This is a genomic window from Asanoa iriomotensis (assembly GCF_016862515.1).
GTDB lineage: Bacteria > Actinomycetota > Actinomycetes > Mycobacteriales > Micromonosporaceae > Asanoa > Asanoa iriomotensis.
Genome location: NZ_BONC01000012.1, coordinates 1 through 56,227, shown reverse-complemented (window position 1 = coordinate 56,227; position 56,227 = coordinate 1). Strand labels below are relative to the sequence as shown.

54 protein-coding genes (1 of these 54 cut by a window edge) are annotated in these 56,227 nt (G+C 71.8%); 33 read left to right on the top strand and 21 right to left on the bottom strand.

Going from position 1 to position 56,227, the window contains the following annotated elements:
* The 3 genes in view from Air01nite_RS11105 to thrC are tightly spaced (each overlapping or abutting the next) and all read right to left on the bottom strand, a layout consistent with a single transcriptional unit that may run on beyond the window.
* On the bottom strand, positions 1–575 hold the 5' portion of the coding sequence (locus tag Air01nite_RS11105; protein WP_203701930.1) for a metal-dependent hydrolase family protein. The gene continues 661 nt to the left of window position 1, outside the view; 575 of the gene's 1,236 nt are visible here — the first part of the coding sequence; it begins with the start codon at positions 573–575; its stop codon lies off the left edge, out of view.
* Positions 572–1,258: a FadR/GntR family transcriptional regulator gene (locus Air01nite_RS11100; protein ID WP_203701929.1), complete on the bottom strand. Its 687-nt coding sequence runs from the start codon at positions 1,256–1,258 to the stop codon at positions 572–574. Before Air01nite_RS11100 ends, Air01nite_RS11105 begins: the two co-directional genes overlap by 4 nt.
* Positions 1,255–2,448, bottom strand: a complete 1,194-nt coding sequence (gene thrC / locus Air01nite_RS11095) for a threonine synthase (protein ID WP_203701928.1) — start codon at positions 2,446–2,448, stop codon at positions 1,255–1,257. The genes Air01nite_RS11100 and thrC overlap by 4 nt, the downstream gene beginning before the upstream one ends.
* Positions 2,449–2,584: 136 nt before the next feature.
* Here thrC and Air01nite_RS11090 point away from each other — a divergent pair, with 136 nt between their 5' ends.
* Positions 2,585–3,034 (top strand): hypothetical protein, encoded by a 450-nt coding sequence (locus Air01nite_RS11090; protein ID WP_203701927.1) that lies wholly within the window; start codon positions 2,585–2,587, stop codon positions 3,032–3,034.
* On the opposite strand, the gene Air01nite_RS11085 is transcribed toward Air01nite_RS11090, so the two are convergent.
* From Air01nite_RS11085 to Air01nite_RS11075, 3 genes are read right to left on the bottom strand one after another with little or no spacing between them, the layout of a single operon-like run.
* Positions 3,015–3,632 (bottom strand): GNAT family N-acetyltransferase, encoded by a 618-nt coding sequence (locus Air01nite_RS11085; RefSeq protein WP_203701926.1) that lies wholly within the window; start codon positions 3,630–3,632, stop codon positions 3,015–3,017. The two genes, Air01nite_RS11090 and Air01nite_RS11085, sit on opposite strands and share 20 nt — an antisense overlap.
* Before the next feature lie 25 nt (positions 3,633–3,657).
* Complete coding sequence (locus Air01nite_RS11080; protein WP_203701925.1) at positions 3,658–5,241, bottom strand: Na+/H+ antiporter; 1,584 nt, start codon at positions 5,239–5,241, stop codon at positions 3,658–3,660.
* A gap of 26 nt (positions 5,242–5,267) precedes the next feature.
* Positions 5,268–5,957 (bottom strand): GntR family transcriptional regulator, encoded by a 690-nt coding sequence (locus tag Air01nite_RS11075; protein WP_203701924.1) that lies wholly within the window; start codon positions 5,955–5,957, stop codon positions 5,268–5,270.
* A gap of 49 nt (positions 5,958–6,006) precedes the next feature.
* Between Air01nite_RS11075 and Air01nite_RS11070 the strand changes: the two genes are divergently transcribed.
* The 9 genes from Air01nite_RS11070 (at position 6,007) to Air01nite_RS11030 (ending at position 13,481) form a co-directional block, all read left to right on the top strand.
* A complete protein-coding gene (locus Air01nite_RS11070; protein WP_203701923.1) occupies positions 6,007–6,783 on the top strand; it encodes an FAD binding domain-containing protein in 777 nt (258 codons plus the stop codon).
* A gap of 15 nt (positions 6,784–6,798) precedes the next feature.
* Positions 6,799–7,290: a (2Fe-2S)-binding protein gene (locus Air01nite_RS11065; RefSeq protein WP_203701922.1), complete on the top strand. Its 492-nt coding sequence runs from the start codon at positions 6,799–6,801 to the stop codon at positions 7,288–7,290.
* The gene (locus Air01nite_RS41550; RefSeq protein WP_203701921.1) at positions 7,290–8,678 is read left to right on the top strand and encodes a xanthine dehydrogenase family protein molybdopterin-binding subunit; all 1,389 of its coding nucleotides are present in this window, start codon (positions 7,290–7,292) and stop codon (positions 8,676–8,678) included. Before Air01nite_RS11065 ends, Air01nite_RS41550 begins: the two co-directional genes overlap by 1 nt.
* A complete protein-coding gene (locus Air01nite_RS41545; RefSeq protein ID WP_203701920.1) occupies positions 8,675–9,682 on the top strand; it encodes a xanthine dehydrogenase family protein molybdopterin-binding subunit in 1,008 nt (335 codons plus the stop codon). Before Air01nite_RS41550 ends, Air01nite_RS41545 begins: the two co-directional genes overlap by 4 nt.
* Complete coding sequence (locus Air01nite_RS11050) at positions 9,682–10,542, top strand: AAA family ATPase (RefSeq protein ID WP_203701919.1); 861 nt, start codon at positions 9,682–9,684, stop codon at positions 10,540–10,542. The genes Air01nite_RS41545 and Air01nite_RS11050 overlap by 1 nt, the downstream gene beginning before the upstream one ends.
* Positions 10,535–11,677: a vWA domain-containing protein gene (locus Air01nite_RS11045; RefSeq protein WP_203701918.1), complete on the top strand. Its 1,143-nt coding sequence runs from the start codon at positions 10,535–10,537 to the stop codon at positions 11,675–11,677. Before Air01nite_RS11050 ends, Air01nite_RS11045 begins: the two co-directional genes overlap by 8 nt.
* Positions 11,670–12,575, top strand: coding sequence for an amidohydrolase family protein (locus tag Air01nite_RS11040; protein WP_203701917.1), 906 nt, complete (start codon positions 11,670–11,672; stop codon positions 12,573–12,575). The genes Air01nite_RS11045 and Air01nite_RS11040 overlap by 8 nt, the downstream gene beginning before the upstream one ends.
* A gap of 25 nt (positions 12,576–12,600) precedes the next feature.
* Positions 12,601–12,876, top strand: coding sequence for a YciI family protein (locus Air01nite_RS11035; protein WP_203701916.1), 276 nt, complete (start codon positions 12,601–12,603; stop codon positions 12,874–12,876).
* Between the two features lie 92 nt (positions 12,877–12,968).
* Positions 12,969–13,481, top strand: coding sequence for a monooxygenase family protein (locus Air01nite_RS11030; RefSeq protein WP_203701915.1), 513 nt, complete (start codon positions 12,969–12,971; stop codon positions 13,479–13,481).
* Here Air01nite_RS11030 and Air01nite_RS11025 read toward each other — a convergent pair.
* Positions 13,463–14,632, bottom strand: coding sequence for an acyl-CoA dehydrogenase family protein (locus Air01nite_RS11025; protein ID WP_203701914.1), 1,170 nt, complete (start codon positions 14,630–14,632; stop codon positions 13,463–13,465). The two genes, Air01nite_RS11030 and Air01nite_RS11025, sit on opposite strands and share 19 nt — an antisense overlap.
* 138 nt (positions 14,633–14,770) lie before the next feature.
* Here Air01nite_RS11025 and Air01nite_RS11020 point away from each other — a divergent pair, with 138 nt between their 5' ends.
* The 8 genes from Air01nite_RS11020 (at position 14,771) to Air01nite_RS10985 (ending at position 24,115) form a co-directional block, all read left to right on the top strand.
* Positions 14,771–16,522, top strand: a complete 1,752-nt coding sequence (locus tag Air01nite_RS11020) for a flavin-containing monooxygenase (protein ID WP_203701913.1) — start codon at positions 14,771–14,773, stop codon at positions 16,520–16,522.
* Between the two features lie 90 nt (positions 16,523–16,612).
* The gene (locus Air01nite_RS11015) at positions 16,613–17,755 is read left to right on the top strand and encodes a substrate-binding domain-containing protein (protein ID WP_203701912.1); all 1,143 of its coding nucleotides are present in this window, start codon (positions 16,613–16,615) and stop codon (positions 17,753–17,755) included.
* A gap of 62 nt (positions 17,756–17,817) precedes the next feature.
* On the top strand, positions 17,818–18,585 hold the full coding sequence (locus Air01nite_RS11010) for an ATP-binding cassette domain-containing protein (RefSeq protein ID WP_203701911.1): 768 nt from the start codon (positions 17,818–17,820) through the stop codon (positions 18,583–18,585).
* Entirely contained in the window at positions 18,582–19,781 is a 1,200-nt protein-coding gene (locus tag Air01nite_RS11005) for a sugar ABC transporter permease (protein ID WP_203701910.1), read from the top strand. Before Air01nite_RS11010 ends, Air01nite_RS11005 begins: the two co-directional genes overlap by 4 nt.
* A gap of 2 nt (positions 19,782–19,783) precedes the next feature.
* Positions 19,784–21,748, top strand: a complete 1,965-nt coding sequence (locus tag Air01nite_RS11000; RefSeq protein WP_203701909.1) for an acetoacetate--CoA ligase — start codon at positions 19,784–19,786, stop codon at positions 21,746–21,748.
* A 17-nt stretch (positions 21,749–21,765) separates the two neighbouring features.
* Complete coding sequence (locus tag Air01nite_RS10995) at positions 21,766–22,374, top strand: TetR/AcrR family transcriptional regulator (protein WP_203701908.1); 609 nt, start codon at positions 21,766–21,768, stop codon at positions 22,372–22,374.
* Positions 22,371–23,111 (top strand): SDR family NAD(P)-dependent oxidoreductase, encoded by a 741-nt coding sequence (locus tag Air01nite_RS10990; RefSeq protein WP_203701907.1) that lies wholly within the window; start codon positions 22,371–22,373, stop codon positions 23,109–23,111. The genes Air01nite_RS10995 and Air01nite_RS10990 overlap by 4 nt, the downstream gene beginning before the upstream one ends.
* Positions 23,108–24,115, top strand: a complete 1,008-nt coding sequence (locus Air01nite_RS10985) for a phosphotransferase family protein (RefSeq protein WP_203701906.1) — start codon at positions 23,108–23,110, stop codon at positions 24,113–24,115. Before Air01nite_RS10990 ends, Air01nite_RS10985 begins: the two co-directional genes overlap by 4 nt.
* Here the strand turns inward: Air01nite_RS10985 and Air01nite_RS10980 are convergent.
* From Air01nite_RS10980 to Air01nite_RS10965, 4 genes are all read right to left on the bottom strand, one after another.
* A complete protein-coding gene (locus tag Air01nite_RS10980) occupies positions 24,112–25,347 on the bottom strand; it encodes an acyl-CoA thioesterase/bile acid-CoA:amino acid N-acyltransferase family protein (RefSeq protein ID WP_203701905.1) in 1,236 nt (411 codons plus the stop codon). The two genes, Air01nite_RS10985 and Air01nite_RS10980, sit on opposite strands and share 4 nt — an antisense overlap.
* Positions 25,348–25,441: 94 nt before the next feature.
* The gene (locus Air01nite_RS10975; RefSeq protein WP_203701904.1) at positions 25,442–25,948 is read right to left on the bottom strand and encodes a DUF6584 family protein; all 507 of its coding nucleotides are present in this window, start codon (positions 25,946–25,948) and stop codon (positions 25,442–25,444) included.
* A gap of 93 nt (positions 25,949–26,041) precedes the next feature.
* Positions 26,042–27,091, bottom strand: coding sequence for an ADP-ribosylglycohydrolase family protein (locus Air01nite_RS10970; RefSeq protein WP_203701903.1), 1,050 nt, complete (start codon positions 27,089–27,091; stop codon positions 26,042–26,044).
* A complete protein-coding gene (locus tag Air01nite_RS10965; RefSeq protein ID WP_203701902.1) occupies positions 27,088–28,098 on the bottom strand; it encodes an ADP-ribosylglycohydrolase family protein in 1,011 nt (336 codons plus the stop codon). The genes Air01nite_RS10970 and Air01nite_RS10965 overlap by 4 nt, the downstream gene beginning before the upstream one ends.
* 229 nt (positions 28,099–28,327) lie before the next feature.
* Between Air01nite_RS10965 and Air01nite_RS10960 the strand changes: the two genes are divergently transcribed.
* The 4 genes from Air01nite_RS10960 to Air01nite_RS10945 all read left to right on the top strand — a co-directional run bounded on the left by Air01nite_RS10960 (position 28,328) and on the right by Air01nite_RS10945 (position 32,591).
* Positions 28,328–29,329: a LacI family DNA-binding transcriptional regulator gene (locus Air01nite_RS10960; protein ID WP_203701901.1), complete on the top strand. Its 1,002-nt coding sequence runs from the start codon at positions 28,328–28,330 to the stop codon at positions 29,327–29,329.
* An 80-nt stretch (positions 29,330–29,409) separates the two neighbouring features.
* Positions 29,410–30,783, top strand: a complete 1,374-nt coding sequence (locus tag Air01nite_RS10955) for an ABC transporter substrate-binding protein (RefSeq protein WP_203701900.1) — start codon at positions 29,410–29,412, stop codon at positions 30,781–30,783.
* A 9-nt stretch (positions 30,784–30,792) separates the two neighbouring features.
* Positions 30,793–31,716: a carbohydrate ABC transporter permease gene (locus Air01nite_RS10950; RefSeq protein ID WP_203701899.1), complete on the top strand. Its 924-nt coding sequence runs from the start codon at positions 30,793–30,795 to the stop codon at positions 31,714–31,716.
* Complete coding sequence (locus Air01nite_RS10945) at positions 31,713–32,591, top strand: carbohydrate ABC transporter permease (RefSeq protein ID WP_203701898.1); 879 nt, start codon at positions 31,713–31,715, stop codon at positions 32,589–32,591. Before Air01nite_RS10950 ends, Air01nite_RS10945 begins: the two co-directional genes overlap by 4 nt.
* A 1-nt stretch (position 32,592) precedes the next feature.
* On the opposite strand, the gene Air01nite_RS10940 is transcribed toward Air01nite_RS10945, so the two are convergent.
* Complete coding sequence (locus Air01nite_RS10940; protein WP_239090649.1) at positions 32,593–33,624, bottom strand: alpha/beta hydrolase; 1,032 nt, start codon at positions 33,622–33,624, stop codon at positions 32,593–32,595.
* 37 nt (positions 33,625–33,661) lie between these two features.
* On the opposite strand from Air01nite_RS10940, the gene Air01nite_RS10935 reads away from it, so the two are divergent.
* Entirely contained in the window at positions 33,662–34,054 is a 393-nt protein-coding gene (locus Air01nite_RS10935) for a PPOX class F420-dependent oxidoreductase (RefSeq protein WP_203701897.1), read from the top strand.
* Here the strand turns inward: Air01nite_RS10935 and Air01nite_RS10930 are convergent.
* Entirely contained in the window at positions 34,038–34,925 is an 888-nt protein-coding gene (locus Air01nite_RS10930) for an RNA polymerase subunit sigma-70 (protein WP_203701896.1), read from the bottom strand. The genes Air01nite_RS10935 and Air01nite_RS10930 overlap by 17 nt on opposite strands.
* 72 nt (positions 34,926–34,997) lie before the next feature.
* On the opposite strand from Air01nite_RS10930, the gene Air01nite_RS10925 reads away from it, so the two are divergent.
* Positions 34,998–35,687 (top strand): DUF899 family protein, encoded by a 690-nt coding sequence (locus Air01nite_RS10925; protein WP_203701895.1) that lies wholly within the window; start codon positions 34,998–35,000, stop codon positions 35,685–35,687.
* Here Air01nite_RS10925 and Air01nite_RS10920 read toward each other — a convergent pair.
* A complete protein-coding gene (locus Air01nite_RS10920) occupies positions 35,617–37,002 on the bottom strand; it encodes an MFS transporter (protein WP_239090648.1) in 1,386 nt (461 codons plus the stop codon). The genes Air01nite_RS10925 and Air01nite_RS10920 overlap by 71 nt on opposite strands.
* A gap of 63 nt (positions 37,003–37,065) precedes the next feature.
* On the opposite strand from Air01nite_RS10920, the gene Air01nite_RS10915 reads away from it, so the two are divergent.
* From Air01nite_RS10915 to Air01nite_RS10900, 4 genes are read left to right on the top strand one after another with little or no spacing between them, the layout of a single operon-like run.
* Positions 37,066–37,755, top strand: coding sequence for a hypothetical protein (locus Air01nite_RS10915; RefSeq protein ID WP_203701894.1), 690 nt, complete (start codon positions 37,066–37,068; stop codon positions 37,753–37,755).
* Entirely contained in the window at positions 37,752–38,423 is a 672-nt protein-coding gene (locus Air01nite_RS10910; RefSeq protein WP_203701893.1) for a DUF4166 domain-containing protein, read from the top strand. Before Air01nite_RS10915 ends, Air01nite_RS10910 begins: the two co-directional genes overlap by 4 nt.
* 40 nt (positions 38,424–38,463) lie before the next feature.
* A complete protein-coding gene (locus Air01nite_RS10905; RefSeq protein WP_203701892.1) occupies positions 38,464–39,897 on the top strand; it encodes an alpha-amylase in 1,434 nt (477 codons plus the stop codon).
* 10 nt (positions 39,898–39,907) lie between these two features.
* Positions 39,908–40,270 carry a hypothetical protein gene (locus Air01nite_RS10900; RefSeq protein WP_203701891.1) on the top strand — a complete coding sequence of 121 codons (363 nt, stop codon included), beginning with the start codon at positions 39,908–39,910 and terminating at the stop codon, positions 40,268–40,270.
* 13 nt (positions 40,271–40,283) lie between these two features.
* Here Air01nite_RS10900 and Air01nite_RS10895 read toward each other — a convergent pair whose 3' ends face one another.
* Together Air01nite_RS10895 and Air01nite_RS10890 are read right to left on the bottom strand one after the other, a co-directional pair.
* Positions 40,284–41,078 (bottom strand): SDR family NAD(P)-dependent oxidoreductase, encoded by a 795-nt coding sequence (locus tag Air01nite_RS10895; RefSeq protein WP_203701890.1) that lies wholly within the window; start codon positions 41,076–41,078, stop codon positions 40,284–40,286.
* A gap of 84 nt (positions 41,079–41,162) precedes the next feature.
* Positions 41,163–42,998, bottom strand: a complete 1,836-nt coding sequence (locus tag Air01nite_RS10890; RefSeq protein WP_203701889.1) for a LamG-like jellyroll fold domain-containing protein — start codon at positions 42,996–42,998, stop codon at positions 41,163–41,165.
* A 153-nt stretch (positions 42,999–43,151) separates the two neighbouring features.
* Between Air01nite_RS10890 and Air01nite_RS10885 the strand changes: the two genes are divergently transcribed.
* The gene (locus Air01nite_RS10885) at positions 43,152–46,562 is read left to right on the top strand and encodes a P-loop NTPase fold protein (protein ID WP_203701888.1); all 3,411 of its coding nucleotides are present in this window, start codon (positions 43,152–43,154) and stop codon (positions 46,560–46,562) included.
* Positions 46,563–46,566: 4 nt separating this feature from the next.
* Here the strand turns inward: Air01nite_RS10885 and Air01nite_RS10880 are convergent, their stop codons facing one another.
* The 3 genes from Air01nite_RS10880 to Air01nite_RS10870 are packed head-to-tail and all read right to left on the bottom strand — an operon-like array spanning position 46,567 to position 48,408.
* Positions 46,567–47,313, bottom strand: a complete 747-nt coding sequence (locus Air01nite_RS10880; protein ID WP_203701887.1) for an SAF domain-containing protein — start codon at positions 47,311–47,313, stop codon at positions 46,567–46,569.
* Entirely contained in the window at positions 47,297–48,241 is a 945-nt protein-coding gene (locus Air01nite_RS10875) for a hypothetical protein (RefSeq protein ID WP_203701886.1), read from the bottom strand. The genes Air01nite_RS10880 and Air01nite_RS10875 overlap by 17 nt, the downstream gene beginning before the upstream one ends.
* Complete coding sequence (locus tag Air01nite_RS10870) at positions 48,238–48,408, bottom strand: hypothetical protein (RefSeq protein WP_203701885.1); 171 nt, start codon at positions 48,406–48,408, stop codon at positions 48,238–48,240. The genes Air01nite_RS10875 and Air01nite_RS10870 overlap by 4 nt, the downstream gene beginning before the upstream one ends.
* A gap of 273 nt (positions 48,409–48,681) precedes the next feature.
* Here Air01nite_RS10870 and Air01nite_RS10865 point away from each other — a divergent pair, with 273 nt between their 5' ends.
* A complete protein-coding gene (locus tag Air01nite_RS10865; RefSeq protein WP_203701884.1) occupies positions 48,682–49,440 on the top strand; it encodes an SDR family NAD(P)-dependent oxidoreductase in 759 nt (252 codons plus the stop codon).
* On the opposite strand, the gene Air01nite_RS10860 is transcribed toward Air01nite_RS10865, so the two are convergent.
* Positions 49,369–52,257 carry a caspase, EACC1-associated type gene (locus tag Air01nite_RS10860; RefSeq protein WP_203701883.1) on the bottom strand — a complete coding sequence of 963 codons (2,889 nt, stop codon included), beginning with the start codon at positions 52,255–52,257 and terminating at the stop codon, positions 49,369–49,371. The two genes, Air01nite_RS10865 and Air01nite_RS10860, sit on opposite strands and share 72 nt — an antisense overlap.
* Positions 52,258–52,395: 138 nt before the next feature.
* Here Air01nite_RS10860 and Air01nite_RS10855 point away from each other — a divergent pair, with 138 nt between their 5' ends.
* The 3 genes from Air01nite_RS10855 to Air01nite_RS10845 are packed head-to-tail and all read left to right on the top strand — an operon-like array spanning position 52,396 to position 55,554.
* A complete protein-coding gene (locus Air01nite_RS10855; RefSeq protein ID WP_203701882.1) occupies positions 52,396–53,061 on the top strand; it encodes a sigma-70 family RNA polymerase sigma factor in 666 nt (221 codons plus the stop codon).
* Positions 53,058–53,759: a zf-HC2 domain-containing protein gene (locus Air01nite_RS10850; protein WP_203701881.1), complete on the top strand. Its 702-nt coding sequence runs from the start codon at positions 53,058–53,060 to the stop codon at positions 53,757–53,759. The genes Air01nite_RS10855 and Air01nite_RS10850 overlap by 4 nt, the downstream gene beginning before the upstream one ends.
* Before the next feature lie 19 nt (positions 53,760–53,778).
* A complete protein-coding gene (locus Air01nite_RS10845; protein WP_239090647.1) occupies positions 53,779–55,554 on the top strand; it encodes a gamma-glutamyltransferase family protein in 1,776 nt (591 codons plus the stop codon).
* Here Air01nite_RS10845 and Air01nite_RS10840 read toward each other — a convergent pair.
* The coding region (locus tag Air01nite_RS10840; protein WP_203701880.1) for a hypothetical protein at positions 55,551–56,227 on the bottom strand (677 nt) is incomplete at its 5' end. The genes Air01nite_RS10845 and Air01nite_RS10840 overlap by 4 nt on opposite strands.

The following is a 56,227-nucleotide window of genomic DNA, read 5'->3' as shown; positions in this document are numbered from 1 at the left end:
ACCTTCAGCTCGTCGGGTGTGTACGCGGTGCGGCCCGCGGTCACGCCCGGTGTGAGCAGGCCGCCGGTCGACATCACCTTGATGAAGCCCGCGCCGTCCTTGACCGCCTGGCGGGTGGCCTTGCGCACCTCGTCGACGCCGTCGGCCTCGCGGCCGAGGAAGTGGCCGTGGCCGCCGGTGATCGTGATGACCAGGCCCGCCGCCTGGACCCGGGCGCCCTCGACCAGGCCGTCGTCGATCGCCCGCCCCAGCTCGATGGCGACGCCGCCGAGGGCACCGCAGTCGCGGACCGTCGTCACGCCCGCGTCCAGGTGGGCGCGCGCGTTGCGGGCCGCGTGCAGGGCGGCGCGGGTCGGGCTGTCGCCGGTCATCTGGGCGATGATGTCGGGCGTCGCCGTGGCGCACAGGTGAGTGTGGCAGTCGATCAGGCCGGGCAGCAGCGTCGCGCCGGCACCGTCGATCACGGTCTCGGCGGGCTCGCCGCCCACCGCGTGGATCAGTCCACCGTGGATGGTCACGGTGGTGTCGACCAGACGGTCGCCGATGAACACCCGGGCGCCGACGATCGTGATCATGTGTCCTCCAGCTCGCCCAGGTGGTCGTCCATCACCGCCGCGATCCGGCCCGGGTCGCGGCTGCGCAGGGCCCGCAGCGTCTCCTGGTGGATGTGCACGGTGTGCGCGTAGTCGGTGTACTTCTCGTCGAAGCCGTCCAGCAGGATCGCCAGCTCCTCCATGATCTCGTGGGAGTAGCGGGCGAGCCGCGGGCTGCGGGCCGCCCGGGCGATCTCGTAGTGGAACAGGTCGTTGGCGTGCACCCACTCCGCGGGCCTGCCGCGCGCGGGGGCCAGCATGCCGATCGCCGCCTCCAGCGCCGCGAAGTTCTCCTCGGTGCCGCGCTGCCCGGCGAGCCGGGCCAGCTCCTGCTCGACCGGCCGGCGGGCCTCGGTCAGCTCGGCCAGGGTGGCGCGCTGCCCGGCCCGGGAGAGGCCCAGCACACCGGGCGGCACGATCGAGGTCGCCACCTCGACGCCGCCGGTGTGGCCGCGGGTCACCCGCAGCACGCCGGCGTCGGCGAGCAGACCGACGGCCTCGCGTACGGTCGGCCGGCTCGTGCCCAGCATCGTGGCCAGGTCGTCGATGCCCGGGATCCGGTCGCCGGCGACGAAACGACCACTGCGGATCGCGTACGTGATCTGGTCGACGACGTCCTCGTAGAGCCGCCCGCCGCGGACCGGGACGAACGGGGGTTCGGTCACGCCGCGACCACCGCGCGCACGGCGTCGAGCGTCGGCTCGATCTCGGGAAACGGAGCCGTGACGGCGCCCGGCGTCTTGAGCCCGCTCCCTGTGACGACGTGCACCACGCGGTCGCGCGGCCCGATCAGCCCGTCGGCGCGGGCCTGCCGGATCGCGGCGATTCCGGCGGCCGCACCGGGTTCCGCGAAGACACCGGCGTGCTCGCCGAGCAGCCGCATGGCCTCGAGGATCTCGGCGTCGTCGACGGCCGAGAACGCGCCGCCGCTGGCCCGCACCGCCCGCAGCGCCTTGACGGCGTTGCGCGGCCGCCCGACGGAGACGGAGTCGGCGACGGTCCGCGCGTGGACGGGCTCGATCTCCTCGCGCCCGGCGGCGAACGCGTCGACGATCGGCGCGGCTCCCGCCGGCTGCACGGCCAGCAGCCGCGACGCGCCGTGCCCGCCCTCGGCCAGCCCCTTGCCGATGGCGGCCACCGTGCACCCGTCACCGACCGCGACGCTCACCCAGTCGGCGGGCCCGTCACGGAGTTGCTCGGCCAGCTCGAGCCCGCAGGTCTTCTTACCTTCCATGAGGTACGGATTGACGGCGCAGTTGCGGTCGTACCACCCGAACGCCCGGGCGGCGTCCTCGCACAGGTAGTAGGCGTCGTCATAGCTGCCGCGCACGAGCACGACCCGCGCGCCGAACGCGGCGAGCTGAGCAAGCTTCCCGGCGGGCGTCCCGACCGGCACGAAGATCCGCGCGGTCAGCCCGGCCACGGCACAGGCACCGGCCAGACTGGACGCGGCGTTCCCGGTGGACGCGCACGCGATGTCGCCGAACCCGCCGTAAGCGGCGAGCTCGACGGCCAACGCCGACGACCGATCCTTGAGCGACCCGGTCGGGTGCCGGCTCTCGTCCTTGATCAGCAGCTCCCCGACGCCGAGCAGGGCGGCAAGCCGGGGTGCGGGCAGCAAGGGGGTTCGCGAAAGGTATCCGGCGGGCAGGACCCGCGGCGCCGCCGGCAGGGGCAGGTGCGTCCGATAGCGGTCGAGCGGATCTTCGCCCGCACCCGGCTGGCCAGGTGACACGACGACGTCGAGGATGCCGGCCAGCCCTTCGTGCCGCGGGCAGACATGAGCGTCGACTGTGGACGGATGCGCCTGGTCACACACGACACACCGCAACTCGACCGGCAGGAGATCGCTCATCGACCCATTGGACGCCCGCGATCCAGCAAACGTCAAGACCTTTGCCTTTTGGTTCCCTGGACGGATCCCACAGAACTGTCGGACCCTCGCGATAGCTTCGCCCCAGATTGCATCGCCGAACGAAACGGGGATTCTGATGAAGAACGACTTCGACTTCCTGCACGGCCGGTGGCACGTCCGCAACCGCCGGCTGCGGCACCGGCTCGTCGGCAGCGATGACTGGGAGGAGTTCGCGGCCGCCGCGACCATCACGCCGTTGTTCGGCGGCGCCGCCAACGTCGACGAGATCGACTTCGGTCCCGACCTACCCCGTGGGCTCACCCTGCGCCTCTTCGACCCGGCCGCCAAACGCTGGCACCTGCACTGGACCACCAGCGACACGGGCAGACTGTTCCCACCGATCAGCGGCACCTTCAGTGACGGGGTCGGCACCTTCTACGGCGACGACACCGAGGGCGGCACGCCCGTGCGGGTCCGCTTCGTGTGGTCGGGCATCTCGGCCACGACCGCGCGGTGGGACCAGTCCTTCTCGACGGACGGCGGTGACACGTGGGAGACCAACTGGATCATGGAGCTGACCCGGTGACGAGATCCTTGTGCATCAGCACCGAGGGGAACCCGATCGTGCTGCGGAGTGGGCCGTGGGTCGGGCCGTCGTCGGTGTAGCCGAGCCTGCGGTAGAAGGCCCGGGCGCCCGCGTTCGACGCGATCACCTGCAGGGTGACCCGGCGCTTGCCCGACGCCGCCGCCGTGCGTTCGAGGTGGTTCATGATCTGGGCGCCGGCGCCGTGGCCGCGCATCCGGTCGTCCACCACCACCGAATGGATCTGCGCCTCGTCGCGGCCCGGTGGGCCAGGCGCGATCAGCAGCCCGCGCAGCACCCCGGCGAGGCTCTTGACCGCGTCGCCGGCACCCATCAGCGCCGGCAGGGCGAGCAGGGCGCGCAGCGACGCCGTCGAGCGAGCCGAGTCCAGGGTCGAGATCCCACCGGTCGCCACCACCTCGTCATCGCGGACCAGCACGAAGCGGCCGTCGAGCGGGCCGCCGAGCACCAGCCGCCGCACGAACTCCGCCCGCGCCTCCGGGGTGCCCCGCAGCAGGCCGGGCAACTCCAACGCGTACAACTGCGTGAGCAACCGGCTCAAGACCTCGACGTCGGACCTCTCGGCCGCACGAACCCGCACATAACGACCGTAACGACCGCGAGGGCTAGTCCGTCGGTGCCGGGCCGAGCAGGCGGACCTCTTCGATGTCCATCGACGACTGGAGGTCGCGCAGGACGATGTCGTCGATCTCGCGGTCGTCGCGCATCCGGGTGACGGCGCGGCGTTTGCGGTCCAGCACCTCCAGGCGTACGCGTCGGTCGACCTGGTCCTGCCACGCCTGCACGCCGTGTTCGGCGCCTTCGGAGCGCAGCGTGTCCAGGTGCCCCTGGTAGTCGGCGCGGATCCGGTCGGCGACCTCGTCCGGCGCCCCGAACCGGGCCGCGATCTCCGGCAGCGCCGCGAGGGCCACCTCCGTCGCCCGCAGCCGGGCCTGGCGGGTCTCCTCCTCGCGCTCCTGGTCGCCCTCGGCCAGCCCGGCCCACCGGACCACCATCGGCAGCGTCGTGCCCTGGAGCAGCACGGTGACGACGATGACCACCGTCGTGCAGAAGATGATCAGATCGCGTTCCGTGTACGTGCTCCCGTCGTCGAGCGTCACCGGCACCGCCAGCGCCGCCGCGAGCGACACCGCGCCGCGGAAGCCCGCCCAGCCGCCCGCGGTGCGGACCTTCCAGTTGACGCGGCGCGTGCGCTGCACCGGGCGGCGGTCGAGGAGGCGGATGAGCCAGGCCACCGCGTGCACCCAGACGAGCCGGGTCACGATGACGGCCCCTGCGGTCAGGAACGCGATCGCGACCGCGTGACCGACGGTGACGCTCGAGATGCCGCGCAGCGCGTTGGGTATCTGCAGGCCGACCAGCACGAACAGGCTGCCGTTGAGCATGAACGTGCCCAGGTCCCAGAACGAGTAGGCCTCCAGCCGCGAGCGCGCCCGGATGACTCGCGGCCCGGCCCAGGAGAGCACGAGCCCGGAGACCACGACCGCGACCACGCCGCTGGTGTGGATGACCTCGGCGACCAGGAACGCGATGAACGGCGTGAGGATGCTCAGCCCGCCCTCGATCTGCGGGCTGTCGAGGTAGCGGCGGATGAACACCACGCCGTACCCGCAGACGAGGCCGACCACCACCGCGGCGGCCGATGAATAGACCAGTTCGCCGACGAGCAGGGCCGGGCCCGGCACGTGCCCGCTGAGGAGCGCGCCGACCGCGACCGCGTACAGGACGAGTGCCGTGCCGTCGTTGATCAGACTCTCGGCCCGCAGGGTCGTGAGCGTGCGGCGCGGCATCCGCTTCGCGAGACCGGCCACCGCGGCGGCGTCCGTCGGGGCCAGCACCGCGCCGAGGATCCAGGCCGCGGACGCGACCACGCCGGCGGCCTGCAGGGTGTACGACACCGCGACCATCGTGACGATCACCAGCACGACCGCCGACAGGATGATCACCCGAAGGTTGGACCGGATCTCGCGCAGGCTGGTGTTGAGGCTCTCCCAGTAGAGGATCGCGGGGAGGAAGAGCAGAAGCACCACGTCGGGCGGCACGTGTACGTCTCCCAGGGCCGGGATGAGCCCCAACAGCCCGCCGAACGTGATGAGCAGGACCGGCGGCGCGACGCTGTACCGCCGGCCGATCGTGGTGCCGACGAGCACGGTCGCCCCGAGCACGACGACGAGCAGCAATCCCTCCATGGTCAGCATCGTGCCCGACGTCGGGGCTAAGTCGGGAAGCGCAACGTCCGCGCGGCGCCGTGCATGTCGTGGGGGAGGTCCGCGTAGGCCCACTGGTGTGCCCGGGTGTGCAGGCACGCGGCCTCCACGTCGCCGGCTGCCAGCACCTCCAGCAGCGAAACGTGCTCAAGAGCCACTTGCGACAGCGCCGGGTTCGTCAACACCAGCGTGATGGCCGTGCGGGACTCGATCTGCAGGCCCTCCCACGCCCGCTGCAGCAGGAAGTTGTCGCTCGCCACCACCACTCGGCGGTGGAAGCGCGCGCTGGCCAGGCCCATCGCCCGCAGGTCCGCGGCGGCCGCGCAGCGGTGCATGTCCTCGACGTCGGCGCGCATCGCGTCGAGGGGGAGCCGGTCGTTGAGCATCGCCAACCTGGTCGCGGTCTCCTCCAGCGCTGCGCGCACCACGTACGCCTCGCGGATGGTCTGTTCGACGAACGGCAGCACGTGCCGGCCGCGGCGGGGGCGGCTCTCGACCAGGCCCAGGCCCTCCAGCTCGCGCAACGCTTCGCGCACGGGCGCCTGGCTCGTGCCGAAGTCCGCCGCGATCTTCGTCTCGATCAGCCGCTCGCCGGCCTTCAGCTCGCCCGACACGATCAGCTCCACGAGGCCGTCGCGGATGCTCTCGCTCAGCGTCGGCTTCGGCGGGCGGGCCTCGGTCGTCTCGTTGACCACCATGCGTAGACCGTATACGTTCATTATCGATATCGATAAAAAGGGGCCGCGCATGCTGACCGAGGTTCATGTCCCCGACGACGTCGCCGCGGCGGTGCGCCTGCTCGAAAGCGGTGCCACCCCGCTGGGCGGCGGCACGAGCCTGATGCCGCTGCTCAACGACTACGCCTCGCCACCGACCGAGCTGGTCAGCCTGCGCCGCGCGGGTCTGGCCGGCATCCACCTCGACGGCGCGACCGTGCGGATCGGGGCCGCGACGACCCTCGGCCAGGTGGAGCACGACCCGCGGTTGGCGATCCTCGATCCGGTCGTACGCTCGATCGCCTCGGTCCCCGTCCGCAACCTCGCGACGGTCGGCGGCAACCTGTTCGCCCACCAGCCGCACGGCGACCTCGCGGTCGCGCTGGTCGCGCTGGCCGCCCGGGTCACGGTCGTCGACGGCGGCACGCACGAGCTGACGGTCGAGGAGTTCGTCACCGACCCGCGCGGCCTCGTCACCGAGGTCGCCTTCACACAGCCCGCCGACGGCAGCTTCAAATACCTCAAGGCGGCGCGCCGCCGCTTCAACTCGGCGTCGATCGTCACGGTCGCAGCGGTGATCGGCGAGTCCGCGGTTCGCGTCGCACTCGGCGGCGTCGGCAACCAGATCATCCGGGCACACGCCGTCGAAGCGGCGCTCGCCGGCCAACCGCTGACCGACGAGACCGTCCCCGCGGCTGCGGAGGCGGGCCTGAGCGAGCTCGCGCCCGTCGACGACGCCTACGCCTCCGCGTGGTACCGCACGCGCGTCTTCCCCGTCCACCTCCGCCGCGCGCTGCTCGGCCACTGATAGGGGACCGGCCCTATGACCGTCACCATCGTCAACCTCAAGGTCAACGGCGTCGACCAGGCGTTCATGGCCAGGCCCGGCACGACCCTGCTGTTGGCCCTGCGGGAACAGCTCGGCCTGACCGGTGCCAAGCGCGGATGCGCGCAGGGCGCCTGCGGCTCGTGCACGGTCCTGCTCGACGGCGCGCCCGTCGTCTCGTGCCTGGTGCCCGCCACCACCGTCGACGGCGCCGACATCGCCACGGTCGAGGGTCTCGCCGACGGCCAGCAGCTCAGCGACGTCCAACAGGCGTTCCTCGACGGGTTCGCCACCCAGTGCGGGTTCTGCACCCCCGGCATGCTGATGTCGGCCGAGGCGCTGCTGGCCCGCAACCCCGACCCGACGGCCGACGAGGTCAACGAGGCGATCAGCGGCAACGTGTGCCGCTGCACCGGCTACGCGCCGATCGTCAGCGCGATCCTCGACGCCGCGGAGAGGCGGCGGAACCGGGTGGAGGCGACGCACTGATGGCCAAGATCAACCCGATCGACCCGGACTACTTCAAGGACGAGCGCGCGGCCCCGGGCTTCAAGGTCATCGGCACCACCGTCCCGCGCTCCGACGCCCTCGGCCACGTCACGGGCCGCACCGAGTTCTTCGAGGACCGGACGTTCCCGAACCTGGCGCACCTCAAGATCCATCGCTCGCCGCACCACCACGCGCTCATCGACAGCGTCGACACCTCCCACGCGGAACAGACGCCGGGCGTCCTGCGCGTGCTCACCTACAAGGACGTGCCGGCCAACTGGTACGGCGTGCTCCGGCTCATCGGCATCGGCCCCGACGACGAGCCGGTGCTCGCCGAGGACCGGGTCATCTACAAGGGCGAACCCATCGTGGCCGTCGTGGCCGACTCGGAGGCCGCCGCGCTCGAGGGCGCCAGCCGGGTGCGAGTCAGCTACACCGAACTGCCGGCGGTGCTCGACGTCGAGGAGGCGATGTCGCCCGACGCGCCGATCATCAAACGGGCCGGCACCAACTATTTCGTGTACGAGGGCCACCACTCCCGCCGGATCCGGTTCGGCGACGTGGAGGCCGGCTTCGCCCGGGCGGACCACGTCTTCGACTGGCGCTACAGCTCCGCGCCGATCGAGCACGCGCCGACCGAGACCACCGGCTGCATCGTCGTGCCGCAGAGCAACGGGCGCCTGCTCATCCACAGCAACACCCAGGCCGCGTTCTTCACCCTCGACAACACCGCGCTGATCATCAACCGGGCGCCCACCGACCTCCAGGTCAAGGGCGGCACCGTCGGCGGCGGCTTCGGCGGCAAGGTCGACGTCATGGTCGAGCCCCTCGCCTGCATCGCGGCCACGCTCACCAACCGGCCGGTGAAGTTCGTCTACACCCGCGAGGAGGAGATGCAGGTCTCGTCGCCGCGGGCGGCGGAACGCATCTACATCAAGGACGGCGTGCTGAGCGACGGCCGGATCGTCGCGCGCAAGATCATGCTCTATGTGGACGCCGGCGCCTACGCGCGGCACTCGCCCTACGGCGCCACCAAGGCGGCCGCGCACCTGCCCGGCCCGTACACGATCCCGAACGTCCACGCCGACTGCCACTGCGTCTACACCAACCGCACGCCGTCGAGCGCCATGCGCGGTTTCGGTGTCACCATCGCCGACTTCGCCATCGAGTCGCAAATGGACCGGATCGCCCGCGCGCTCGACCTGGACCCGTTGGAGTTCCGGCTCCGCAACGCCTACCGCGACGGCGACCTGAAGGCGCACCGCAAGGTCGCCTCCGGCACCGCGCTGATCGAGGTCATCCAACGGGCGGCCGAGCTGGTCGGGCACGAGTTGCCGGAGGAGTACCGGGCCATGTCGTCCACGACCCCGAGAGGAGCGCAAGCATGACCCTCCTGCGTGGACGGGGGTACGCGTCCGTCAACTACCCCACCGGCATGAACCTCGGCGGCGACCCGTCACAGGCGATCATCCACGCGACCACGATGGGCGGCTTCGTGGTCACCCTCTCGTCCGTCGACCTCGGCCAGGGGCTCAAGACCGTCGTCGCACAGTGCGCGGCGGAGACCCTCGGCATCCCGATGGAGAACGTCATCATCGACACCGCGGACACCGACACCGGGCCGCACTGCATGGGCACGTTCGCGAGCCGCGGCACCCACCGGGTCGGCAACGCGGTCATCATGGCCGCCCGCGAGGCCCGCGAGGTCATGCTCCAGGTCGCCGCCGACGAGCTCGAGGTCGACGCCGGCGACCTGGAGACCGACGGCACCGGGTTCGTCCGCCTGAAGGGCAGCCCGGCCACGAAGATCCACATCTCGGACATCGCGCTCGCCGCCCATTTCAAGCAGGGCAAGAGCATCTCCGGGCGCGGCATCTTCCTCAAGGAGCGCAGCTATCCGGTGCCCGAGACCGGCGAGATGGACCCGGACTCCTGCCAGGCGCACGCGTGCACCGTCGCCGAGGTCGAGGTGGACGACGAGACCGGCATCGTGACCGTGCTGCGCATGTACAACACGTACGAGATCGGCCGCGCGCTCAACCCCGCGATGGTCGCCCAGCAGGTCGAGGGCGGCGCGTGGATGGGCGTCTCCCACGCCATCTTCGAGTCGACCGAGCCCTACTACCCGGCCTCCCGGGCGCACGGACCGATCGACTTCTGCGAGTACCTGATGCCCGGCCCGGCCGAGATCCCCGTCCAGACCAGCGTGATCCTCGAACGGCCCGCGTCCAACGGCCCCTTCGGCGCCAAGGGCATCGGCGAGATGACCGCGAACGCGCCGATCCCGGCGATCGCGAACGCCATCTTCGACGCCTGCGGCGTGCGGCTGACCACGATGCCGTTCACGCCCGAGTCCGTCCTGCGTGGACTAGACGCGCTCCGGGCCGCGTGATGCCGCTCGACCACGAGACGTTCCGGCGGCGGCTGGAGGAGCGGCGGTACTTCGCCGACGAAGGACTGGTGACCGCCATCCGGCTCGCGATCGCCCTGCGCCGGCCGCTGCTGCTCGAGGGTGAGCCGGGCGTAGGGAAGACACAGGTCTCGCACGTGCTGGCCGACGCGCTGGAGCGCGAGCTGATCCGGGTGCAGTGCTACGAGGGCATCGACGTCTCGCAGGTCCTCTACGAGTGGGACTACCTCAGGCAGTTGCTGCGCCTGCGGTCGGCCGAGGTCGAGCACACCGCCGTCGGCAACCTCTACGCGGACGAGTTCATGCTGGAACGCCCGCTGCTGCGGGCCGTGCGAAGCGAGACCGGCGCCGTCCTGCTGATCGATGAGATCGACCGGGCCGACAGCGAGTTCGAGGCGTTCCTGCTGGAGTTCCTCGACGGCTTCCAGATCACGATCCCCGAGGTCGGCACGGTGACGGCGAAGGTGCCGCCGCTGGTCGTGCTCACCTCCAACCGGACAAGGGAGCTGCACGACGCGCTCAAGCGGCGCTGCCTCTACCACTGGATCCCGTTCCCGGAGCCCGAGCGCGAACGCGCGATCGTCGAGGCGCAGGCGCCCGGGCTCACCACTGCCGCCGCCGAGCGGCTCGTCCGGTCCGTCAACGTCATCCGTTCGCTGGGGCCGTTGAAGCGGCCCGGCATCGCCGAGTCGATCGCGTGGGCGCAGGGCTCGCTCTCGCTGGCGGCCGAGGGCGTGGAGTGGTCCGAGGCGTTGCGGGCGTCGCTGGGACTCGTGCTGAAGAACGAGGAGGACGGCGCGCTGGTCGCCGCGCACGCCAGCGAGGTGTTCCCCGATGACTGACGCGCTGGTCGCGCGTACCCGGGACCATCTCTTCGCTTTCCTCGGCGCCCTGCGCGGCGCGGGGCTGCGCGTGCCCGCCAACAAACAGATGGGGTTCTTCGCCGGCATCGACGCCCTCGCACCGGCGACCGTCGGACAGCTGTACTGGGTCGGCGCCGCGACTTTGGTGTCGGCGGAACCCGAGCTTCTCGTGTATGACGAGGTGTTCCGGCGGTTCTTCGGCGCGGCCGGCCTCGACGCCGCGGTGCTGGCCCCCGAACCGCCCCCAGCAGACGAGGAGCAGCCGTCCGGCCGGCCGGGGGAGGGCGACACTGACGTCCTGCTCGACCAGACCGGCGGCGGTGCCGGCCTCGCAGCCGGCGGGGTCACCCCCGAGGGCGTGAAGCGCTTCGCACCCACCACACCGCCCGCGCACGAGGTCATGCGGCAGCTCTGCCGCGAGCTGCCCGGCGCGGTCCCGCCGACCCGGTCCCGCCGGCGCCGGCCAGGTGGTCGCCGCTGGCAGAGCCTGGACCTGCGCGCGGTCTACCTCGACTCCCGCCGCACGCACGGCGAGATCACCCGGCTGCACTGGCGGGACCGGCCGCCACGCCAGCGCCGGGTCCTCGTACTCGTCGACGTGTCCGGTTCGATGAAGCAGCACAGCCCGGACTATCTGCGATTCGCGCACGCCGTCGTCGCGACCTGTGCCCGCGCCGAGGTCTTCACGTTCGGCACGCGACTGACGAGGGTGACCCCGCTGCTGCGCGCCCCCGACGTCGACACCGCGCTGGCGTCGCTGGCCCGGGTCGTGCTGGACGCCGACGGCGGCACCCTGATCGGCCCGAGCCTGCGAGCGTTCCTCGCGAACACCCGCCACACGGCGCTCGCCCGCGACGCCCTCGTGCTCGTCCTCTCCGACGGCCTGGAGCGCGGCGACTGCACGGCGATGGTCGACGCCACCCGCCGGCTCTCCCTGCTCGCGCACCGGCTGTGCTGGTGGTCGCCGCTGGCCTGCGATCCCGAGTACCGGCCCGTGACCCGCGGGATGTCGGCCGTGCTCGGCCACCTCGACGCGCTGACCGGGGTGCGGGACCTCGACACCGCGCTGACCGCGGTGCGCCGCCATTTCGTGGAAAGGACTGACCATGTCTGAGGTGTACGCGGGCGACATCGTCGACTCGCACCACCACGTGTGGCGCCAGGCGGACATGCCGTGGCTGTCAGGCCCGATGGTCCCGCGGATCTTCGGCCCGTACGAGCCGATCCGCCGCGACTACCTGATCGAGGAATACCTGCGGGACGCGGCGTCGGCGGGCATCGGCACCTCGGTGTACGTGCAGCCGAACTGGCCGATGGACCGGGTCGTCGACGAGGTGCGCTGGATCGCCGACCTGCACGCGCGGACGGGCTGGCCGATGGCGATGGTCGGCTGCGCGGACCTGTTCTCGCCGGACGCGGTCGAGGTGATGCGCGAACAGCAGCGGGCCAGCCCGCTCGTGGTGGGCACCCGCCTGCAACTCCACTGGCACGAGCGGCCCGAGTTTCGTTTCGCGGACGCGCCGGACCGCATGAAGGACCCGGTCTTCCGCGACAACATCGCGGCGCTGGCCGACCTGGGCTGGCTGTTCGAGCTCCAGGTCTTCGCCGACCAGATGCCCGACGCCGCCACCCTCGTGGCCGACCACCCCGGGGTCCAGTTCGTGCTGGTGCACGCCGGCATGCTGGTGGACCGCACCGACGAGGCCGAGGTGGCGTCATGGCGGGCCGGCATGCGCGAGCTGGCCGCCTGCCCGAACATCGTCGTCAAGCTGACCGGCCAGGGCACCTTCGTCCACCGCGTCGACACCGACCTGCTCCGCTTCGTCGCGGACGAGGTGCTGGACGGGTTCGGCTCATCCCGGGCGATGTTCGGCACGAACCTCCCGGTCGAGACACTGTGGACGGACGCCGCGACGCTGACGGGCGCCTGGAAACAGGCCCTGCGCGACCGGTCCGCCGACGAACGGGCCGATGTCTTCTCCCGTACGGCCCGCCGGGTCTACGGCCTCTGACCACAACGACGAAAGGCAAACCCGCATGGCCCACTTCATCCTGACGTACGGCTACAACGACACCCCGCTGCGCGCCGAACGGCGCCCCGACCACCTGGCGCACCTCGACAAACTGAAGGCGGACGGCGCGCTGGTGCTCGCGGGCCCGCTGGCCGACCTCAGCGGCGGCATCATCGTGCTGTCCGCCGACGACATCGAGGCCGCGCAGGCCCTGGTCGACCAGGACCCGTACACCCAGCTCGACGTGACGAAGGACCGCCTCCTGCGCGAGTGGAAGATCACCGTCGGGCTCCCGGCCTGACCGACGATCGACGGCGGCCGGCGCCCGGACCGGCCGCCGCGATCTGCGGGGTGTCTAAGCTCGGGGGAGAGCGGCAGTGAGGGGGCGTGACCATGGCGACCCGAGTCAACCGGCAGACCGTCGACCTGTCGGGCTATCCAGAGCTGGTCGTGATCTACCTCGGCATGCGGGTCAACCGGCTCTACGGCATGCGTACCCTGTTGGGATTCGGCCCGCGGATCGCCAAGTCGGCGGCCGACCAGCCCGACGGGCTGCTCCTGCACGAGCAGCTGGTCTATTCATTGTTCCCGATGAACGTCGGCATGCGGCAGTACTGGCGGGACATGCCGTCCCTGCTGGCCTGGGCCCGCTCCGAACCACACAAGCAGTGGTGGCGCGACTTCCTGCGTGACAGCGGCGGCACCGGGTTCTGGCACGAGACCTATCTCATGCAGGGCGGCATGGAAGCCGTCTACGACGACATCCCCAAACCGTTGGGCTTCGGCGGGTTCGCACCGATGCGGCCGGCGCGCGGGCCGATGTTCGGTTTCGCCGCGCGGGCCGGCCGCCAGCACGACCAGGCGCCGGTGCTCAGCGAGGACGAGCTCTACGGCGACACGCCGTAGCGCCGGACCGCTCGCCGGGCCAGCGACATCCGATGCACCTCCGACGGGCCGTCGTAGATCCGGAACGGCCGCAGCTCCCGGGCGATCCGGGCGATCGGCAGGTCGGCCGAGACCCCGGCACCGCCGCACATCTGCGTGGCGCGGTCCGCGACCCGGCCCAGCGCCTCGGCACCGAACACCTTGGCCAGCGACGTCTCCTCCCGCCCGGCCCCGCCCGCGTCCAGCACCCGGCACGCCGTCAACAGCAGGGCCCGCGCGGCGGCGAGGTCCACCTCGTTGTCCGCGATCATCAGCTCGACCATGCCCTGCCGCGCCAGCGGAGCGCCGAACAGGGACCGGGAGCTGACGTAGGCGACCGCCGCCTCGTGGGCCCGTTGCGCCGCGCCCAGCCAGCGCATCACGTGCGTCAGCCGCGCCGGTCCCAACCGGACCTGCGCGTAGTGGAACCCCTCGTCCACCGCGCCGAGCACGTCGTCGGGCCCGACCGGCACGTCGGTCAGGGACAGCTCGCAGTGCCCGCCGATCATCGAGCGGTCCATCGTCGCCACGTGCCGCGTGACGCGCAGGCCGGACCGGTCCGCGGGCACCAGGAACATCGTCGCGCCGCCGGGTGAGTCCGGTTCGCCGCTCGTGCGGGCCATGACGATGTAGAAACCCGCACCGTCCGCGCCCGTGATGAACTTCTTGAGCCCGGTCAGCGACCACCCGCCGGAGCTCCGCGTGGCGAGTGTCCGCAGCGCGCTCGGATCCGACCCGGCACCCGGCGGCGGCTCGGTCATCGCGAACGCCGATCGCTGCTCACCCCGGGCCAGCGGCGCCAGGTAGCGCGTCCGCTGCGGAGGAGACGCGACCCGCTCCAGCAGGTGGAGGTTGCCCTCGTCGGGCGCGTTGATGCCGACGGCCATCGGCCCGAACAGCGACCGGCCGGCGGCCTCGAACACCGGCGCCCGTTCGACCATCCCCAGGCCGAGCCCGCCGAACTCGCGCGGCGCGTGCGGCGCGAAGACCCCCGCGGCGCGCGCCAGCTTCTGCAGGTCGACCCGCAGCCGGTCACCGCCCGCGGCGGCCACGTCGCCGTCGAACGCGTCCTCGACCGGGATCACCTGTTCGTCCACGAACGTCCGCGTACGCGCGACGAGGTCGTCGGTCATCGCCACCGCCTCTCCGGAGAATTAACAAGAAAAAACTCGCGTCAGGTGTTGCTCGTCACACGGTCGAAGGTCCAGACTCTCGCTACCGAGCGAGCGCTCGGACTGTATCAAGACTGATACGGATGGAAAGGCGCGTCAATGGCGACGGAGACACACCAGACCAGCGCCACAGCAGCGGCCACGTTCGCCGCGTGGCTGGACCGATTCACCGCGGCACTGCACAACGCCGACGCCGCGGGCACCACCGCGCTGCTCGCCCGCGACTGCTGGTGGCGTGACCTGCTGGCCCTCACCTGGGACCTGGGCACCTACCGCGGCAGCGACGCGGTCACCACGATGCTGGGCGAGCGGCTCACGCCCGGCGCGATAACCGACATCAAACTGACGACCGAGTTCGGCCCGCGCCACGCGGGGGACACCGTCGAAGGCTTCATCACCTTCGAGACCCCGCTCGGCTTCGGCCGCGGCGCCGTCCGGCTCGTCCAGGAGGACGGCGACTGGGTCGCCTGGACCGTGCTCACCGAGCTCGACGACCTGCGCGGGCACGAGCGGGCGATCGGCCCGCACCGCTCGCGGGGTCCCCGCCACCAACCCAGCGACGGCCGCAACTGGCTCCAACAGCGGCAGGACCACGCGAAATACCTCGACGACGACCCCGACGTCGTCGTCATCGGCGCCGGACAGGGCGGCCTCACGGTCGCCGCGAACCTCGGGCTGATGGGCGTCGACACGCTCGTGCTGGAGAAGAGCGAACGGGTCGGCGACGGCTGGCGCAAGCGCTACCACTCGCTGGTCCTGCACGACCCGGTGTGGGCCGACCACCTGCCCTACCTGCCGTACCCCGACTCGTGGCCGGTCTACTGCCCGAAGGACAAGATCGCCGACTGGTTCGAGTCGTACGCGGCCGCGATGGAGCTCAACGTCTGGACGTCGGCCGAACTGACGGCCAGCGACTACGACGAGGCCACCGGCCGCTGGACGCTCCGGGTGACGACGAAAGACGGCGAGCGGGAGATCCACCCGCGCGACGTCATCCTCGCGACCGGCGCCGCCGGCGAACCGAACGTGCCCGCCGTTCCGGGACGCGACCGGTTCGCCGGCACGAGCTACCACTCCAGCAAGCACGCCGACGCGCAGAGTTGGGCGGGCAAGCGGGCGGTCGTGGTCGGCGCCTGCAACAGCGGCCACGACATCGCACAGGACCTCTACGAGGCCGGCGCGGACGTCACGCTCGTGCAGCGCTCGTCGACGCACATCATCAGCCAGGAGCACGGCATCCCGGCCATCTTCGGCAGCAACTTCGTCGAGGGCGGCCCGCCGACCGCGTACGCCGACCTGCTGGCCGCCGGCACGCCGTGGCCGCTCGTCCTCGAGTTCGCCAAGGACGGCGTCATCGAGACCGCCAAGAAGGACGCCGACCTGCTCGCCGCCCTCGACGCGGCCGGCTTCAAGCGCAACGACGGCCCAGACGGCACCGGCCTGATGGGCTACGCGCTGGCGTACGGCGGCGGCTACTACATCGACGTGGGCGCCTCCCGGCTGATCGCCGACGGGAAGATCAAGCTCGCGCAGGGCTCCGGCCTCGCCGAGTTCACGCCCGACGGCATCCGCCTCGAGGACGGCCGCACCCTGGACGCCGACCTCGTCGTCCTCGCGACCGGCTACCGCAACATGCGCGAGACGGCCCGCCGGCTCTTCGGCGACGGCGTGGCCGACCGGCTTCCCCTCGTCCTCGGCATCGGGGAGGACGGCGAGATCGGCGGCCTCTACCGGCGCACCGGCCACCCCGCGTTCTGGTACATGGGCGGGCCGCTCGCCTGGGTCCGCATCTACTCCAAGCACCTGGCCCTGCAGATCACCGCGAAGCACGCGGGACTCCCCACGCCCTGACGGGCCCGACTCCGGCGGAGGCAACGGGTGGTGCGGCAACGCGCCACCCCGATGCCGCACGCCCTCATCCCCTCGAAAGGAGTAACCCCAGTGAAGCGTTCCAGTGGCGCCATCTTCCGCACGGCCATCGCCGCGGCGGCCAGCGCCAGCATCCTTCTGGTCGCCGCGTGCGGCGGCAACGGCAACGATTCCGCCGGTGGCGGCGACGGCGCGAAGCTCGTCTACTTCATGGCCCCCAACACCACCCCGACCCGCTACATCCAGCAGGACGGCCCCGCGTTCGAGAAGGCGATCAAGGCGCTGGACCCGACCGTCGAGGTCAAGTTCGTCAACGCCGGCGGCGACTCCAACCAGCAGCTCGCCCAGGCCAACGCGGCGATCGCCGCCGGCGCCAAGGCGCTGGTCGTGGTCGCCGCCGACCCGAACACCAGCGCGGGCCTCCTGCAGGCGGCGGAACAGGCCAAGGTCCCGGTCATCGGGTACGAGAACCCGCCCGTCAAGGGCACGCTCTACGGGCAGGTGATCTTCGACCCGGAGAAGGTCGGCGCGCAGCAGGCCACCTACTTCGCCGAGCAGGTCACCAGCGGCAAGCTCGGCGCGAAGCCGGTCAAGATCGCGCGGCAGTACGGCAACAAGGGCGACGTCTACACGACCCAGATGCTGGCCGGGCAGAACAAGGTCCTCGACCCGCTGATCAGCAGCGGCGACATCCAGGTGGTCTGTGAGGACTACATCAAGGACTGGGCGCCGGACAACGCCACCAAAGCCACCGAGCAGTGCCTGACCAAGACGCAGAACGGTGTCGGCGCGTTCCTCGGCTTCTACGACGGCATCACGGCCGGCATCATCGCCGCGCTCAAGGGCAAGAACGTCAAGATTCCGGTGTACGGCGGCCAGAACCCCGAGCTGACCGGCCTGCAGTACATGCTGACCGGCGACCAGCAGGACAACGTCCTCAAGGCGTTCAAGGTCGAGGCGGAGGCCGCCGCGAAGATCACGATCGCCGCGATCGCGGGCCAGCAGCCACCGGCCGACCTGGTCAAGGACACCATCGACAACGGCACGATGCAGGTGCCCACCGCCAAGCTCGACGCGACGCTGATCCACCTCGAGGACGGCAAGGACCCGGGCGACGCCGTGCAGCAGGCCGTCAACCTCGAGATGTTCACCTGGCAGCAGATCTGCGCGGGCCCGGCCGCCGAGACGCCAACCTGCAAAACAAAGAACAAGTAGCCAAGTAGACCCAACGGCAGCGGGCGGTCGGCGACGGCGCCGACCGCCCGTGCGGAGGACACATGACTCCCTTGCTCCAGCTCACGAAAGTCTCGAAGCACTTCGGCGGCGTACGCGCGCTGCACGAGGTCGACCTGTCGGTGGACGCCGGCGAGGTCGTGGCGCTCGTCGGCGACAACGGCGCGGGCAAGTCCACATTGGTCAAAATTGTGTCCGGTGTGGAGTCGCCGGACACCGGCGAGATCCGGGTGCGCGGCGAGGCCGCCCGCCTGGAGTCGCCCCGAGCCGCGGCCGAGGCCGGCATCCGCACGGTCTTCCAGGACCTCTCCCTGTGCGACAACCTCGACGCCGTGCAGAACCTGTTCCTGGGCCAGGAACGCTACGGCCCGGTCTGGTCGGGTCGGCGCGTCCGCCGCCACGTCATGGAGGAGCAGGCCCAGCGGGTGCTGGAATCGTTGTCGGTCAAGCTGCGCGCGCTCAACACCCCGGTCGTCGCGCTGTCGGGCGGCCAGCGCCAGGGCATCGCGATCGGCCGCGCGCTGATCAGCGACCCCGCCGTGGTGCTCCTCGACGAGCCGACCGCCGCGCTCGGCGTCTCGCAGCGCGGCGAGGTGCTCGACCTCATCCAACGCCTGCGCGAACAAGGCAGAGGTGTACTGGTTATCTCCCATGACATGAAGGACGTCCGCCAGGTAGCCGACCGGGTCGTGGTGCTGCGGCTGGGCGCGAAGGTCGCCGAGTTCCGGCGGGGTGGGTACACGCCCGCCGACCTGGTCAGCGCCATGACCGGCGCACACGAGCCCACCGACGGCGAAGGCGGAGACCTGTGACCAGCACGACGGCCGCCCCGGCGGTCACCACCACCCGCAACCGGGTCGGCCGGGCGCTCGAGACGGCCGCGCGCGGGCACCGCAGCATCCCGGTGCTCGTCGTGCTGGCGATCATCTGGGCCGTCTTCTACAGCCAGAGCGCCGCGTACCTCAGCTTCCAGAACATCACGAACCTGACCCTGCAGATCGTGACGACCGCGATCCTGGCCCTCGGCGTCGTGTTCGTCCTGCTCGTCGGCGAGATCGACCTGTCGGCGGCGGTGCTCTCCGGCGTCTGCGCCGCGGTCGCCGCCGGCCTGGTCGTCAACAGCGGCCTGCCGCTGGCCGTCGGCATCGCGGCGGCGCTGGTCACCGGCATGGTCGTCACGTTCGTCGAGGCACAGCTCATCATGTTCGGCGTGCCGTCGCTGATCGTGACGTTGGGCGGCATGGTGATCCTCCAGGGCCTGATCCTGGTCGTGCTGCCGCCCGAGTTCACCGTCAGCGTCGCCGGCACCTCGTTCGCCAAGATCGCGAGCACGGCGGTCCCGGCCGGCACCAGCTACGCGCTGGCCGCCGCGGGCACCATCGCGTACGCCGCCTATCGGCTCTTCCAACACCGTGAGCGCGTCTCGACCGGCTCCCTGACCTCGCTGGCCGCGGTCGTCGTGCCGTCGGCGATCGTCGCGGCCGTGCTGTTCGGCGGGGTGTTCACGCTGACCCGCCAGCGCGGGTTCCCGATGCCCCTGCTGATCCTCGCGGCCATGCTGCTGGTCGCCTGGTACGCCACCACACAGACCAGATACGGCATCCACCTGTACGCGGTCGGCGGCGACCGCGAGGCCGCACAGCGTGCCGGCATCCCCGTCCGCCGGATGGTGCTCTACTCGTTCCTGATCCTCGGCGCCTGCGCCGCGGTCGCCGGCATGGTCGACGCGTCCCGGCAACTCGGCGTCTCCGTCACCTCCGGCGGCGGCCCGCTGATGCTCAACGCGATCGCGGCGGCGGTCGTCGGCGGCACCAGCCTGTTCGGCGGGCGGGGGTCGATCTGGTCCGCGATCCTCGGCGCCCTCGTCATCGGGTCGATCAGCAACGGCGTCCAGCTGCTGGGCCTCTCGACCGAGGTGCAGTACTTCGCGACCGGCTCCGTGCTGATCGTCGCCGTCGCCGTCGACGTGGTCCTGACCCGCGGCTCGCTGCTGCCCGGGCGGCGCTGAGCATGGCGGCCGTCTGGGTGCCGGACCCGGCGCAGGCGCGTGAGTCCCGGATCGTGGCGTTCGCGACCTGGCTCGTCGACGCCGGGCGCGCGTCGTTCGCCGACGTGACCGACTACCGCGCCCTCCAGACGTGGTCGGTCGCCGACCCCGGCTCGTTCTGGGAGGCGGTCGCCGAGTTCTTCGCCGTCGACTGGTCCACGCCACCGCGCGCCGCGCTCGCCGAGCGGCGGATGCCCGGCGCGGTCTGGTTCCCCGGCGGCACCCTCAACATGGGGGAGCACCTGCTGCGGGCCGGCGCCGCCGATCAGGACGCGGTCGTCCTGATCGGTGAGGACGGCGAGCGGTCCGCGATCAGCTATGCGGAGCTGCGTACGCAGGCTGCCGCTGTGGCCGGTCGGCTGCGCGCGCTCGGCGTCGAGCCGGGCGACCGCGTCGCCTCCTATCTGCCCAACTGCGTCGAGGGCGTCGTCGCGTTCGTGGCGACCGCATTGGTCGGCGCGGTCTGGGCGCAGACCGGGCTCGACTACGCGGCGCCCTCGGCCGCCGACCGGATGGCCCAGCTCGCACCGACCGTGCTGATCGCCGGGTCCGGCTACCGGTTCGGCGGCAAGCTGCACGACCGGCGTGGCGACGCGCGCGAGCTGCGGTCCCTGCTGCCGGGGCTGCGGCACACCATCACCGTCTCGACGGGCGGGCTCGCCAACCCCGCCGGCGGTCCGGACGCGAGCAGCTGGGCCGACGCGCTCGCCGCCGCACCCGTCGCTGGCGCGCTCCCGGTGCCGTTCGACCACCCGCTCTGGGTGCTGTTCACCTCGGGCACGACCGGCAAGCCGAAGGGCATCGTGCACGGCCACGGCGGCGTACTCCTGGAGCAGCTCGTGTCGCCCGGTCTGCACATGGACCTGCGCGGCGACGACGCGTTCTTCTGGTTCACCACGCCGAACTGGATGATGTGGAACGCCCAGGTCTGTGGCCTTCTGCACGGTGCGACGATCGTCCTCTACGACGGCCGGCCCACGTCGCCGGGCCCGGACGCGCTGTGGCGGCTCGCGGCCGACCTCGGCGTCACCGTGTTCGGCACGAGCCCCGGCTATCTGGAGGCGTCGCAGCGGGCTGGCCTGGAGCCCGGGCGTGACCTGGACCTCTCCGCCCTGCGGCTGGTCGGGGTGACAGGATCGGTGCTGCCCGGCACCGCCAACGCCTGGTTCCGGGACCACGTCAGCGCGAGAGTCCAACTAGGATCGATGAGCGGAGGCACGGACATCGTCGGCATCTTCGTCGCCAGCGCACCCACAACCCCCGTCCACGACGGGGAGATCAGCGCACCCGCGCTCGGCGCCGCAGTCCAGGTCTGGAGCCCCGACGGCGTCCGGGTCCCGCCTGGCACACCGGGGGAGATGGTGATCACCGAACCCATGCCGTCGATGCCGCTGCGGTTCTGGGACGACCCCGGCGACCGCAAGCTGCGGGACACCTACTTCGCCACGTTCCCCGGCGTCTGGCGGCACGGCGACCTGACCGCGATCACCGAACGGGGCACGGTCGTCATCTTCGGGCGCTCGGACGCGACGATCAACCGGCACGGCGTGCGGCTGGGCTCGGCGGAGATCTACGACGCGATCAGCGACCTGCCCGAGGTGGCGGACGCGCTCGTCGTGGGCGTCGAGGAGCCGGACGGCGGCTACTGGCTGCCGCTGTTCGTCGTCCCGCACGGTGCGCCGGCCGACCTGCCCGACCGGGTGCGCCGGCGGATCGTCGAACGGGCCTCGCCCCGGCACGCACCCGACGACGTGATCGTGGTCCCGCGGCTGCCGCACACCCGGACCGGCAAGCGGCTCGAGGTCCCGATCAAACGCATCCTGCAGGGCGCCGACCCCGACCGGGTGGTCAACCGAGGCGCCGTCGACGACCCGGCGGCCCTCGACAGCCTCATCCAGGCGGCACGCGAGAGGCGGGCCGGCCGATGACGACGAGCGAGGTGGAGATGTCCTCCGAGACCGACTGGCGGGACTACGGGCCCCTCGAGTTCCCGCGCATCCTCGACGCGGCGCTGGCGGCCTTCTACGAGCACGGCTACCACGGCACGACCACGCGCGACCTGGCCAAGCGGTCGGGCCTGTCGGTGCCGGGCGTCTACCACTACTACCCGTCGAAGCAGGACATCCTCGTCGACCTGATGATGGTCATCATCGACGAGCTGCTGACCCGCAGCCACCAGGCGCTGAAGGCCGCCCGGCCCGACCCCCGGTCGCAGTTCGACGCGCTGGTCGAGTCGCTGCTGCGCTTCCACATGTACCGCCGCACCGGCGCCATGGTCTCCACCGGCGAGCTGCGCAGCCTGGAGGCCGGCAACCGGGAGCGCTACGTCGCCAAGCGCGACGAACAGCAGCGGATGCTCGACCAGGTGATCCTCGCCGGTGTCGCGGACGGCGTGTTCTCCACGTCCTACCCGAAGGACGCCAGCCGGGCCATCGCCTCGCTGTGTGTGGGTGTCGCGTCCTGGTACCGCCCGGACGGATCGCTGCCCGTCGAGGCCCTCCTGGAGCGCTACCTGACCATCGCGCGCTCGATCGTGGGCATCGGCGAACAGTGACGGCTCAGGTGAAGTCCGCGGTCGTCACCGGCGCGTCCCGGGGGATCGGCCGCGGCATCGCGCTCGCCCTGGCCCGCCGGGGTTGGTCGCTGACCCTCGTGGCCCGCGATCCGGCCCGCCTCGCGACCGCCGCGGCCGAGGCTCAGGCGGCCGGCGCGTCCCATGTGGACTGCGTTGACGTCGACCTGTCCGCACCGGACGCGGCGGCCGCGGTGGTGGCCGCCCACGCGCACGATGCGATGGACGCACTCGTCCTCGCGGCGGGTGTCGGGTCCGCCGCGCCGCTGGACGGCTATCCGATCCACCGCTACGACAAGCAGTTCGCGCTCAACACCAGGGCCCCGTTCATGCTGATCCGCGACTCGCTCCCGCTGCTGCGCACGGCCGCCCGGCGCCGGCCGACCCACGGGGCCAAGGTGATCGCGCTGGCGTCGATCGGCGGCGTCTACGCCGAACCGACCCTCGCCGTCTACGGCGCCACGAAGGCGGCGCTCCTGGCGCTCTGCCGTGGACTCAACGCCGAGGAGTCGGGCAACGGGGTCACCGCGACGGCCGTGGCGCCCGGCTACGTCGACACCGACATGAGCGCCTGGGTCCACGACGAGGTGCCGCCGGCGGAGATGATCCCGGTCGCCGACCTCGTCACGGCCGTCAACGCCCTGCTCGACCTGTCGCCGCGCAGCGTGGTCAACGAGCTCGTGCTCAGCCGGGCGGGCACGCGGGGATACGCGGCATGAGCCTCTCGTTGCCCGGCGTGCGGGACTTCCTGCGGCGCCAGGGCGTGCCGGTCGCGGGGCCGTTGACCGCCGAGCTGGTCAGCGGGGGCAGGTCCAACCTGACGTACGTCGTCACCGACGGCACCCACCGCTGGGTCGTCCGCCGCCCGCCGCTGTCGGGCCTCACCCAGTCGGCGCACGACGTCGCGCGCGAGTGGCGGGTCACCCAGGCCCTCGCCTACAGCCCGGTCCCCGTGCCGCCGGCGGTAGCACTCTGCGAGGACGTGTCGGTCATCGGCGCCCCGTTCGCGGTGACCGGCTTCGTCACCGGTCAGGTCGTGCGCACCCGCGCCCAGCTCGACGCGTACCCGACGGATGAGCTCGAGTCCTGCGTCGCGGAGCTGGTCCGGGTGCTCGCCGACCTGCACGCGGTGGACGTCGAGGAGGTCGGCCTGGGCGGCCTGGGCCGTCCGGACGGCTTCCTGGAGCGCCAGGTCCGCCTGTGGTGGCGGCAGTGGAACGAGGTGAAGAGCCAGGACCTGCCGGACGCGACCCGCCTGCACGCCCACCTGAGCGCCGCGCTGCCGCCCCGCTCGGCCCACATCGGCGTGGTGCACGGCGACTACCGGATCGACAACACCCTCCTCGACGGCGCGGACATCACCAAGGTCCTGGCGGTGGTCGACTGGGAACTGGCCACGATCGGCGACGTACAGACCGACGTCGCGCTCATGTGCGTGTACCGCCAACCCCAGCTCGACCCGATCCTCGGCCTGGACGCGGCGTGGGCGAGCGACCGCCTCCCGGACGCCGACGCGATCGCCGAGGCGTACGCCCGCCGCCGCGGCGTCGACCTGGCCCACTGGCCGTTCTACCTGGCGCTGGCCAACTTCAAACTGGCGGTCATCGCCCAGGGCATCAGCTACCGAGCTCGCCAAGGCGCCGCCGCCGACGCCACGTCAGTCAGGGCCGAGCAGGCCGTTCCGGAACTCCTCGCGGCGGGCCTGCGCCATCTGGCGCCTTAAGCGGCCACGAAGGCGAGAACTTTCGGCCAGCTGTCGCTGCGGGCTGCGGCGTCGGCCCGGCGGGTGCCGCCCAGTGCCAAGGCGCCGGCGAAGGTGCCACGGGCGAGATGCGGGAAGGTGCCGACGGCGTGGCCTGCGTCCGGATAGATCAGGGTCTGGTGTGCGGCGGTGACGTTGGCGTCGTCGAGGCGTTGCATGATTCGCTGCGCCTGCTCGGCCGCCGGCCCGAGTTTGTCGTCGCCGCCGGCGATGGTGAGGACCGGCCCGCGCACGTGTGTGACAGGGATGGCGCTCTGCGGCACAGGGGCGCCCCCGAGGGTCCACGCGTTGCCGACACGGTCGGGGAAGCTTGGCCAAACCCTGTCGTTGGGCGCATACAGGATGGTGCTGCGGACGAGGTCGGGGTAGTACTGGGCCAGCAGCAGCGCGGCCTCGGTGCCGCGGGAGTAGCCGTTGACCACCACTCCGTCGGGGTCGGCACCGGCCTGCCCGCTCAGGAGCCGTGCCGCCGTCGCGAAGTACTCTAGCGGTATGTCGCGAAGAGTTTCGGGTAGACCGGGTGCGCCGAAGTAGCCCAACGTCAGCGTCGGGTGGCCGTGCGAGGCGAGCAGGGCGGCGTCGTACCTGCTCCCTATGCCGCCTTCGGACCCGCCGATAAGCAGCACCCCAGGGCGACGCTCGGCACCTGCGGCCGGCAGGAACAGGACTCCGGCGACCCCGTCGGCGCCGGGCGTCAGGGCGCGATGGGTCACGCCGGGCGCGATCCACTGCCGGGTCACCGTGCGTGCCGCGATCTCCCGGCCGGCAGCGGTAACGGTCAGGCGGACCTCGTACGCTCCCATCGCATCGGGGTAGCCGGGGCTGAACCAGGCCCTCTCCGGGTCACCGGTCGCCGGCCACATCGACCAGAACAGGCCCATGCCGTCCGCGCCGCTGTACGTCCCCGACACAGGCGCGGAACGAGTGAGGTCGACGACGCCGTCGCCGTCCGCCTCGAAGGTCGCCTCCCCGCTCCAGCGCTGGCCGCGGAGGTCGGCTGCCTGCGATGCGACCGTTACGGTCTCGCGGGCCCGCAGGCCCGACACCCGCAGCTGGATGGGCTGATCGGCCAGCGCGACGGCGGCATCCACGTCGATCGTCGCGTCCGTCGAGTCCCGCGCCGAGCACCCCGCGGCGCCACCACCCACGACGAAGACAGCGGTCAACGCGGCGATCCAACGGCGAATGCCCACGCCGAACACGATAACGATCGGATTCAATCAAACCGCATGGGCGCAGATCGCCTGGCGGTGAGATGTGATCCGCCCCGGGTTTGGCGCGGTGGCTTCAGACCAGCCAGCGGATCACGGTGAGCAGGCCGATGCCGGCCAGGCCGAGCGCGATGACGCCCGCGATGAATGCGAGCAGGCAGGGAACGCCGTCGCGCCAGGAGCTGGGTGCCTCCGGTCGTGGGCCGGCGTCGGTCCACGACACCGGGGCCGGGCCCTCCCGCTCGGCCCGCTCGGTCAAGCGCGCCAACCGGGACCGCCCGGCCGGGCCGAGCGAGTCGGTCGGGTCCGCGCGCAGCTTCAAGGCGTACAGGCGGGCCCACACGCTCGGGAAGGCGCGCTCGAACGCGGCGATCTCCGCCTCCGTGGCGTCCTCCGTCAGGAAGCCCCACCGTCCGGCTTCGACGACGTTGCCCACCTGACGGTTGAGGGCCGCCCGCGCGGCTCGCACCTCCAGGTCCGCAGGGAAGGCGGCGGTGAGGCTGGCCAGGCGCTGCAGCGCGGGATGGTAGTGCCCGCGCTGCAGATCGGCCGACACCCGGGCCAGCACCTCGTCCTTCGCCACGCCGCCGATTATCGGCGTCCGATTCGGGCCTGCTGTAGCGAGTTTCGCGTCCGGTCCGGTCTGCTGGTCCCGTAGCAGACCGGACCGGACAGATCAGGCGGCTGCGGTCTCGGCCGGCACGGCGGTCAGTGCAGCCGCCAACTCGTGCAGCCGCACGCCCTCGGTCGACGGCACGCAGATGCCGGCGAGCCGCTCAACCGGGGCGATCCAGGTCAAGGGCAGCGCGCTTACGCCGTGCGCGGCCCCGGAGAGCGCGCCGACCAGCGCCGGCAACGTGTCGCCGGCTTTGGGAAGCAGTGCGGCGGCGCCGAGCGCCTCCGCCGGGCTCCCGCTGTCGCGGGCGATCAGCAGCGCGAGCGGCAGTGTTTCGGCGACCACGTTGCCGAAGTTGTACTCGGCATTGAGGACTGCGTCGCTCCACACAGGAATGGCCGCGAATACCGAACCAGCCTCGGCGAGGGCCGCCTCCGCGACCGCGAGTTTCCGTGCCAGCCAGGTGTCCGCCGTGATCTCCGCGCGGGCGGCGTCGACCGCCGCGGCGAGGGTGCCGCCGCCCACCAAGACCGCTGCGGCCGCCGCGAATCCCGCCGCGCCGTCGATGCCGACCTCGGCGTTGGTGATCGATGCCAGCCGGCGGGCCACCTCGGCGGCCCGCGCGGGCGAACCCGCCCACCGGATGCCGACCGGCAGCACGCGCGCCAGCGCCGAGTCGTCGTAGTGGTGCGGGTTGTCGTTGCCCGTCGTCGGTGCGCGCAGGCCGAGGAGCGCGTTCGTGACGGCAGAGCGGTCCGCTACCGAGCCCCAGAACCGGTCGTGCTGCGGCTCGACCCGGCTCCACCACGCGTCGAAGAGCTCGTCCACGCTGGGATCAACGCCCACGGCGAGCACGATCTGCGCGCCGAGTGCCGCCTGCTCGGTGTCGTCGGTCGCGCCGAAGTCCATCAGCGCCGGGTCGGCGCTCAGCGTGAACGGCAGCGGGACCTTGTTGACCCGCTGCGCGTCCCCTTCGAGCATGTAGCGGGACAGCAGCGTACGGCGGTGCGGCAGCCGGAGCTGACGGTGCCAGAGCGCCGGGAAGCTGGCGGCGTCACCCGCGGCCAGGCCGAAGAAGGCGCCTTCGGCGCGGTCGAGCGTCGTGGTCATCGGACGGCTCCGTTCGGGGTCTCGGTGCCGCGCGCCGCGACGGCGTCGGCGATCTCGTCGGCGAGGGCGGACAGGCGTACGCCCGCCGTGCTCGCGATGCAACTGCCGCGCAGGGCGACGATCCGGCTCGACCACTCGGTCGGAATCGCGGTCGCGCCGCGTAGCGCGCCGGCCATCGCACCGGCCATCGCGGCGATGGTGTCGGCGTCGCGGCCGATGTTGACGCCGCCGAGCACGGAATCGACGTAGTCGCCCTCGGCGATCGCGAAGACCCCGAACGCGAGCGCGGTCGCCTCCGGCGCCACGTCGGCCCATGGGTAGTGGAAGATCGAGATCCGCCGCTCGAGCTCGTCGAGGCGCTCCTCGGCGCTGCCGGGTTCGGCCGCCACCAGCAGAGCGCGGTCGATCATGCGGGCCGACCACGAGTCGGCGGGCACCGCCGCGAGGCCGGCGTCGGCCACCACCCGCCAGTCGTCGGTGGTCGCGGCGGCGGCGACCGCGGCGGCCACGGCCTGTCCACAGTAGATCCCGTCACGGGCGTGGCTCACCTGGGCGTCGATGCCCGCGATCCGCGCCGCCTCGCCCGGGTCGCCGGCGAAGTACGCGCCGATCGGCGCGACCCGCATCGCCGAGCCGTCGCTCCACATCTCGTGGTTGTCCGAGCCGGTGTGCGGCGCGCGCAGGCCGCGGGCGAGGTTGTGGATCGCCTCCATCTCCGAGAAGCCGCCGCGGTTGAACCCGCCGTCCTGCTGGACGAGCACGCGGTCCCACTCGTCGGAGACGTTGTCGATGGTCAGCGCCGGGCCGTAGGTCAGCAGGATGCGCGCCGTCAGGGCCGCGTACTCCGTGTCGTCGGTGCCGGCGGGGTCGTCGGACAGGAAGCCGGTCACGCGGCCGTGCGCGGCACGGATCGCCGCGCGGGTCATCCCCTCGGTCGGCGCGCCCAGGGCGTCGCCGATCGCCTGGCCGAGGACCGCGCCGTGGATGCGGTCGCGCAGGTCGGTCATGAGCCTTCACTCCGATGTCGGTGAGGTGGTGGTCGGGACACGATAACGCGCAAACCGGTTTGCGCTAGTGGGTCTTCGACAACGACGTGAGCGTCACATCGATAAACCCCCAACGCCCGAAAAACAACGGTTGACAAGCCCGGGTACCTGGCCGAAACTGCCTAACACCCACGGCCTGTGGGGCAGTTCACCCAAACCGGTTTGCGTACGCCACCAGGGAGGACCGTCCATGCCACCCCGACCTCGCATCGCAGACGTCGCGGACATCGCCGGCGTGAGCCGGACGACCGTGTCGCACGCGTTGAGTGGCCGGCGGCCGGTCTCCGACGAGGCGAAGGCGAAGGTCATCGCCGCGGTCAAGGAGCTCGACTACCGGGCGAACCAGCTCGCGGTCAACCTCCGGCTGCAGCGCACGCAGACGATCGCGTTCGTGATGCCCGACATCACCAACCCGTTCTATCCGATGGTCGCCCGCGGGGTGCAGGACACCATCCGCGACGCCGGCTACCAGGTGGTCGTCTGCAGCACCGACGGCGACCCGGTCCGCGAGGCGGCGTTCCTCTCCGACATGGTCAGCCGGGCCGTCGACGGCCTGATCATCGACCTGTTCCGCACACCGGCCCACGCCGTCGAGGCCCTCGTCGGCAAACACACCCCCGCGGTGATGCTGGGGCCGATGAAGGCGCCGCCCATCGGCGACCGGGTGCACGGCGACGACCGGGTCAGCGTCGCCGAGGCCACCCGGCACCTGCTGCGCAGCGGCCGCACCCGGATCGCGTTCGCCGGCGGGCCACCGGGCATCGGGCCCGGCGGCATCCGCCAGTCCGGCTACGAGGACGCACTCCTCGGCGCCGGGGTGGCCGTCGATCGCAAGCTCGTCATCTCCGCCGACTACACCCGCGACGGCGTCCGCGTCGCCGTCGAGGCCGCCTTGGCGGACGGCCTCGACGTCGACGGGATCGTCTGCGCCAACGACCTCGGCGCCATCGGCGCGCTGGACGCGTTGCGCGCGCACGGTCGTTCCGTACCCGATGACGTGGCGGTGATCGGTTTCGACGACATCGACGCCGCCGCGCTCGTCCACCCCGCACTGACAACCATCGACAACCGCGCGTACGAGAAGGGCACGGTCTGCGGCCGGCTGCTTCTCCAGCGCATATCCGGGGAGCTGGACGGCCCCTTCCGGGACATCATCGTGCCCGGGTCCCTGGTCGTCCGCGACTCGGCTTGACCGACCTGAGCGAAGCCTGCCCGTCCGGGCCGCTGCCGTCCCCCACAGCGGCTCCCGCTGACAACAGGAGAACCCACCCCATGAATCGCACACCCACCGGCCTGTCCCGCCGGAACCTGCTCAAGCTCGGTGCGGGCGGTGCCCTCGCCACGTTCCTCGGTGCCTGCGCCGGCGGCGCCGAAGCACCCGGCGCCAAGGGCAAGTCCGGCAAGCTCACCGTCTGGGCGGGCTTCGCCAGCAAGGAGGCCGAGGACTGGTACCGCGCCAACGTCCTCGAGGCCTTCAACAAGAAGTATCCGAACGTGCCGGCCGACCTGGTCATCAAGCAGTTCGACACGATGGCGCAGCAGCAGCAGACCGCGCTGGCCGCCGGCGCCGGCCCCGACATCGTCGGCGGCTCCGGTCCCGCGGCGCTGCGGGAGTACGCCGCCGCCGGCTATCTGCTGCCGCTGGACGACTACGCGAAGAAGCTCGGCTGGAACGACCGCGTCCTCGGTTGGGCGATGAAGACCGGCGTCGTCGACGGCAAGCTCGTCGCGCTGCCGACCAACTACGAGTCGATGCAGATCTTCTACAACCCGGCCACGTTGGCGAAGCACGGCTGGACGTACCCGAAGAATCGCGCGGAGTTCGAGGCGATCTGCCGCGAGGCCAAGGGCAAGGGCATCATCCCCGTCAGCGCCGGCAACGCCGACTACAAGGACTCCAACGAGTGGCACGTCTCGGTGTTCCTCAACCACATCGCCGGGCCCGACGCCGTGCGCCAGGCGCTCAAGGGTGAAGCCAAGTTCAGCGACCCGGTCTTCGTCGACGCGATCGAGCAGGCCCGCGGCTACTTCACGCAGGGCTGGTGGGGCGGCGCGGTCGACCGCTACTTCACCAACACCTTCCCGCAGCAGTACCAGCAGGTCGCCAAGGGTGAGGCGGTCTTCAACATCACCGGCACCTGGGGGCTGGGCGAGATCGGCCCGTTCTTCGGCAAGGAGGGCGGCAACGACGCCGAGTGGGCCTGGGGCGCGATCCCGTCCCTGCGCGACGGCGTGCCGGAGAACATCTGGGAGCTCGCCGTCGGCGGCACCCGCTCGATCAACGCGAAGTCGGCGAACCCCGACGCCGCGGCCGACTTCATGGACTTCCACCTGCAGGACCCGAAGCTGCAGGGCCGGGCGCTGGCGGAGGCCAACTTCGCGCCGCCGCCGATCGCGATGAGCGAGTCGGACTTCCCCGCCGACCTCGACGAGCGGGTGTCCAGCCTCTACGCCGCGTTCGGCGACGCGGCTCAGGTCGGCTACACCACCTGGACGTTCTTCCCGCCCAAGACCGACACCTTCATCATCGAGGGCTGGGAGAAGCTGATCACCGGCAAGCTCACCTCGCAGCAGTACTGCCAGCAGATCGCGGACACGTTCGGGCCCGAGCTGGCCGCCGGCGTCGTGCCGCCGCTCCCGGAGTAGGGACGGCCCGTGACCGCACCCACCGTCACCGTCCCGGAGACCGCGCCGGCCACCCGCACGGGTGGCCGGCCGCGGCGCCGCAGCGTCAGCCGCCGGACGCGGCTGATCGCGTGGCTGTTCATGGTCCCGCTGATCGTCGTCAACGTCACGGTGATCCTCTGGCCCGGCGCGCAGTCGGTCTACTACTCGTTCACCGACTGGTCGGGCATCGGGACAGGCAACTGGATCGGGTTCGGCAACTACACGCGGATGCTGCACGACGAGGAGTTCATCTCGGCGCTGAAGCACAACCTCGTGTGGACCGTGGTCAGCCTGATCGCACCGATGCTGCTCGCCCTGCTCGGCGCCTACCTGCTGTCCCGGGTCCGCCGGTTCCAGGTGCTGTTCCGGCTCGCCTACTTCATCCCGTACACCGTCGCGACCGTGGTCAGCGCCGCCGTCTGGGAGAACCTGCTCTCGCCGGACAGCGGCCTCGGCAACCTGCTGGGCGTGAACTTCCTCGGCGACCAGGACCTGGCGCTCGGGACGGTCGCCGGCGTCAACACCTGGGCCTTCTGGGGCTTCCTCGTCGTGATCTTCCTGGCCTCGATGCAGTCGGTGAACCCGGCCCTCTACGAGGCCGCCGCCCTGGACGGCGCGGGGCCGTTCCGGCAGTTCGTCTCCATCACCCTGCCGAGCATCCGGCCGACGCTGGTCTTCCTGGTCGTGCAGACGATCGTCTGGTCGTTCCTGGCGTTCGACTTCGTCTTCATCCTCACGCAGGGCGGGCCCGCCGGGGCGACCGACGTGCTCAGCACGCTGCTCTACCGCAACGCGTTCTCGAACCTCGAGGCCGGGTACGCGTCCGCGATCGGCGTCGTGATGGCCCTGTTCACCGCGATCGTCGTCATCACCTACCAGGTGCTGCGCCGGGTCAGGAAGTGGGAAGCATGAGTGCCGTCAGCGTCCTGACCAAACCCGCCCGGGCCCGCGCGGCGGTCGTCGCCGGCCAGCGACCGGCCGGCATCGGCGGCTGGGCGATCCTGCTGATCCTCGCGCTGTTCGCCGTCGGCCCGCTGATCATCTTCGTCTTCGCGGCCTTCAAGACGCAGGCCGAGATCGTCGAGAACCCGTTCGGCCTGCCGGCCGACCTGCTCTGGTCGAACTTCTCGCAGGCCTGGCAGCAGGCGCACATGGGCCGGGGCCTGACCAACAGTCTCGTCCTGGTGGCGGGAGCGGTGGCCGGCACCCTCGTCATCGCCGGGCTCGCCGCGTACGCGATGGCCCGCCTCGACCTGCCCGGCGGCGGCTCGGTGATCCTCTATCTGTTGGTCAGCAGCGCCCTGCCGATGCAGATGTTCCTCGTGCCGCTGTTCTTCATCTGGACGCGGACCGGGCTCTACGACACCAAGCTCGGGCTGATCATCATCTACTGCGCGACGCTGACTCCGTTCGCCACGCTGCTGCTGCGGGCGTTCCTGCTGACGCTGCCCCGCGAGCTGGAGGAGGCCGCGCGCATCGACGGCGCCGGGGAGCTGCGGATCGCCGCGCGGGTGATCCTCCCCAACGCCCTGCCCGGCATCCTGACCGTCGCCCTGATCACGGCGCTCGCGACCTACAACGAGTTCCTGTTCGCGGTCACGTTCCTGGAGTCCGACGAACAGATGCCGGTGTCGACGTCGTTCTTCGCGTTCCAGCAGTCGTACGTGCAGAACACCGCGCTCACCGCGGCGGCCGGCCTGATCATGCTGGTCCCGATGCTGGCCATCTTCCTGGTCCTCCAACGGCGGTTCGTCGAAGGGATGGCCAACACCGGGATGGCGGCCTGACTCAGTCGCGCTTCAGGCGCTGCGCGAGCCACTCCACCGCGAGCGGATAGCGGTAGTCGATGCCGCCGTGCGCCGCGGGGAACAGCTCGAAGGCGATGCGGTCGGCCGGCACGCCGACGCGGTCGAGGCCCGCCTTGAACGCCTCCGCGCCGAGGTCGAGGAACCACTCGTCGCGGGTGCCGGCGTCGATCCACACCGCCCGCAGGGAGCGCAACTCGGCGGCGTACCGGTCGACCATGCGGATCGGGTCCCAGGCCAGCCAGCGCTCCCACACCTCCGGGATGATCTGGCCGGTGCGCGGGTCGACCGGCAGCCGCGGCGTGCCGTCGGGGTCGGGGGAGAACGCGGCCGCGCAGCCGAGCACGAGCACCAGCAGCATGTCCTCCTCCTTGGTGAAGGAGACGCGCTGCTGGAAGTCCTTCCACCACCGCAGGATGTCGCCGTCGTAGTCGCGCAGCGCCCGCACGGACTTGGCGAACTCGTTGAGGTAGCAGTACTCGTAGAGGGCGTCGCCCGCGTGGGTGGCCAGGGCGCCGAACAGGTCGGGGCGCAGCATCGGCGTGATCATCGCGCCGAAGCCCCCGGACGACTTGCCGGAGATGGCCCGCGACTCGCGGTCCGCGATGGTGCGGAAGTTCGCGTCGACGAAGGGCACGACCTCGTCACAGAGGTACGAGTGGTAGTTGCCGGTGCCGACGGAGTCGACGAACTGGGAGCCGCCGTAGGCCGTCCACGCGTCCACGTAGACCAGCACGCAGCCGGGTGCCCGCCCCTCGGCGAAGACCCGGTCGGCGGTCTCGACGAACGGCTGCCGGAACGGCTGGCGGTTGCCCCACATCGCGATCTGGCCGGTGTAGCCCTGGATCACGTAGATGCTGGGGTAGCGGTCGGCGGACTCGTCGTACCCGGGCGGCGTGTAGACCCACAACGGCCGCAGGTGCGGGTCACCGAGCGGGTTGCCGCGCAGCTGCCGCGAGTCGATCGTCTCCTGATGCAGGGTCCCGGCGAGATCACTGAACATGGGCTGGCTCATGACATCCGTTTCTAGCATCCGCCGCTATCCTGCGCCGATGAGCGTCATCGACGAGATCGGCCGCAGCAAGCACGTCAGCCTGGTCACGTTCCGTAAGGACGGCACCGGTGTCGCGACGCCCGTGTGGCACGTCGTGGAGGGCGACGAGCTGTTCGTGGTCTCCGAGGCCAAGGCGTGGAAGGTCAAGCGGGTCCGCCGCGACCCTCGGGCCGAGGTTACCGTCTGTGATATCCGGGGCCGGATCAAGCCGGGCGCGCCCACGGCGACGGGCACGGCCCGCGTGCTGGACGAGGCCGGCACGGCCGCGGCCCGCAAAATGCTCGCCCGCAAGTACATCTCGTCGCGGGTCGGCAACTGGTTCGCCCGGGTGCTGCACCTGCGGCGCCCGCCGCTGGTGGGCATCGCGGTGACGCTCAGGCCGGCTGACTAGGCGGGAAGCCGAGGGCGGCGACGTGGTGCGCCCCGACGAACGCGTTGATCTCGGCGATCTTCCCGTCCTCGATTCTCAGCAGGTCGACGACGATGCCGGTGTAGCGGGTGTCGCCCGGCTGGCGCAGGTAGTTCACCTGGCCTGGCCGGCCGTTGGCGCTGGTGGGCAGCGTGCGCCAGTCCAGCGGCCGGGCCAGGAACGCCGTGACCGCGTCGATCCCGACGACCGGCGGGTCGGGCGGCATGGTGAGCCGCACGTCGTCGGCGAGCAGGATCCGGATCGAGTCCTCGTCGGACGCCGCCGCGTAGCGGCGCAGAATCGCCTCGTCCTGCGCCGTCAGCGAGGGACGGCGCCAGTCCTTCGGGTCGGCCGGGGCATGCGCGCGGATGGTGCGGCGGCCGCGCTGGATGAGGCTGTTCGCCGCCGGGACCGCGATGTCGAGGGCGTCCGCGACCTCCGCCGGCGTCCAGCCGTCGACGTCGCGCAGCACGAACGCCGCCCGCTGCCGCGGCGGCAGGAACCGCAGGGCGGCGATCAACGCGAGCTCCACCAGCTCGCCGGACGCGATGTCCGCGGCCGGGTCGTCCGGGTACGGACCGACCGCCGTGTCCCATTCGAGAGGATCGCCGGCCGGCGCGGTGCGGCGTTCGGCGGCCTTGCGGTTGTCCAGGAAGAGGTTGGTGGCGATCCGGTAGAGCCAGGTCCGCGCCGACGAGCGCCCGTCGAAGCCGTCCCGGGCCCGCCAGGCGCGCAGGAACGCCTCCTGCGTCAGCTCGTCCGCGTCGGCGACGTTGCCGGCGAGCCGGTAGCAGTGCGCGTGCAGCTCCCGCCGGTGCTGTTCGTACGCCGCAGCGAGCCAGGCCTCGTCCACCCGGACAGGGTAGCGATGACGATCCGGGGGTTGCCTCGTCAGTACCTCCGACAACGTCCTTGAGGAGGAACTGTGCGACCAGAGATCGTCGACCGAACCGCCTGGCTTGCCGCCCGCGCCGAGCTGCTGACCAGGGAGAAGGCGCACACACGGGAGGGAGACGCGATCGCGGCCGCCCGGCGCCGGCTGCCGATGGTGGAGGTGGACGCGACCGTTTCGCTCGTCGGCGCCGCCGGCCCGACGGGGCTGCTGGACATCTTCGAGGGCCGCGACCAACTGCTGGTCTGCAAGCACATGTGGCACCGCGGCAAAGGTTTCGGGGACCAGTGCCGGGGCTGCACGGCGACGGTGTGGAACTTCCAGGACGCCAGCTACCTGGAGGCCCGCGGCGTGACGTTCGCGGTCTGGTGCCAGGGCCCGTATGCGGAGTTCGCGCCGTACCGGGAGTTCATGGGCTACCAGGCGCCGTGGTACTCGGTCGACGGCGTCGACGTGCCGGGCATCTCCGACGGCTGGATCACGACGTACCTGCGGGTCGGGGACCGGGTGTTCCAGACCTACGAGACGGACGGGCGCGGGTGCGAGGTGATGATGCCGGCGCTGCAACTCCTGGACATGACCGTGTACGGGCGGCAGGAGGAGTGGGAGGACTCCCCGGCGGGCTGGCCGCAGGACCCGACGCAGAGCTGGTTCATCCGGGACGGACGACCTGTTCCACAGTGGACGCGTCTCGATCCAGCGAGTAGCGGCGCTGCACGATGACCGCGGCACCCAACAGCACGGCGGGCACGAGCGCGAAGCCGTAGCGGACCGCGTCCAGCGCGGCCGCGGACTGCTGCACGTCGTCGCCGCTGCTGCCGACGAAGCCGCCGATCGCGAGGCAGGCGGCGTAGAGGTAGGGCCCGATCGCCCCGCCGGCCGAGTCGGCGGCCGTCCAGACACCGGTGTAGCTGCCGGCGTCGGCGATCTTCCGCCCGGCGCCGGCGGCCACCACGTCCGGCAGCATCGAGAAGGCGAGCAACTGCAGCGCGGCGAACGCGATGCCGAGCACGGCCACCACGCCGATCAGCAACGGGAGCGGGGCGTGGTGGCCGAGCGCGACGACCAGACAGCCGGCGGCGAAGGTGCTCTGTGCGAGCAGCAGGCCGCGCTGCTTGCCGATGCGGCGGGCCACCGCGAGCCAGACCGGCGTCGCGAGCAGTGCGGGTGCGAGGAAGGCGGCGACCAGCACCGTGGTGAGGCCCGAGCGGCCCAACTCGTACGCCGCGAAGTAGGGCACCGCGGCCAGCACGAGGTGCGTTGCGGTGGAGGTCAGCAGGAACGCGCCGACCAGCGGGCGGAAGTGCGGGTCGCGCAGGGAGTTCAGCAGCACCCGCAGGTCGCGCAGGTGCGGCGGCGCCGGGTTCGCAGGGGTGCCGGCGACCGCGCCGAGCCGGCGGACGCCGGTGATGCCGACGAGCATCGCGGCCAGCATGCCCACCGCGAGGGCGCAACCCATGACGAGGTACGCGCGCCGCGTCGGGTCGTCGCCGCCGGTCAGCGCCGGTGCTAGGACGCCGCTGGCGAGGATGCCGACGGTGAGGACGACCATCCGGAACGACATGAGCCGGGTGCGCTCGTGGTAGCCGATCGCCAGGTCGGCCGGGGTGCTGAGGTTGGGCACCTGATAGGCCGCGTAGAGCAGGTTGCCGAGGGCGTAGAAGACGGCGACCCAGATGGCGGCGCCGTTGCCCCGCAACGAGCCGGGCACGGCGAACATCGCGGCGAAGGACAGCGGCAGCAGGCACGCGAACACCATCAGCGCGAGCCGGTGCCCGTGCCGGGCGCGCTGCGCGTCGGAGACGTGACCGACGAACGGGTGCAGCAGGATGTCCGCGACCTTGGGGATCAGCAGGGCGAAACCGGCGACGAGCGGCGCGACGGCGAGCACGTCGGTGAGGAAGTAGAGCAGCAGCAGCCCGGGAACGGTGATCCAGACGCCCATGCCGAGCGTCCCGCTGGAGAAGGCGAGCAACCCACCGCGGGGCAGACGCACGGCACCACTCTCGACCACCGGGTCGACGGGGGTCCGGGTCACACACGCAACGCTATCCGTCGATAGATCACCAACGCAACGCCCTCTTGCCCATCCCGCGGCGCCATGCCTATCCTCAACTTGAACGCGTTCAACTTCGTGCCGGAGGTCGTGATGGTCTATGTGGAGACACGCATCCGCACCGACGTCGCGACGCTGTGGCGGCACACCCGCAACCCGACCCTGCACGCGCGCTGGGACCTGCGGTTCACGAGCATCGAGGGCTTGATCGAGGCGGGCGCACCCGTCCGGTTCCGCTACCGGACCACCGTCCTGCCCGGTGTCCACATCGACGGCGTCGGGTTCACCTCGGGGGAGCGAGCACGACCCGACGGCAGCGCGGTCTCGGTGCTGCGGTTCGGTTCGGCAGACCGGCGCTCGCTGATCGCGGACGGCAGCGGTTTCTGGCGCTACGAGCCCGTGCCCGGCGGTGTCCGGTTCCTCACCGGTTTCGACTACACGCCGCGATGGGGGCGGTTCGGCCGGCTCGCGGACCGGGCGTTCCGGCCGGTGTTCGGGTGGGCAACCGCGTGGTCGTTTGACCGGCTGCGGCTCTGGCTGGAGCACGGCGTGAGCCCGGCCGCGAGCCGGCGGCGCTGGCTGCTCGAGGTTGCCGTCCGGGTCGGGCTCGCGGTCGCCGCCTGGCGGCTCGGCCCCGTTTTCCTGCTGCTGGCGGTCGCCCTGCCGCCGGGACCACGCACACCGGCCGCACGGCGTTGCGGCCGGCGGCCACCGACGAGAGGCACGACGGCATGATCTTCCGGCAGGCGCTCGGCGCCGACTTCGAGCGGCTGCACCCGCAACTGCGGCGCCGGTTCGGGATCGACGGTGCGACCGCGTGCGTGGGCCGCGGGGTGATGGACCGCATCTGGCGCGGCGGGCCGCACGTGCTGCCGTTCCTGCGGCTGGGTGCCGGGCGGCACATTCTCTTTCCGGACACCGGCACCGACGTGCCGTTCACGATCGAGAACTATTCCTACCTCGACGGGTACGGGCGCGAGACCGTGACTTTCGTGCGCACGTTCGAGGTCGGCTCCGGGCGTCGCCGCCGGTTCGACGCGACGATGGTCTACAGCGCGCCACGCGGCCGGATCGTCGACTTCCTCGGCACGCACCAGCACCTCGCGGTGGACTTGACGCTGCGCGTCGACGTCGCGGGTGGCCTGCACATCCGCAGCGGTGACCCGCGGCTCACCGAGGGGCCGCTGCGCTGCCGGGTGCCGTCGGCGATGAGCGGCACGGCCGAACTCCACGAGTGGTACGACGAGGAGGCGGGCCGGTTCCGCATCCGCGTCCAAGTGGTCAACAGGCGGTTCGGGCCGATCTTCGGCTACCACGGCAGCTTCACCGCGCAGTACGTCGACACCGCCTCGTCACCCGTGCCCGCCGCGATTCGCCCGCTGCGCGAGAATCCGCACCTTTGACGCGTACACTGGCGCTCGTCGATGTGTTGGGGGTGGCGCGATGAGGCGTCTGGCTCTTGGTGCGGTGCTCGTGTTGGCCGCGTCCCTGCTCGTTGTCCCGACCAGCCCGGCGGCGGCCGCGCCGGCCGGGCCGCGGCGGGTGATCGCCAACCTGTTCGAGTGGAACTGGGTGTCCGTCGGCAACGAGTGCACGAGCTTCCTCGGGCCGCGTGGCTACGGCTACGTGCAGGTCTCGCCGCCGCAGGAGCATGTGCGCGGGCCGGAGTGGTGGGTCGCCTACCAGCCCGTCAGCTACCGGATCGAGTCGCGCAAGGGCACCCGGGCGCAGTTCGCCGCCATGGTCAACGCCTGTCATGCCGCCGGGGTCAAGGTGATCGTCGACGCCGTGGTCAACCACATGGCCAACGAGGACAAGAACGGGCCCGGGTGGGCCGGGTCGGCGTGGAGCCACTACAACTACCCGGGCATCTACCAGACGCAGGACTTCCACCACTGTGGGCGCAACGGCAACGACGACATCGTCAACTACGGCGACCGATATGAAGTGCAGAACTGCGAGTTGGTCAACCTGGCCGACCTCAACACCGGTGCCGACTACGTGCGCGGGCGGCTGGCCGCCTATCTCAACGACCTGTTGAGCCTCGGGGTCGACGGGTTCCGGATGGACGCGAGCAAGCACATGCCGGCCGCCGACATCGCGAACATCAAGGGGCGGCTGTCCCGATCCGCGTACATGGTGCAGGAGGTCATCTTCGGCGCCGGCGAGCCCATCACGCCGGGGGAGTACACGGGCAACGGCGACGTGCACGAGTTCCGGTACGGCAAGGACCTCGCCCGGATGTTCCGGTCGGAGCGGCTGGCCTACCTGCGCGACTTCGGCGAGGCGTGGGGCTACCTGCCGACCGGGTCCGCGGCCGTGTTCGTCGACAACCACGACACCCAGCGCGATGTCGCCGGCGTGCTGACCTACCGCGACAACGGGATCTACGCGCTGGCCAACGCGTTCATGCTCGCCTGGCCCTACGGGTCGCCGACGGTGATGTCCAGCTACGAGTTCAGCTCGCGGGACCAGGGGCCGCCCTCGGACGCCTCCGGGCGCACCAACAACGCCACCTGCTTCACCGGTGGCTGGCGCTGCGAGCACCGCTGGCAGGTGATCGCCAACATGGTCGGGTTCCGCAACGCCGTCGAAGGCACGCCGGTCGTCAACTGGTACGACAACGGCAACAACCACATCGCGTTCGGGCGCGGGTCCGCCGGTTTCCTGACCATCAACGACGAGGACGGCGCGATCAACGGCCGCTGGTACGACTCGAACCTGCCCGCCGGCCGCTACTGCGACGTCATCCACGGCGAACGCACCGGCTCCACCTGCACGGGCCCGGTGATCACGGTCGACAGCGGCGGCTGGTTCACCGCCAACATCGCCGCACACGACGCGGTCGCCCTGCACATCGGGGCGAAGCTGCCATAAGGTTGGCCCCATGCCAACGGGGCGCGTGCTGGTGATCGGGCTGGACCCGGCCAAGATCGAGGGTTGGGACCCGGCGCCCGTGCAGGCCGCCATCGCGCGCGGCGAGGCCCGGTTCGCCGAGCTGGGCATCACGGCCGACATGTGCCTGCTGGCGGTCGACGACGCCGCGCAGCGGGCCGTCGTCGACGCTTTGACCAGCCAGGACTACGCCTGCGTCGTGGTCGGTGGCGGCATCCGCAAGCACGAGCCCTATCTCGAGTTCTTCGAGACGGTGGTCAACCTGGTCCGCGTCCACGCGCCGGGCGCGGCCATCGCCTTCAACAGCACGCCCGCCGACACCGCCGACGCCGCCCTGCGCTGGCTGCGCCCCTGACCGGCAGCCCGCCTCAGAAGCCGAGGCCGAACGGTCCGGTCATCGCACCGCCGTCGACCGGGAGCACGACGCCGGTGACGAAGGACGCGTCGTCGGAGGCCAGGAACGCGACCGCGGCCGCGATGTCCGCGGGCTCGCCGACCCGGCCGGCCGGATAGCGACCCGCGAGATTGTCCAACAGGGCCAGGCGTTCCGGCCCTTCCTCGGTCCACACCCGCGTGCGGATGGTGCCGGGCGCGACGATGTTGAACCGGATCCCGAGCGACGGCGAGCCCTGGCGGGCCAGCTCACGCAGCGAGTAGAGCACGGCCAGATTCTGGTTGAGACTCTGCAGGCCGGCTTTCGCGGCCGAGTAGACGAGGTCGCCGAAGGCCGCCAGCCCGTTGATCGAGCTGATCGACACCACGCTGCCGCCGGCCGGTGCCGCCAGGAGGTGGGGCAGGGCGGCCTGGACGCAGGTGACCGCGCCGAGCAGGGTCGGCCCGGCCTCACCGCGCCACGCGGCCTCGTCGATCTCCTCGAACGGCGTGCCCAGGGAGATGCCCACGTTGTTCACCAACACGTCCAACCGGCCGTGGCGGGCGACCACCGCCGCCACGGCGGCGTCCACAGTGGCGCGTTCGGTCACGTCGCACACCAGCGGCAGCGCGTGGCCGCCGAGCTCCGCGGCGGCCGCCGCGACCGCGTCCGCGTCGCGATCAGCGAGCGCCACCACCGCGCCCTCGGACGCGAGCCGCTCGGCGGTCGCCCGGCCGATGCCGTGCGCCGCCCCGGTCACCAACGCCACCCGTCCGTCGAACCGTCGCATGAAGAGATCTTGGCGGGCGATCGGCGAACCCGCCACCCGGACCGGGTTCGCGGCTCGGCACCGCGAACCCGGCAGCCCCGAAGCTCAGGCGCGCAGGAACTTGTCGACCGGCAGCGCCCGGTCCACGATGCGCAGGTCGCCGATCCAGCCGTAGAAGGCCTGCTCGACGATCCGGTCGTAGTGGTAGGCGCCGACGAACCACGGCTCGTGCGACGTGGCCACCCCCTTGGCCGGCGTCGACGGGTTGCGCAGCAACTCCGACCCGTCCACGTAGAGCGTGGTCACCCGCCCGTCGTTGACGACGGCCACGTGGAACCACTCCCCGGCCCGCATCTCGTGGCCCCAGTTCGTCGCGATGCCGTCCTGGTTGAGCGGGAACATCGCCCACTGCAACGCCATCCCGTCCGACATGCTCAGCGTGGCGATCGGCTCGGCCGGGTCGCCGCCGGTCTTGCCCGCGTCGGCACCGGCACCGAACCGGCTCAGGATGCTCATCCACGCGTGGTTGGTGGACCGCACGTCCTGCGGCAGCTTGACGAACGCTTCGATCGTGTACCCGTTCGGGAACGTCGCGTCGTTGATCGGCGCGCCCGCGACCGTACGCAGATATGCACCGCGAGCCGGCTTCTTCCCCCCGTCGAAGAAGAGGCTGGCGTGCGCGGGCTGGTCGCCGTCGTGCTCGCCCGACCAGCGCAGCGTCTCCGGCGCGCTGCCGGCGATGGTGACCCGCTCGAGGTGGTTGCCCTTGCCGGACAGGTCCTGGATCCGGAAGCCCTCGGGCACCGCGGTCCCGTCGGCGCGGCCCTGGTCGAACCGCCAGTACGCCACCGTGCCCTTGGTCAGCACGGCGGCCGGCCCGCGCGGCGGGCGCGGCGCCACCGGCGCGAACCCGGCGAACCGCGACTCGAAGTCGATCGCGAGGCTGAACCGGTTGGTCGGGTCGGTCAGCTCGATCTCGCGCTGCTCCAACTCGTTGCGCTTCTCCGGCTCCTGCCCGAGGATCCACGGCGATACGGTCTCGACGTCGATCGTGTTGCGGGCCAGGTCGAAGTGGTAGAGCCGCAGCATCGCGCCGCCGCCGTAGTAGCGGTCCTGGTAGTTGGTGATGTGCACGTGCACGTCCCGCCCGGCCGCGTTCGTCAGGACGGTGCGCCCCGGCGGCCAGTAGTGGCCGTTGAGCGTCAGGAAGATCTGGTCGCTGTCCTTGATCAGCCCGTCCCAGAGCCGCTGGCCGTGGCCGGACATCTGCGCGACACCGTCGTCGCCGGCGAACGCGAGATCGTGGGTGGTCAAGATGACGGGGGTACGCGGGTGCGCCTTCAACACGCCCCTGGCCCACGCCAGCGTGGCGTCGGAGGGCCGCCAGTCAAGGGCGAACACCAGCCACTCGCGACCCGCGGCCCGGAACACGTGGTAGGTGTTGTAGCCGTCCGGCGTGGCACCCCGGTAGGTGGCGAGCGGGCGGTAGCGGGCCGGTCCGAAGACGTCGAGGTACGGGCTTGGCCCGCGCTGGTCGGTCGTGTTCGGGTTGATGTCGTGGTTGCCGGCGAGCACGCTGTAGGGCGTACGCCGCCGGTCGAAGACCTTGAACACCTCGCCCGCCGCGGCCAGCTCGCTGGCCAGCGCGTTCTCGACGACGTCGCCGAGGTGCGCGGTGAAGACGATGTTCTCGTCGCCCTGCCGCTCCTGGATCCAGCGCAGGGTCGCGGTCAGCGGCGCCGGGTCACCCCGGTCGGTGTCGAAGAGATATTGGGTGTCCGGGATGACGGCGAGCGTGAACCGCGGGTGCTCGGTGTCGAGGCGCCCGCCGGCTGCGTTGCTGGCGCTCGCGGTGCCCGGCACGAATGCGGCGACGGCCGCACCGGCGCCCACCAGACCGGCGCCGGCGAGGAGACTACGCCGGCTCGGTGTCAAAGACATGGTCGCTCCTTGTTAGCGGTTGGTCCGGCCCCAGTAGGCGCGCCGCCCGCGAACATGGATCACGGCGACGGGCGAACGCCGACCGAATAGCCCGTAAACCTCGCTGTCAGCCATCTGACGGCCCGCCGGCGCGCAGCGGACAAGGATGCACAGGTGGCAGAACCGACCGGGCGGGTCGAGGTGGTCCTGGGCGACCTCTTCGACAGCGATGCGCGGATCCTCGTCGCGCCGTGCGGCGCCGACGGGAGCATGTCGGCGGAGAACGTCGAGCGGGTCCAGCGACTTGGCCTGCGACCGCCGGCCGGGCCGCTCACGGTGGGGCAGATCCTCGCCGCACCGGCCGACGGCCGGACGGTGCTGTTCGCCACGGCGGTGCGAGCCGATCGGCACACATCCAGGAGCAGCGCCGAGACCGTACGCGCGATGGCGGGCGAGATCGGCCGGTACGCGTCCGATCCGGACACCGCGGTCGCCATGCCGCTGCTCGGCGTGGGTGCCGGCGGATTGCCGCCCGACCAGTCGATGCGGGCGTTGACGGCCGGCTTCGCCGAGAGCGCGCATCCCACCGCGACGCTGCGGATCCACGTGCTGGAGGTCGCGCTCGTCGAACTGCTGCGTCCGCTGCTGACCGAGACGCCCGACAAAACGACCAGCGTGCCGACGTTCGGTGGGTTCCTCGACCAACTGGCGCGGCGGTTTCCCGACGGAGGTCGGGTCAGGGCCGGCGCCGTCGCGGCCGCGATCGTTACGGACGTGGAGGGCCTTGCCGAGGCCGGCCCTGAAAGGACGCTTGAAGAACATTTCGCGGCCGTCGCCGAGCGTTGGTCGCCTCGGCGCTTGCCGGTGCCTGGACCGGAGCATCTGATCCTGGGGCTCGCTATGGACGACGGTGTGGGCTGGCCTCTGCTGCGCGCGGGCGAGATAAACAGACTCGGCGCGATGAAGAGACTGCCTTGGGACCTGCTCAGCGCGACCGGCCGTGAGCTCGCCGAGGACCAACCGCTGCTGGCCTCGGCGCTCGGCGCGCCCGCCGAGTGGTCGGCGCGGTTGCCGGCAACCGCGACGTTGCTGGCGTTCTCCCCGAGCGGCGACCGGGTCGCCGCGCTCGCGGGTACCGAGGTCCACGAAACCGGCGCCGACGGCCGGACGCGGCGGCTCGGCACGGTCGACGGCCGGGTCGTCTCGCTCGGCTGGGGCCGCGAGGGCCTCCTGGCCCTGCGTCTAGACGACGGCGTCGCGGAGATCGTCCGCGTCGGCACCGGCACGGTCGTCGGCCGGGCCACCGGTGTGACCGACGGGTTGTTGGCCGCCGGTGCACCCGCCTGGCTGGCGCGTGCGCACGACATCGTCCGCTGGTGGGGACCGGACCGGACCCTGGACGACCAGGTGGTGCCCACGAGCGCGGCGTTGATCGCAGTGGACGGCTCTGGGCGGCGCGCCCTACTCGGAACCGACAAGGAGGCCGCCGTTGTCAGCACCCTCACCGAGGACCAGCCGTCGACGGAGCTCACCGCGCGCGGGACGGCGAGCGCGCGGATCCCGTGGCAGCGTGTGCCCCACGCCCTAGTCTCTGTCGACAAGCGGATCGGGATCGCCGCGGCCACGGACGCCGGCCACATCGTCCTCAGCGAACCGGGTGGACCGCCGATCGCGCGGCTGCTCACCGGCGGGGCGATCGACGCTCTCGCCGCGGACGGGCCTGGCTCCGCGCTTGCGGTCGCGAACGGAGATCTAGTCTCCGTTTGGCCCGTGGGCCGGTCGCGGCCGGTGTCCCGTGGCGTCGCCGGGTACGAACCCGACAGCGTGCGCGGCACCGACCTGCTCGATGCCGACCGCGACGCGTCGGCGCTGGCGAGCCTGATCGCGTCGGCCGGGCTGCGCCCGCCACTGGCGGTCGGCCTGTTCGGCGAGTGGGGATCGGGCAAGACGTTCGTGCTCGACCGGATCGTCGCGCTGCTCGAACAACTCGCGGACACCAAGGACGAGGGCTACGTCGGCGACATCGTGTTCGTCCCGTTCAACGCGTGGCATTACGCCGAGACCAACCTGTGGGCCAGTCTGGTCGACCAAGTGCTGCGCAAGATCGCACCGCCCGACGTTAAGAAGATCCCCGAGATCGAGGACGCGGACCGGCGCGCGGCCGACGCCGCGCAGGAGGTCAAGCGAGTCGAAACGGAGCTTGGCAAAGCGAAGGCCGCCGTCGAGAAGGCAACGGCGCGGCTCGCCCGGCGCCGCCGTGTGGCCTGGGCCGCCGGGGGCGTGGCGTTGCTGCTCGCCGCGGCCGCAGTGGCGACCGTGTCGGCCGGGCAGTCAGCCGGCGTGGTCGCGACGATCAGTGCGGTGACCGCGCTGCTCGGCTACTTCGCCGCCGCGACCGTCCAGTTCCGCAATGCCCGGGCCCAGGCTGCCGAGTTCGCCGAGGCGGGACGGGCCGGTATGGCCGCCTTTGCCCGGCTGACGGCGGCGGAAGCGACCCGTGCGGCCGCCGCGCGTCTGCAGGACGTGGCCGAGGAGGAGCGGGCGGTGCGGGGCGAGTCGGTGCGGCTTGCGGCCGAAGCCGACCGGCTGCGCCGGCAGGCCGAGGCGGACCAGACGGCGGCGGTGCTGGGACAACTGTCCACGGTTACCGAGTATCGGGACCAGCTCAGCCTGGTGACCCGCACCCGTGACCTGTTCAGCAAGATCGACGAGGAGCTTCGGAAGGACAAGCGCCGGGTCGTGATCGCGATCGACGACCTCGACCGGTGCGCGGCCGAGAAGGTCGTGCAGGTCCTCGAGGCCGTGCACCTGCTCTTCAACTTCGAGATGTTCGTGGTGCTGCTCGCCGTCGACACGCGCTGGCTCGACCAGTCCCTGCGGATCCGCTACCACCAGCTCCTGGGCGGGTCAGGCGGTGCGACGCCGTCGGACTACCTGGAAAAGATCATCCAGATTCCGGTGCGCCTCGTACCGCTCGACGAGGGCCTCGTCCGCCAGATGATCACCGGCCTGACCGGCCGACCCGTGACCCAGCGACGGGAGACACCGTCCCAACCGGCGACGCCCGGCCCGGAACCGGCGCGGACGGCCACGCCGCAGAAGGAACCCGAGCCGCAGGGGAGACGGTATCCGCGCGCACCGCGCCGGCGCCTGCCCGCCAAGGTCCTGGAGATCACGGAGGCCGAGGCCGCGGCCATGTCGGCGGTCGCGCCGCTGATCGGCACCACACCGCGGACGGTGAAACGGTTCGTCAACACCTACCGGCTGCTCAAGGCCCGGGTGAAAGACCCCGGCGAGTTCGACCACCCGCGTGGCGGCATCGGCGACCACGAGGTGGTCGCCTTCCTGCTCGCGGTGATCACGGGCCGGCCGACCACCGCCCGTGCCCTCATCGACGCGCTCGCCGCCGCACCCGAGAACGTCACCCTCGGATCCGCGCTCGCCGACCCCGATCCCGCCGTCCGGCGCTGGCTGACCCAACACCCGCGGTTCGACAACGCTCCCGCTCACCGCTTCGCCGAGTGGGCACCGGAGGTGACCCGCTTCTCCTTCGTCCGCACGGCGGGGGACACGCCGGGCCATTAGCGCGTTACGGCCCGGGTGTGACGCTGTGGATGACGGACAGCTCCGACGTGGCCAACGGCGCCTCCAGTCGGCTCGCGTCGGCCGCCTTCATGGCCACCACCAGGGACCACGACGTCCGGTCGGCGTTGGCCGGCGTGACCGCCAGGGTGACGGCGTCGAACTCGCCGGTCTTCGTGCCGCGCTCGACGAGCACGACATGGATGAAGGTGTCGGCCGCGAGCGCACCGCCGAGCACGTCTCCCTGATCGGCCCGCAGGCCGACGACGGCCACGTCCGCACCGAGCCGGGCGACCACGTCGGTGGTCACCTCCTCGCCGCGGATCGGCGCGCCGCGTTTCAGCGGCTTCGTCGTGAACCGGCCGGCGAGCGGCAGCACGGCGAACCCGTCCGCCTCCTTGGCATCGACGGTGTCGAGCGCGACGTCGGACTCCTGGATCAGGTGGTAGGCGGGCAGGTCGGCCGCGGGGACCAGGACGGCCACCTCGTCCTTTCCGCGTACCGCCCAGACGACCGCGGCCGCCAGGCCCACGACGACGACCACGAGGAGATAGCGGGAGAGTGGCCCGGCCCGCATGGGCCTCGGGCCTGGCAGCAGACCCGAAACCGGCGTGGACACGTTGTCCGGCTGGGCCGCCGTAGGGGCTTGGCGGAGGAACTCCTCGACCGGGATGCCGGCGCCGCGCGGGCGCGGAACGGTGGCCGCGCCGACCGGCTCTCCGGGCTGGGCCGACTGGTCAGCGTTCGTCGACACCGGCCGACCTTATCGGTGTCGATCCCGGTGGGTCGTCCGACTCGCCGTCGGCGTACCGCCACGCCAACGGTGTGTTCCGGCCGAAGAAGTCGGCCAGCTCGCGCCATTGGTCGCGCTCTTCGTCCGGCGTGCGCACGGGCAACGCCCGCAGCCGCCGCAGCAGGTCGAAGCGGTACATCTCGAAGGTGGCTCTGATGTGCTCGCCGTACTCGGCCGCAGCGGAGATCGCCGACAGATAGGCGGCGTAGGAGGCGCCGAGACCCAGGACGAAGCACAGGCCCGCGACGACGACGTCGCCGTCGGTGACGTAGAGGCCCACGGGCGCCAGCGTCGCGAACGCCGCGAACCACAGCGCGACCACGAGCAGGAACTCGAGCGTCGACCGCGCCTCCTCGACGTCGTCGATGCGTTCGCGCGGCAGCACGTGCTGCAGGCGGGGCCAGATGAGGATGACGTCCGCGTGGTACCGGTCGAGCGGGTAGAGCTCCGCGGCGCGGAGCACGTTGCCGAGCCGGGTCGGCAGGGCGGCGTTCGGTGTCGGGTAGGCCCAGTACTTCGTGTACCAGAAACGGTCGTTGGCGGGCGCGTTGAGCTCAGTGCTCTGATCCCGGTGCCAGCCCGCGGCCGCCTGGTAGGCGTGCCGGAACCGGGCGAGGGGGTAGCCCTCGAACAGTCTGATGATGTTGCGCCACTGGCTGGCCACGATCGTCGCGCCGAACCACGAGAGGGCGAAGTACCCGACGGTGAACAGGATCTTGGGCCCGACCGTCAGCCGGTTCCACGTGTCCAGGAGGGCTCCAGCGACCTCGACCTGGAGGAACGCGGGGGTGAGGACGGCGGGCGGCAGCAGGAGGACCGGGAGGAAGGCGTTGGTCAGGAACCGTCGCTCCAGCACGGAGGCGGCACGGTCCAGAAGGCTGTCGATCACCGGTATGCCACTTCGAGGACGCGTACGTCGTGCTTGTTGTCCGCAGTGGACTTCGAGCACCCCGGCATGCTGGCGAACCAGTTCTCCCAGCCGCACTCGACGCAGGCGACGAACACGGCCAGCGCGCGCACCCGGTGGTTGGGGTCGACATCGCACGCGTCCGGCAAGCGGTCTGACGGTCTCCGCCAGCCGCATTGTGGGCAGGCGATCAGGATGCCCGGTGCCGGAACCGGTTTGCCGGGGTCACCGGCCAACCTGCGTCCTGCGGTCATCCTGTCCCCGCTCGTCGATTCGGCGCAGACCTCGCCTATGAGCGTGGATTCGTCGCCGCACGTCGTCAATGCGTCGTTCGGGTGCGACACCGTACGCAGGCGTGCGTACGCCGGATGCCGCTCCACGGCCGACGCCGTCGCCCGCCGCGAGCGGGCAGCATCAGGTGCATGGACAAGACAGCGAACCTCAAAGGGCGGGTGGCGCTCGTGACCGGCAGCTCGCGGGGGCTCGGTGCGGCCATCGCGACCGCGTTCGCCGCCGCCGGTGCCCAGGTCGTGCTGCACGGCCGCGACGAGGCCGCGCTGGCCGCCGTGCGGGCACGGATCGGCGGCGACGTGCTGGTCGTGACCGGCGACGTCACCGACACCGCCGATCTCGACCGGATGCACGACCAGATCATGGCGCGGCACGGGCGCGTCGACATCCTGGTCGCCAGCGCGGGCAACACGACCAGCCGGCCCGCACCCATCGAGGACATCACGCCCGAGAGTTGGCGCGCGGATATCGAGCAGAACCTGACCAGCACCTTCCTCACCGTGCGGCGCTTCCTGCCCGGCATGAAGGAACGCCGGACCGGGACGATCATCACGCTCTCGTCGGCGGCCGGGCGCAAGCCGAGTGAGCGCACGATCGTCGCGTACGCCGCCGCCAAGGCCGGTCTTCAGATCTTCACCCAGGACCTCGCCGCGCAGGCCGGGCCGTTCGGCGTGCGCGCCAATTGCATCGCACCCGAGACGATCATGACCGAGACCAACCAGGGCTGGATCCCCGCGGACGTCCAGCAGAAGCTGGCGGAAGCTCATCCGCTGCGCCGCCTGGGCACGCCCGAGGACGTCGCCGCGGCCGCGCTGTTCCTAGCGTCGGACGCTTCGAGCTGGATCACCGGCGTCATCGTCGACGTCGCCGGCGGCGCGGTCCTGGCCTGAGCGCCGCCACGCGTCGAAGCCAACGACGGCGGCCAGGACCAGGTGGCCGGCGAGCAGGACGGTGTAGTAGACGTCGGCCGTCTCGTCCACGATCGGATAGACACAGGCGACCGCGACCGCCAAGGGGTACGCGAGCGCGGCGCCCACGGCGAGCCGCCGGAACTCCCGGTCCGTGCTCGTGATCGCGAGAGCGGCCAGGGCGGCGGGCACCAGGGCGAGCACCACGAGGAACGGGCTGCCGTAGTAGGTGGCCGACGACTCCCCGGCCGCCGGGACGAACTGCGCGATCACCAGCGGCGCCGTGCCGATCACCACCAGCACGGCGGCGACCGGCCCGGCCGGGCCCAACCGCGGCCGGAGCCCCCCACGGACCACCGCGAACACCGTCACCGCCACCATCGCCGCCCCGACCGCGGTCAGGAGCGCCCAGGTGTTCGTGGTGCTGCCGTAGGTCAGTCCACTGACGAGCAGCACCACCCCGACGGTGAGGAAAAGGGTCGCGATCCCGGCCACGACCCCGAGGGCGTACGCCGCGGCGGTCGACCGGGCCTGCGTGAGCAGCGCGGCGGCGAGCGCCACGACCGCCACGTACAGCGACCCGTCGGTGGTCGCCCGGTCGAGCGCCAGCGAATGTGCGGCGTCGATCCAGAATGCCTGCGCCTTCGGGTCGTGAAGGGCGGCGCCGTTGATCGCGACCAGCAGGAACCCGCCGAGGGCCAGCGACACGGTGATCCACACCGGCGACCGCGGCCGCTCGTCAAAGGTAAGGAGCGGCACGACTGGCCGCGACAGGCCGACGCCGAGACCCACGAGCACCAGCGCGTACCCGATCATGCCGATGACGAACGCCGCGGGCAGGCCGCCGGACCAGCTCTCGCCGTTGTCGAGCGCGGCGAGCACGACGTAGGTGCCGGCCGCGCCCGCCAGGAACGTCCGCGTCCGCGGGTCGCCCGCCGACAGCACGAGCCAGCTCAGGGTGACCACCACGAGCGCGGCGAGGATGCCGAGACCCTTGCTGACCATCAGCCACGTGATGCCGTCGAGGTCGACGGAGACGTGCGCGACGACCAGCACACCGCCGGCGAGCACGAGCGTCCCGGCGGGGCGGTCCACCCGGTGCGGGCGCTGCCGGACCGGCCGCGCCACCACCGCCGTCACCGCCGCGACCACCGCGCCCACCGCCGCGGTCGCCGACCAGGTGGGCCAGTGCACGTCGGCCACGCCGCCGAGCAGGATGACCACGCCGTCGACGGCGAGGAACAGCCCGCTGCCGGCGACCACGCCGAGGGCGCGCCGGCCGGCGACCAGCGCGCCGGCGAGTGCGCCGGCCAGGACCAGGAACGAGCCGACGATGAACGGGTCCCACGGCCGGCGGAACCCGATCCAGGAGGTGTCGGGGTCGTTCCACGCGATGCGGGTGTGATCCGTGCCCGGCCAGTTCAGGATGACGAGCCCGGCCGCGGCGAGGATCAGCCCGGCGACGAGCCACCACGGGAGCCGCTCGCGCGCGGGCGCCGCCGCCGACGTCCGTGGGGCGGGTACACGCACCGGCGCCGGGGGAGGGGCGGCGGCCGGCGTCGGCGCGGGGACCAGGGCGTCGACCTGGACCGGCACCACGACCTCGCCGGTCGGCCCGATGAAGGTCACCGTGCCGAACCGGACGTCGTCGCCGGCCACGGTGGACACCGCGAACCCGTCGGCCCTCGCCGCGACCGTGATCCACTCGTCCGACGCCCGGGCGCGCACCGACCGCGCCAGCGGCGGCCCGAGCAGCCGCACCACCTCGGCGGCGGCATCCGGACCGAACCGCAGCTCCGCCGGCTCGGCCCGGACCGAGACCTCACGCACGGCGTCCGCGGCGGCCTCGGCGACGTACCGGATGTCGGTCTGCGCGATCTCCCGCAGCGCCTCGAAGGCGCCGGTAGCGGCCGGCACATTGTCGCCGACCAGGCGGGACCGCAGCTCGGTGACCGCGCCGAGGCGCGTGAACATGTTGGCGTCGGCGACCGCGGCCCGCAGGTCCGCCGGAATCGGCCGGGGTGCGACGCGGCGCCGGCGGCTGCGGGCGAGAAACAGCTCGCCCTGCATCTCCACGTCGCGGCTCGGCGTCTGGTGGGGGTTGCGCGCCTGGACCTTGTCGAAGACGTAGTCGTAGAGCTCGTTGAGCGAGACCCAGCCGTCCTCGTCGCGGTCGGCCTCGCCGCTGCCCAGCCCTTCCACGAGCGCGGCGGTGAACACCGACGGCGCCCGCTCCCGCTCGTCGGCCAGGTAGTCGCCCTCGAACGCGTACTCCATCGCGCTCGAAGCCGTGATCACCGCCCGCCCGCGACCGCCGCCGAGCCGCCCGCCGGGAAAGCTGTCGAACACGTTGACGTCGCCCGCCGCGCGCACGGTCACGCCCTGCCCGAACGCGCCGCCGTAGCAGCAGTCCAGCAGCAGCACGACGCTGCGCGAGCGGCTGGCGCGCATGCAGCGCTGCACGAAACCGGCCGGCACCGCGGTGGAGCCCAGCCGGTTGGGCCGCGTGTTGGTCGCCGCGAAGAACAGCTCGCCGGACTCGTTCTTGAGACCGTGACAGGAGAAATGCAGCAGGAGTACGTCGTCGCGCCGCGCGTCGGAGAACAGGTCCTCGATGTGGGAGCTGATCACGTGCGCCGGCTCGTTGCGGATCACCCGCACGTCGAAGCCACCGACCTCGGGGTCGCCGAGCACACGACCGAGCGCCTCGGCGTCCGCGGAGGCCGAGAGCAGCCGCCGCAGCCCGTCCTGCTCGTATTCGTCGACGGCGACGATCAGCGCCTTACGCTGCCCGTCCACCCTCGCACAGTGCACCCGACCGGTAGCTGATGGCAATCGCACGAAGGGTGACTAATGGTTCGTTGATCCGGCGGGCGCCCGCGTCCGTACGGACTGATGCCGCGGCGTGCTGCCGCTGGCCCGGTGAGGAGGTCTGGCATGCACGCGGTCGCCGCGGCTCCACCGCCGACGTGGTCGTCGTCGCGCGCGTTTTCGGGGGCGGCTACTGACGCCTCGCCGGGTACGAGACAGAATGGCCGGGTGCTGCCTCGCTCGGACTCCCCTCAGGTCCCCGACGAGCCGGCCGCGGAAACCAACTCCGACCAGCTCATGCGGCTTCTCTACCAGGAACACTCGGGCCCGCTGCTGATGTTCGTGCTCCGCCTGACGGGCGGCGACCGCCAGCGGGCCGAGGACGTGGTGCAGGAGACGCTGCTGCGGGCCTGGCGCAACGCGGACCGGCTCGGCACCTCGGGACAGCCCTCGCTGCGCCCGTGGCTCGTCACCGTTGCGCGACGGATCGTGATCGACGAACACCGCAGCGTGATGGCCCGGCCGCAGGAGGCCTACGGCGAGGACCTCGAGCGGTTCGCCGAGGCGGACGCCACCGACCAGGTCCTGCGCCGCATGACGATCACCGCGGCGTTCAAGACGCTGAGCCCGGCGCACCGCGAGATCATCCTCGCCACCTACTTCAAGGGCCGCACCCTCCCGGAGGCGGCGGAGGAGCTGGGGCTGCCGATCGGGACCGCCAAGTCCCGGGTCTACTACGGGCTGCGCGCGCTGCGCGCCGCGCTGGAGGCGCGCGAGGTGACCGAATCATGACGCGCGAGGAGCATTGGGACGTCGCGTCGTACGCGCTGGGCATCCTCGACCCGGCCGACAGCGATCGGTTCGAGCAGCACCTGGCCACCTGCTGGGTCTGTGCCGGCGAGCTGGAGTCGTTCCTGCCGGTGGTCGACGAGCTCGCGCTGGTCGACGGCGACGACCTCGCGGTGACCGAACAGGTCGAGAAGCAGGGCGTGCTGCTGGGTCGGGTGATGACCGCGGTCGGTGACGACCGGCGCCGCGCCCGGCACCGCCGCGTGCTCAGCATCGCGGCCGGCGTGGTGCTGATCGCCCTGTTGAGCGGGTTCGCCGTCTTCGCCGGAGCGCGTTGGGTGGGCCAGCCGGACATGGTCGCGGCCGCACCGGGCGAGTCACGCAGCGCCACCGACCCGACCACCGGCGTGCACGCCGCGCTCGCCGTCGAGTCACGGCCGTTCGGCACCCGCATCTCGTTCGAGCTGAGCAAGCTGCAAGGGCCCGCGACCTGTCGCCTGGTGGTCCTGACCAAGGACGGCACCGCCGAGGTGGTCTCGAGCTGGCGGGTGCCGGAGGGCGGCTACGGCACCCCGGAGCGACCCGACCCGCTCCGGCTGCAGTCCGCCACCGCCGCCCCGCTCACCGACATCGAGGCGGTGCAGGTGCAGGTGCGCGAGCCGGACGGGACCAACAGCCCGCTGGTCACGGTCCCGGTCTGAGATCCACGGAGGAGACCTGGTGTTCACCACCAGACCGGAGCTGACCGGCACGTTCGGCATGGTCGCGAGCACGCACTGGCTCGCCAGCCAGTCCGGGATGGCCGTGCTGGAGGCGGGTGGCAACGCGTTCGACGCGGCGGTGGCCGCGGGCTTCGTGCTCCAGGTCGTCGAGCCGCACATGAACGGCCCGCTCGGCGAGGTGCCGATCATCGGGCACGCGGCGGCCACGGGCGAGACGTTCGTGGTCGACGGCCAGGGCCCGGCGCCGGCGGGTGCGACCGTCGCACACTTCGCCGACCTCGGGCTCGACCTGGTGCCCGGCACCGGGCTGCTGCCGGCGTGCGTGCCCGGTGCGTTCGGGGCCTGGCTGGCCCTGCTGCAGGCGCACGGCACGATGCGGTTCGGCGACGTCGTCTCGTACGCGATCGGTTATGCCGACGGGGGCTATCCGCTGCCGGTCGGCGCCCGCGACACGATCGCCGCGGTGGCCGACCTGTTCCGCACCGAGTGGACCGACTCGGCCAAGGTCTACCTGCCCGGCGGCGGCGTTCCAGCGGCCGGCAGCCGCTTCCGCAACCCCGCGCTCGCGGCGATGTTCCGCCGCCTCGCCGACGCGGCACAGGCGGCCGGCCGCGACCGGGACGCCCAGCTCGACGCGGCACGCGCGGCGTTCTACGACGGCTTCGTCGCCGAGACCATCGCCTCCTATGTGGACAAGAACGAGGCGCTGGACTCGTCCGGGCGGCGGCACAAGGGCGTGCTCGCCCACGCCGACCTGGCCGGCCACCGCACGCGGTTCGAGGCACCGCTGACCTACGACTACCACGGCTACACGGTGTGCAAGCCCGGCCCGTGGAGCCAGGGCCCGGTGTTCCTGCAGCAGTTGGCCCTGCTCGCCGGCTTCGACCTGGCCGGCCTGCCGACCGACAGCGCGGAGTTCGCCCACCTGGTCATCGAGTGCGCGAAGCTGGCCTTCGCCGACCGCGAGGCGTTCTACGGCGACCCGCGCTGGGTGGACGTGCCGCTGGACACCCTGCTGGGCGCCGACTACAACGCCGACCGGCGGGCGCTGGTCGGCGAGCGGGCCTCGGCGGAACTGCGCCCCGGCTCGCCCGACGGGGTGCCGCCCCGGCTCCCGGCGCTGCCGGAATGGCGCGGCGGGGCGGCGGTGGGCATCGGCGAGCCGACGGTCGCCCGGGACGGGCGCACCCGGGGGGACACCTGCCACCTCGACGTGGTCGACCGCTGGGGCAACATGGTCTCCGCGACACCGAGCGGCGCCTGGCTGCAGAGCTCGCCGGTCATCCCCGACCTCGGCGTGTGCCTGGGCACCCGCGGGCAGATGTTCTGGCTCACGCCCGGCCTGCCCAACTCGCTGGCACCCGGCAAGCGGCCCCGGACCACGCTCACCCCGTCGTTCGCGCTCCGCGACGGCGCGCCCTACCTGGCCTTCGGCACGCCGGGCGGCGACCAGCAGGACCAGTGGTCGCTGCTGTTCTTCCTCCGCCATGTCCACCATGGACTCGGCATCCAGGCCGCGATCGACGCGCCGGCCTGGCACACCACGCACTTCCCGTCGTCGTTCTGGCCGCGCGACTCCCGCCCGGCCGAGGTGCACATCGAGGCGCGGGCCGACCCGGCCACGATCGCCGGCCTGCGCGCCCGCGGGCACGACGTGGTCGTCACCGACCCGTGGTCGCTCGGCCGGGTGAGCGCCGCCGGCCGCGCGGCCGACGGCATGCTCAAGGCCGCGGCCAACCCGCGCGAGATGCAGGGCTACGCGGTCGGCCGCTAGCGGCGGGAGTCCGGGTCGTGCGCGGCGGCGACGGCTTCGCGGCGGGTGAGCTTGCCGCCGGTGCTGAACGCGCGGTCGAAGTCGGTCTCGCCGAGCGACGTGCGGAGCCGGTTGGTCAGCTCGGCCTCGGGCCGCCGCAGCGACGGCCAGACCCGCAGGCCCGCCCGCTTGCGCATGCCGTCGGCGGCGCCGGCCAGCAGTGCCGACCGTTCCTGGTTGCCCTCGACGAACGTGAGCTGGGCGAAGACGCCGAGGCACAGCGTGACGAGCTGGGTGCTGTAGGCCGCGAGGCTCAGGTCGAGCCCCTCGTCGAGCAGCGCCCGGGCGTCCGCGGGGCGGCCGCGGACCAGGGCCAGGGTGCCCAGCAGCACCTGAGAGGTGGCGGCCAGCCAGGCGTTGTCGAGGTGCATGCCCAGGTCGCGCGCGTCGTGCAGGTGGTGCGTCGCCTCGTCGTACCGGCCCGTGGTCGTCTCCAGCGAGCCGACGGTGAGCGCGGCGGACGCCGTACCCAATGGCTCGTCCTGGCTCGTGAACTCGGCCAGTGCCGCCAGCGCCTCCCGCAGCGCACCCTCCACGTCGGCGACCATCGTGGACGTCCAGGCCATCGCGAGCTGGGTCGCGGCGTGCAGGTAGGGGTCGTCGACGCGGGGCAGCAGCGGTTCGAGCCGCTCGC

Bases quoted from the DNA above. Each gene is read 5' to 3' on its own strand.
- Air01nite_RS11045 (WP_203701918.1), top strand. From the start codon at position 10,535: ATGACTGACGCGCTGGTCGCGCGTACCCGGGACCATCTCTTCGCTTTC.
- Air01nite_RS41545 (WP_203701920.1), top strand. From the start codon at position 8,675: ATGACCCTCCTGCGTGGACGGGGGTACGCGTCCGTCAACTACCCCACC.
- Air01nite_RS11030 (WP_203701915.1), top strand. From the start codon at position 12,969: ATGGCGACCCGAGTCAACCGGCAGACCGTCGACCTGTCGGGCTATCCA.
- Air01nite_RS11075 (WP_203701924.1), bottom strand. From the start codon at position 5,957: ATGGTGGTCAACGAGACGACCGAGGCCCGCCCGCCGAAGCCGACGCTG.
- Air01nite_RS11025 (WP_203701914.1), bottom strand. From the start codon at position 14,632: ATGACCGACGACCTCGTCGCGCGTACGCGGACGTTCGTGGACGAACAG.
- Air01nite_RS11000 (WP_203701909.1), top strand. From the start codon at position 19,784: ATGGCGGCCGTCTGGGTGCCGGACCCGGCGCAGGCGCGTGAGTCCCGG.
- Air01nite_RS10910 (WP_203701893.1), top strand. From the start codon at position 37,752: ATGATCTTCCGGCAGGCGCTCGGCGCCGACTTCGAGCGGCTGCACCCG.
- Air01nite_RS10945 (WP_203701898.1), top strand. From the start codon at position 31,713: ATGAGTGCCGTCAGCGTCCTGACCAAACCCGCCCGGGCCCGCGCGGCG.
- Air01nite_RS11050 (WP_203701919.1), top strand. From the start codon at position 9,682: ATGCCGCTCGACCACGAGACGTTCCGGCGGCGGCTGGAGGAGCGGCGG.
- Air01nite_RS10915 (WP_203701894.1), top strand. From the start codon at position 37,066: ATGCCTATCCTCAACTTGAACGCGTTCAACTTCGTGCCGGAGGTCGTG.
- Air01nite_RS10985 (WP_203701906.1), top strand. From the start codon at position 23,108: ATGAGCCTCTCGTTGCCCGGCGTGCGGGACTTCCTGCGGCGCCAGGGC.
- Air01nite_RS41550 (WP_203701921.1), top strand. From the start codon at position 7,290: ATGGCCAAGATCAACCCGATCGACCCGGACTACTTCAAGGACGAGCGC.
- thrC (WP_203701928.1), bottom strand. From the start codon at position 2,448: ATGAGCGATCTCCTGCCGGTCGAGTTGCGGTGTGTCGTGTGTGACCAG.
- Air01nite_RS10905 (WP_203701892.1), top strand. From the start codon at position 38,464: ATGAGGCGTCTGGCTCTTGGTGCGGTGCTCGTGTTGGCCGCGTCCCTG.
- Air01nite_RS11020 (WP_203701913.1), top strand. From the start codon at position 14,771: ATGGCGACGGAGACACACCAGACCAGCGCCACAGCAGCGGCCACGTTC.
- Air01nite_RS10855 (WP_203701882.1), top strand. From the start codon at position 52,396: ATGCACGCGGTCGCCGCGGCTCCACCGCCGACGTGGTCGTCGTCGCGC.
- Air01nite_RS10900 (WP_203701891.1), top strand. From the start codon at position 39,908: ATGCCAACGGGGCGCGTGCTGGTGATCGGGCTGGACCCGGCCAAGATC.
- Air01nite_RS10865 (WP_203701884.1), top strand. From the start codon at position 48,682: ATGGACAAGACAGCGAACCTCAAAGGGCGGGTGGCGCTCGTGACCGGC.
- Air01nite_RS11040 (WP_203701917.1), top strand. From the start codon at position 11,670: ATGTCTGAGGTGTACGCGGGCGACATCGTCGACTCGCACCACCACGTG.
- Air01nite_RS11070 (WP_203701923.1), top strand. From the start codon at position 6,007: ATGCTGACCGAGGTTCATGTCCCCGACGACGTCGCCGCGGCGGTGCGC.
- Air01nite_RS10995 (WP_203701908.1), top strand. From the start codon at position 21,766: ATGTCCTCCGAGACCGACTGGCGGGACTACGGGCCCCTCGAGTTCCCG.
- Air01nite_RS10955 (WP_203701900.1), top strand. From the start codon at position 29,410: ATGAATCGCACACCCACCGGCCTGTCCCGCCGGAACCTGCTCAAGCTC.
- Air01nite_RS10960 (WP_203701901.1), top strand. From the start codon at position 28,328: ATGCCACCCCGACCTCGCATCGCAGACGTCGCGGACATCGCCGGCGTG.
- Air01nite_RS11035 (WP_203701916.1), top strand. From the start codon at position 12,601: ATGGCCCACTTCATCCTGACGTACGGCTACAACGACACCCCGCTGCGC.
- Air01nite_RS10970 (WP_203701903.1), bottom strand. From the start codon at position 27,091: ATGACCACGACGCTCGACCGCGCCGAAGGCGCCTTCTTCGGCCTGGCC.
- Air01nite_RS10850 (WP_203701881.1), top strand. From the start codon at position 53,058: ATGACGCGCGAGGAGCATTGGGACGTCGCGTCGTACGCGCTGGGCATC.
- Air01nite_RS10965 (WP_203701902.1), bottom strand. From the start codon at position 28,098: ATGACCGACCTGCGCGACCGCATCCACGGCGCGGTCCTCGGCCAGGCG.
- Air01nite_RS10940 (WP_239090649.1), bottom strand. From the start codon at position 33,624: ATGAGCCAGCCCATGTTCAGTGATCTCGCCGGGACCCTGCATCAGGAG.
- Air01nite_RS11010 (WP_203701911.1), top strand. From the start codon at position 17,818: ATGACTCCCTTGCTCCAGCTCACGAAAGTCTCGAAGCACTTCGGCGGC.
- Air01nite_RS11090 (WP_203701927.1), top strand. From the start codon at position 2,585: ATGAAGAACGACTTCGACTTCCTGCACGGCCGGTGGCACGTCCGCAAC.
- Air01nite_RS10935 (WP_203701897.1), top strand. From the start codon at position 33,662: ATGAGCGTCATCGACGAGATCGGCCGCAGCAAGCACGTCAGCCTGGTC.
- Air01nite_RS11080 (WP_203701925.1), bottom strand. From the start codon at position 5,241: ATGGAGGGATTGCTGCTCGTCGTCGTGCTCGGGGCGACCGTGCTCGTC.
- Air01nite_RS10890 (WP_203701889.1), bottom strand. From the start codon at position 42,998: ATGTCTTTGACACCGAGCCGGCGTAGTCTCCTCGCCGGCGCCGGTCTG.
- Air01nite_RS10895 (WP_203701890.1), bottom strand. From the start codon at position 41,078: ATGCGACGGTTCGACGGACGGGTGGCGTTGGTGACCGGGGCGGCGCAC.
- Air01nite_RS11065 (WP_203701922.1), top strand. From the start codon at position 6,799: ATGACCGTCACCATCGTCAACCTCAAGGTCAACGGCGTCGACCAGGCG.